The organism is Exiguobacterium sp. s145 (assembly GCF_018618835.1).
In the GTDB taxonomy this organism is placed as follows: Bacteria; Bacillota; Bacilli; order Exiguobacteriales; family Exiguobacteriaceae; genus Exiguobacterium_A; species Exiguobacterium_A artemiae.
This window is the reverse complement of the sequence record NZ_JACSMV010000013.1, coordinates 1-57,671: the sequence shown is the minus strand read 5'-3', so window position 1 is coordinate 57,671 and position 57,671 is coordinate 1. Positions and strand designations below refer to the sequence as shown.

The 57,671-nt window shown below is 49.3% G+C and carries 51 protein-coding genes, 1 rRNA gene and 2 riboswitches; of the genes, 6 read left to right on the top strand and 46 right to left on the bottom strand.

The genetic code is table 11. From position 1 onward, the window contains the following. The first annotated feature begins 34 nt into the window (after positions 1-34). Complete coding sequence (locus KNQ07_RS10805; RefSeq protein WP_012369402.1) at positions 35-232, top strand: hypothetical protein; 198 nt, start codon at positions 35-37, stop codon at positions 230-232. A gap of 144 nt (positions 233-376) precedes the next feature. On the opposite strand, the gene KNQ07_RS10800 is transcribed toward KNQ07_RS10805, so the two are convergent. Then, a complete protein-coding gene (locus KNQ07_RS10800; protein WP_214766603.1) occupies positions 377-1,960 on the bottom strand; it encodes an ABC transporter permease/substrate-binding protein in 1,584 nt (527 codons plus the stop codon). Further along, positions 1,957-3,084, bottom strand: coding sequence for an ABC transporter ATP-binding protein (locus KNQ07_RS10795; protein ID WP_214766601.1), 1,128 nt, complete (start codon positions 3,082-3,084; stop codon positions 1,957-1,959). The genes KNQ07_RS10800 and KNQ07_RS10795 overlap by 4 nt, the downstream gene beginning before the upstream one ends. 205 nt (positions 3,085-3,289) lie before the next feature. Here KNQ07_RS10795 and KNQ07_RS10790 point away from each other — a divergent pair, with 205 nt between their 5' ends. Continuing rightward, positions 3,290-4,312 carry a LysM peptidoglycan-binding domain-containing protein gene (locus tag KNQ07_RS10790; protein WP_012369399.1) on the top strand — a complete coding sequence of 341 codons (1,023 nt, stop codon included), beginning with the start codon at positions 3,290-3,292 and terminating at the stop codon, positions 4,310-4,312. 53 nt (positions 4,313-4,365) lie between these two features. On the opposite strand, the gene lysA is transcribed toward KNQ07_RS10790, so the two are convergent. From lysA to KNQ07_RS10730, 12 genes are all read right to left on the bottom strand, one after another. Next, positions 4,366-5,679 carry a diaminopimelate decarboxylase gene (lysA, locus tag KNQ07_RS10785; protein WP_214766599.1) on the bottom strand — a complete coding sequence of 438 codons (1,314 nt, stop codon included), beginning with the start codon at positions 5,677-5,679 and terminating at the stop codon, positions 4,366-4,368. A gap of 12 nt (positions 5,680-5,691) precedes the next feature. Beyond that, entirely contained in the window at positions 5,692-6,750 is a 1,059-nt protein-coding gene (gene alr, locus KNQ07_RS10780; protein ID WP_214766597.1) for an alanine racemase, read from the bottom strand. Next, positions 6,747-7,679, bottom strand: coding sequence for a branched-chain amino acid transaminase (locus KNQ07_RS10775; protein ID WP_012369396.1), 933 nt, complete (start codon positions 7,677-7,679; stop codon positions 6,747-6,749). Before KNQ07_RS10775 ends, alr begins: the two co-directional genes overlap by 4 nt. A 25-nt stretch (positions 7,680-7,704) precedes the next feature. Then, positions 7,705-8,412 (bottom strand): 2,3,4,5-tetrahydropyridine-2,6-dicarboxylate N-acetyltransferase, encoded by a 708-nt coding sequence (gene dapD / locus KNQ07_RS10770; RefSeq protein WP_214766595.1) that lies wholly within the window; start codon positions 8,410-8,412, stop codon positions 7,705-7,707. Further along, entirely contained in the window at positions 8,399-9,145 is a 747-nt protein-coding gene (gene dapB / locus KNQ07_RS10765; protein ID WP_214766593.1) for a 4-hydroxy-tetrahydrodipicolinate reductase, read from the bottom strand. Before dapB ends, dapD begins: the two co-directional genes overlap by 14 nt. Then, the gene (gene dapA, locus KNQ07_RS10760; protein ID WP_214766591.1) at positions 9,142-10,023 is read right to left on the bottom strand and encodes a 4-hydroxy-tetrahydrodipicolinate synthase; all 882 of its coding nucleotides are present in this window, start codon (positions 10,021-10,023) and stop codon (positions 9,142-9,144) included. Before dapA ends, dapB begins: the two co-directional genes overlap by 4 nt. 20 nt (positions 10,024-10,043) lie before the next feature. Next, entirely contained in the window at positions 10,044-11,036 is a 993-nt protein-coding gene (locus KNQ07_RS10755; protein WP_214766589.1) for an aspartate-semialdehyde dehydrogenase, read from the bottom strand. A gap of 12 nt (positions 11,037-11,048) precedes the next feature. Next, entirely contained in the window at positions 11,049-12,248 is a 1,200-nt protein-coding gene (locus KNQ07_RS10750; RefSeq protein WP_214766587.1) for an aspartate kinase, read from the bottom strand. A 113-nt stretch (positions 12,249-12,361) separates the two neighbouring features. Next, a riboswitch (Lysine riboswitch) is annotated at positions 12,362-12,540 on the bottom strand. Between the two features lie 67 nt (positions 12,541-12,607). Then, complete coding sequence (argH, locus tag KNQ07_RS10745; protein ID WP_012369390.1) at positions 12,608-13,981, bottom strand: argininosuccinate lyase; 1,374 nt, start codon at positions 13,979-13,981, stop codon at positions 12,608-12,610. After that, positions 13,978-15,183 (bottom strand): argininosuccinate synthase, encoded by a 1,206-nt coding sequence (locus KNQ07_RS10740; RefSeq protein ID WP_214766585.1) that lies wholly within the window; start codon positions 15,181-15,183, stop codon positions 13,978-13,980. Before KNQ07_RS10740 ends, argH begins: the two co-directional genes overlap by 4 nt. A gap of 120 nt (positions 15,184-15,303) precedes the next feature. Next, on the bottom strand, positions 15,304-15,732 hold the full coding sequence (locus KNQ07_RS10735) for a GNAT family N-acetyltransferase (RefSeq protein ID WP_214766583.1): 429 nt from the start codon (positions 15,730-15,732) through the stop codon (positions 15,304-15,306). After that, positions 15,729-16,880 carry an alanyl-tRNA editing protein gene (locus KNQ07_RS10730; protein ID WP_214766581.1) on the bottom strand — a complete coding sequence of 384 codons (1,152 nt, stop codon included), beginning with the start codon at positions 16,878-16,880 and terminating at the stop codon, positions 15,729-15,731. Before KNQ07_RS10730 ends, KNQ07_RS10735 begins: the two co-directional genes overlap by 4 nt. A 127-nt stretch (positions 16,881-17,007) precedes the next feature. Here KNQ07_RS10730 and phnF point away from each other — a divergent pair, with 127 nt between their 5' ends. Continuing rightward, positions 17,008-17,742, top strand: a complete 735-nt coding sequence (phnF, locus tag KNQ07_RS10725) for a phosphonate metabolism transcriptional regulator PhnF (protein ID WP_026829282.1) — start codon at positions 17,008-17,010, stop codon at positions 17,740-17,742. Positions 17,743-17,864: 122 nt separating this feature from the next. Here the strand turns inward: phnF and KNQ07_RS10720 are convergent, their stop codons facing one another. From KNQ07_RS10720 to KNQ07_RS10700, 5 genes are all read right to left on the bottom strand, one after another. Beyond that, entirely contained in the window at positions 17,865-18,962 is a 1,098-nt protein-coding gene (locus KNQ07_RS10720; RefSeq protein WP_214766579.1) for an LCP family protein, read from the bottom strand. Positions 18,963-19,174: 212 nt separating this feature from the next. Continuing rightward, positions 19,175-19,933 (bottom strand): glucosamine-6-phosphate deaminase, encoded by a 759-nt coding sequence (nagB, locus tag KNQ07_RS10715; RefSeq protein WP_026829284.1) that lies wholly within the window; start codon positions 19,931-19,933, stop codon positions 19,175-19,177. A 6-nt stretch (positions 19,934-19,939) separates the two neighbouring features. Beyond that, positions 19,940-21,085: an N-acetylglucosamine-6-phosphate deacetylase gene (nagA, locus tag KNQ07_RS10710; protein WP_214766577.1), complete on the bottom strand. Its 1,146-nt coding sequence runs from the start codon at positions 21,083-21,085 to the stop codon at positions 19,940-19,942. A gap of 148 nt (positions 21,086-21,233) precedes the next feature. Continuing rightward, positions 21,234-23,792: a bifunctional lysylphosphatidylglycerol flippase/synthetase MprF gene (gene mprF, locus KNQ07_RS10705; protein ID WP_214766575.1), complete on the bottom strand. Its 2,559-nt coding sequence runs from the start codon at positions 23,790-23,792 to the stop codon at positions 21,234-21,236. Further along, on the bottom strand, positions 23,789-25,144 hold the full coding sequence (locus tag KNQ07_RS10700; RefSeq protein ID WP_214766573.1) for an MATE family efflux transporter: 1,356 nt from the start codon (positions 25,142-25,144) through the stop codon (positions 23,789-23,791). Before KNQ07_RS10700 ends, mprF begins: the two co-directional genes overlap by 4 nt. 96 nt (positions 25,145-25,240) lie before the next feature. On the opposite strand from KNQ07_RS10700, the gene KNQ07_RS10695 reads away from it, so the two are divergent. After that, positions 25,241-26,023: a CHAD domain-containing protein gene (locus KNQ07_RS10695; protein ID WP_214766571.1), complete on the top strand. Its 783-nt coding sequence runs from the start codon at positions 25,241-25,243 to the stop codon at positions 26,021-26,023. Here the strand turns inward: KNQ07_RS10695 and glsA are convergent. The 3 genes from glsA to KNQ07_RS16320 all read right to left on the bottom strand — a co-directional run bounded on the left by glsA (position 26,020) and on the right by KNQ07_RS16320 (position 30,546). Continuing rightward, positions 26,020-26,952, bottom strand: coding sequence for a glutaminase A (gene glsA, locus KNQ07_RS10690; RefSeq protein ID WP_012369379.1), 933 nt, complete (start codon positions 26,950-26,952; stop codon positions 26,020-26,022). The two genes, KNQ07_RS10695 and glsA, sit on opposite strands and share 4 nt — an antisense overlap. A gap of 146 nt (positions 26,953-27,098) precedes the next feature. Further along, positions 27,099-29,672, bottom strand: coding sequence for an ATP-dependent chaperone ClpB (gene clpB, locus KNQ07_RS10685; RefSeq protein ID WP_214766569.1), 2,574 nt, complete (start codon positions 29,670-29,672; stop codon positions 27,099-27,101). Positions 29,673-29,679: 7 nt separating this feature from the next. Beyond that, positions 29,680-30,546, bottom strand: a complete 867-nt coding sequence (locus KNQ07_RS16320) for a DnaJ C-terminal domain-containing protein (protein ID WP_114596944.1) — start codon at positions 30,544-30,546, stop codon at positions 29,680-29,682. A gap of 192 nt (positions 30,547-30,738) precedes the next feature. On the opposite strand from KNQ07_RS16320, the gene KNQ07_RS10675 reads away from it, so the two are divergent. Beyond that, positions 30,739-30,930 carry a YwbE family protein gene (locus KNQ07_RS10675; RefSeq protein WP_012369376.1) on the top strand — a complete coding sequence of 64 codons (192 nt, stop codon included), beginning with the start codon at positions 30,739-30,741 and terminating at the stop codon, positions 30,928-30,930. A gap of 64 nt (positions 30,931-30,994) precedes the next feature. Here the strand turns inward: KNQ07_RS10675 and KNQ07_RS10670 are convergent, their stop codons facing one another. The 3 genes from KNQ07_RS10670 to KNQ07_RS10660 form a co-directional block, all read right to left on the bottom strand. Next, complete coding sequence (locus KNQ07_RS10670) at positions 30,995-32,170, bottom strand: M20 metallopeptidase family protein (RefSeq protein ID WP_131504461.1); 1,176 nt, start codon at positions 32,168-32,170, stop codon at positions 30,995-30,997. A gap of 12 nt (positions 32,171-32,182) precedes the next feature. Then, on the bottom strand, positions 32,183-33,037 hold the full coding sequence (locus KNQ07_RS10665; protein ID WP_214766567.1) for a MurR/RpiR family transcriptional regulator: 855 nt from the start codon (positions 33,035-33,037) through the stop codon (positions 32,183-32,185). Positions 33,038-33,255: 218 nt separating this feature from the next. Further along, positions 33,256-34,434, bottom strand: a complete 1,179-nt coding sequence (locus KNQ07_RS10660) for a CamS family sex pheromone protein (RefSeq protein WP_026829293.1) — start codon at positions 34,432-34,434, stop codon at positions 33,256-33,258. Between the two features lie 134 nt (positions 34,435-34,568). Here KNQ07_RS10660 and KNQ07_RS10655 point away from each other — a divergent pair, with 134 nt between their 5' ends. Then, a complete protein-coding gene (locus tag KNQ07_RS10655) occupies positions 34,569-35,141 on the top strand; it encodes a class D sortase (RefSeq protein ID WP_114596947.1) in 573 nt (190 codons plus the stop codon). 93 nt (positions 35,142-35,234) lie between these two features. Here the strand turns inward: KNQ07_RS10655 and ligA are convergent, their stop codons facing one another. The 21 genes from ligA to rrf all read right to left on the bottom strand — a co-directional run. Then, positions 35,235-37,229 carry an NAD-dependent DNA ligase LigA gene (gene ligA / locus KNQ07_RS10650; RefSeq protein ID WP_214766565.1) on the bottom strand — a complete coding sequence of 665 codons (1,995 nt, stop codon included), beginning with the start codon at positions 37,227-37,229 and terminating at the stop codon, positions 35,235-35,237. A 14-nt stretch (positions 37,230-37,243) separates the two neighbouring features. Further along, complete coding sequence (gene pcrA, locus KNQ07_RS10645; RefSeq protein WP_131504456.1) at positions 37,244-39,469, bottom strand: DNA helicase PcrA; 2,226 nt, start codon at positions 39,467-39,469, stop codon at positions 37,244-37,246. A 44-nt stretch (positions 39,470-39,513) separates the two neighbouring features. Continuing rightward, positions 39,514-40,197, bottom strand: coding sequence for a heptaprenylglyceryl phosphate synthase (pcrB, locus tag KNQ07_RS10640; protein ID WP_131504455.1), 684 nt, complete (start codon positions 40,195-40,197; stop codon positions 39,514-39,516). Between the two features lie 84 nt (positions 40,198-40,281). Continuing rightward, on the bottom strand, positions 40,282-40,506 hold the full coding sequence (locus KNQ07_RS10635; protein WP_131504454.1) for a hypothetical protein: 225 nt from the start codon (positions 40,504-40,506) through the stop codon (positions 40,282-40,284). Between the two features lie 12 nt (positions 40,507-40,518). Continuing rightward, a complete protein-coding gene (locus tag KNQ07_RS10630) occupies positions 40,519-41,898 on the bottom strand; it encodes a TrkH family potassium uptake protein (protein ID WP_214766563.1) in 1,380 nt (459 codons plus the stop codon). A 39-nt stretch (positions 41,899-41,937) separates the two neighbouring features. Further along, positions 41,938-42,252 carry a YerC/YecD family TrpR-related protein gene (locus tag KNQ07_RS10625; protein WP_012369366.1) on the bottom strand — a complete coding sequence of 105 codons (315 nt, stop codon included), beginning with the start codon at positions 42,250-42,252 and terminating at the stop codon, positions 41,938-41,940. A 67-nt stretch (positions 42,253-42,319) separates the two neighbouring features. Further along, positions 42,320-44,059: an adenine deaminase C-terminal domain-containing protein gene (locus KNQ07_RS10620; protein ID WP_214766561.1), complete on the bottom strand. Its 1,740-nt coding sequence runs from the start codon at positions 44,057-44,059 to the stop codon at positions 42,320-42,322. 218 nt (positions 44,060-44,277) lie between these two features. Next, positions 44,278-45,534: a phosphoribosylamine--glycine ligase gene (gene purD / locus KNQ07_RS10615; RefSeq protein WP_214766559.1), complete on the bottom strand. Its 1,257-nt coding sequence runs from the start codon at positions 45,532-45,534 to the stop codon at positions 44,278-44,280. Between the two features lie 15 nt (positions 45,535-45,549). After that, a complete protein-coding gene (purH, locus tag KNQ07_RS10610) occupies positions 45,550-47,070 on the bottom strand; it encodes a bifunctional phosphoribosylaminoimidazolecarboxamide formyltransferase/IMP cyclohydrolase (protein ID WP_214766557.1) in 1,521 nt (506 codons plus the stop codon). Next, positions 47,067-47,642 (bottom strand): phosphoribosylglycinamide formyltransferase, encoded by a 576-nt coding sequence (gene purN, locus KNQ07_RS10605; protein WP_012369362.1) that lies wholly within the window; start codon positions 47,640-47,642, stop codon positions 47,067-47,069. The genes purH and purN overlap by 4 nt, the downstream gene beginning before the upstream one ends. Further along, positions 47,639-48,673 carry a phosphoribosylformylglycinamidine cyclo-ligase gene (purM, locus tag KNQ07_RS10600; protein ID WP_214766555.1) on the bottom strand — a complete coding sequence of 345 codons (1,035 nt, stop codon included), beginning with the start codon at positions 48,671-48,673 and terminating at the stop codon, positions 47,639-47,641. Before purM ends, purN begins: the two co-directional genes overlap by 4 nt. Before the next feature lie 19 nt (positions 48,674-48,692). Beyond that, on the bottom strand, positions 48,693-50,102 hold the full coding sequence (gene purF, locus KNQ07_RS10595) for an amidophosphoribosyltransferase (RefSeq protein ID WP_214766553.1): 1,410 nt from the start codon (positions 50,100-50,102) through the stop codon (positions 48,693-48,695). After that, a complete protein-coding gene (gene purL, locus KNQ07_RS10590; protein WP_214766551.1) occupies positions 50,078-52,297 on the bottom strand; it encodes a phosphoribosylformylglycinamidine synthase subunit PurL in 2,220 nt (739 codons plus the stop codon). Before purL ends, purF begins: the two co-directional genes overlap by 25 nt. Continuing rightward, entirely contained in the window at positions 52,278-52,961 is a 684-nt protein-coding gene (gene purQ, locus KNQ07_RS10585; protein ID WP_214766549.1) for a phosphoribosylformylglycinamidine synthase subunit PurQ, read from the bottom strand. Before purQ ends, purL begins: the two co-directional genes overlap by 20 nt. After that, positions 52,958-53,206, bottom strand: coding sequence for a phosphoribosylformylglycinamidine synthase subunit PurS (gene purS, locus KNQ07_RS10580; protein ID WP_214766547.1), 249 nt, complete (start codon positions 53,204-53,206; stop codon positions 52,958-52,960). The genes purQ and purS overlap by 4 nt, the downstream gene beginning before the upstream one ends. Further along, positions 53,203-53,910 (bottom strand): phosphoribosylaminoimidazolesuccinocarboxamide synthase, encoded by a 708-nt coding sequence (gene purC, locus KNQ07_RS10575; RefSeq protein ID WP_214766545.1) that lies wholly within the window; start codon positions 53,908-53,910, stop codon positions 53,203-53,205. The genes purS and purC overlap by 4 nt, the downstream gene beginning before the upstream one ends. A gap of 60 nt (positions 53,911-53,970) precedes the next feature. After that, the gene (gene purB / locus KNQ07_RS10570) at positions 53,971-55,266 is read right to left on the bottom strand and encodes an adenylosuccinate lyase (protein WP_026830835.1); all 1,296 of its coding nucleotides are present in this window, start codon (positions 55,264-55,266) and stop codon (positions 53,971-53,973) included. Then, positions 55,263-56,366, bottom strand: coding sequence for a 5-(carboxyamino)imidazole ribonucleotide synthase (purK, locus tag KNQ07_RS10565; RefSeq protein ID WP_214766543.1), 1,104 nt, complete (start codon positions 56,364-56,366; stop codon positions 55,263-55,265). The genes purB and purK overlap by 4 nt, the downstream gene beginning before the upstream one ends. Next, positions 56,363-56,854 carry a 5-(carboxyamino)imidazole ribonucleotide mutase gene (gene purE, locus KNQ07_RS10560; RefSeq protein ID WP_012369353.1) on the bottom strand — a complete coding sequence of 164 codons (492 nt, stop codon included), beginning with the start codon at positions 56,852-56,854 and terminating at the stop codon, positions 56,363-56,365. The genes purK and purE overlap by 4 nt, the downstream gene beginning before the upstream one ends. Positions 56,855-56,943: 89 nt before the next feature. Then, positions 56,944-57,045: riboswitch (purine riboswitch) on the bottom strand. Positions 57,046-57,268: 223 nt separating this feature from the next. Continuing rightward, complete coding sequence (locus tag KNQ07_RS10555) at positions 57,269-57,475, bottom strand: NETI motif-containing protein (protein WP_214766541.1); 207 nt, start codon at positions 57,473-57,475, stop codon at positions 57,269-57,271. 98 nt (positions 57,476-57,573) lie between these two features. Further along, positions 57,574-57,671: ribosomal RNA gene (gene rrf / locus KNQ07_RS10550) — 5S ribosomal RNA — on the bottom strand; the annotation flags it as partial.

The following is a 57,671-nucleotide window of genomic DNA, read 5'->3' as shown; positions in this document are numbered from 1 at the left end:
GTAAGGCAGGAATCACGACGGGGGAGGATTTAAAATGACACCATTATTCGAAGAACGGTTGATGGCTGACTTGTTTTCATCCACAAATAATCCGAGTTACGGTTTGCCGACTTTACCTGTATACGAAACAGATGGGTTGACGAAAGAGTTGCAAGCACGTATTGTTAATGATGCCGAGCAAAAATCCTTGAGTTTAGGAATAATTCAATCAAGAGAGGAAGAACATGTATGATTCAGCAAAATACAGTTCGCGCTTGGCTCGCTAGTCGAATCAAAAAATAATGATCTACCAGGATTACCTATTTTCCAAAACGATATAGCGCGTCAGCGCGCATGATAAAGAGCCGAAGCGGATTCTCGCCTCGGCTCTCTTTTTTTACTTTTTAATGAGTCCTTCTTCAATCAAGAATTCACGTGCCACATCTTCCGGACGTTCTTTTTCGACATCTGCTTTAAAGTTCAATTCCTGCATCTTTTTATCTGTGATCTTATCTTTTAACAGGTTCAGGACTTCTTTTAATTCCGGATGTTCTTCGAGTGTTTCTTGACGAACAAGTGGTACAGCGTAATATGGCGGGAAAAATTCTTTATCATCTTCAAGAACTGTCAGATTAAACTTTTTCAGTAGACCGTCTGTCGAGAAGCTGTCGATGACATTGGTTTTTCCGTTCGTTAAAGCCGTATAACGTAATCCGCCGTCGACCGGCTGGACATCTTTAAACTTCATGTCGGGATATTTTTTCTTTAATCCCAAGTACCCGTCTTCGCGGTTGGCGAATTCAATCGTTGATCCGAGAATCAATCGGTTACTGACTGCTGCCATGTCGGAAACAGTTTTCAAGTCATATTTTTTAATATCTTCTTTTGTCATCGCAAGAGCGTACGTGTTGTTAAAACCGATTGGATCGAGAACATCAACCTGGCTCTTTTCCGGAATCATTTTTCCGACCTTTTTATAAACAGCTTCCGGATCAGTTTCCAGTTTTTGTTTCAGGACATCAATCAATAATGTTCCCGTGTACTCGACATAAGCATCAATTTCGCCTGTTTCAAGTGCTCCATAGGCGACTTTTGTTCCGCCGAGATTGAGTTGACGCTCGACTTCTAAATCTGTTTTGTCTTCAATGAGATCCGCTAACATATTTCCTAAAATCAATTGCTCCGTAAAGTTTTTTGAACCGATGACGATTTTATCCGTTTTTAAGAACGAATAGGCGACCGTTCCGCCAATCAGCAGGAAAACAATCGCTGCAATGGCGATTTTCTTTCCGGCTGACATCGCTTTACGGCGTTTGCGTGCGCGGCTCTTCACCCGGCCGTCTGCAAGCGGAATTCCGTTTGGTGCGACCGAATATTCAATCCGGCTGACAATGAAATCAATGGCTAATGCTAAGATACCGGCAGGAATGGCACCAGCCAGAATTTGATTGTTATCAACGGTTTGAATCCCGGAGAAAACAAGATATCCTAATCCGCCTGCACCGATGAAGGCAGAAATCGTCATCAGACCGACGGCCGTGACGGCAGAAATCCGAATTCCGGCCATCATGATCGGTAACGCCAATGGAATTTGAACTTTACCTAAAATCTGACGATCCGTTAAGCCGATTCCTTTGGCTGCTTCGAGCATATCTCCCGGAATGCTCGATAATCCGGTATACGTATTTTTAACGATTGGAAGCAGTGAATAGAGAACGACCATGATGATGGCCGGTGTCGAACCAATTCCGATGAACGGAATCAGGAATCCAAGCAGGGCAAGACTCGGTACGGCTTGGACGACGCTTGTCAAAGCAAGGACCGGTTTCGCAAAACGTTGATACCGTGTGATGAGAATACCAATCGGAATCCCGAGGACGACGGCAATGACGACGGCCAGCACAGTCAACTGCAAGTGTTCGAGTAACAGGTCAAAAATTTGACCGGTATTGTTTTGAACGTAATTTAAAAATCCATTCATTGAACTTCCTCCTCCTGAATGAACTGCTCACTCAAGACAGAAAGCAAGCTACTTCTTGTAATTAATCCACGTAATTGTCCTGCTTTATTCGTAACAGGCAGATAGCCTGTTTCTTCATGGTTCATGACTTCAAGTACATCAAGCAAGGAGTCCTGCTCATCAACCGCAACCAGTTCCCCTTCCATGACGTCTTCAATCCGAACCCCTTTATCAGGAGCCGTTTGAATATTCTTCAATTTAACGATTCCTTGAAGGATCCGGTCACGGTCCGTGATCAACAGACTGTCGACTTTACGTCCGCGCATGATTTCAATTCCCTGCAACAGCGTTCGTTTTCCGCTAATGGAAACAGGATCTTCAATCATGATGTCCTCTGCTTTGATGAACGCCGGACTGCTCCAGATTTTATTTTTTCCGATAAAGGATTCGACGTACTCGTCTTTCGGATGACGCAGGATTTCTTCCGGTGTATCAAACTGAACGATTTCTCCATCGCGCATGATACAGATCCGATCGGCCAGCTTGATCGCCTCATCCATATCATGTGTGACGAACACAATCGTTTTCTTGACTTCTTCCTGGAGATTAAATAGTTCTTCTTGGAGGTCATTGCGTGTAACGGGGTCAAGCGCACTGAACGGCTCATCCATCAGGATGACGTCCGGGTCATTCATCAAGGCTCGGGCAAACCCGACACGTTGCTGTTGTCCACCACTGAGTTCACTCGGATAACGGTCAATGAATTGTTTGGGATCAAGACCGACCATCTGTAATAATTCTTCTGTTCGAACATCCATCTGATCGTGGTCTTTCCCTTCGAGCCCGGCAATCAATTGAATATTCTCCCGTACAGTCATGTGTGGAAAGAGACCGGTCTGTTGGATGACGTATCCCATATGACGACGCAATTCAATCGTATCCGTCTTCATGATGTCTTTTCCGTTGACTAAAATCGTTCCTGACGAGGGTTCAATCAAACGATTGATCATTTTTAAGGATGTCGTTTTCCCACATCCACTCGGTCCGATGAACACAACCAGCTCGCCCTCTTTGATTTCGAGAGTTAAGCCTTTTAAGACAACGTTGTCTTTAAATTGCTTCCCGACGTTTTTAAATTCAATCATTCGTTTCCACTCCTTTTACTATTTCCATATACCATATGTTCCCTATTCATTTCAGGGCTAAACAATTATTTAAGATTAATCCGTTTAGACTCATAAAAATTCGGGAATTATCTCCCTATTTTTTAGTTTTTTTGCTCAAAAAGGGTAATAGATAAGTAGAGTCAAGTGAGAGGCAGTCATCCTAGAAAAAGGAGGCGACGTACACATGCACGGGAAATGGATTCGGATCATCATGATCATGTTAATATCGCTTTTTCCTTTCTTTAGTTACGGTTTGACGGCAGATGCAGCCAGTTCGACGTTTGTCACAAAAGGATCGACGACGAGTAAAGTCGTCGCACTGACGTTTGATGACGGAGCAGATGGTGGAAACATCACTAAGATTTTGAGTATCTTAAAAGCCAACAATGTCAAAGCAACCTTTTTCTTAACAGGTACCGGTGCCAATAATCATCCACAATTGATTAAAAATATCGCCACTGCAACTCCGACGCATCAGCTTGGAAATCACTCCTATACGCATCCTGATTTTACGAAATTAACCGCCACTCAGATGACGAGTGAACTCTCAAAAACCGAAAACTTAATCAAGTCATTGACCGGACGGACGACTAAACCGATTTTCCGCGCACCATTTGGCGCGAGCAACAGCGCTGTCCTTGCCGCCGTCGGGAATGCCGGATACACGAAAACGATTCAGTGGAACATCGATACAACTGACTGGAAAGGTATCAGTTCAACAGCCATTTTGGCGCGTGTCGTTCCGAACATCGTCCCGGGATCCATCGTTCTGATGCATACGGGGGCTGGTGCACCCGGTACACCGGTTGCACTTCCATCGATGATTTCGCAACTTAAAGCGAAAGGCTATAAATTCGTCACAATCTCCGAATTATTAAAATTGCCTCCAAGCGGCAGTAAAACGTATACGGTTAAATCGGGCGATACCCTTTATAAAATCGCCAACCTCTACAATGTCACCGTCGCTGCTCTCGCTAAAGCCAATAACATCACGAACTACAATCTGATCACTGTCGGACAAGTGCTTGTCATTCCGGGAACGACACCTCCTCCGCCAACAACAGTCACCTATACCGTCAAAGCCGGGGACACGCTCTACTCCATTGCAACGAAGTACGGCGTGACGGTCACCGCGCTTGCCAGTGCCAATAAAATCACGAATGTCAATTTGATTTCCGTCGGGCAAGTCCTTGTCATTCCGAAGTAACACAAAAGCGTCCCGGTCTTTACGACCAGGACGCTTTTGAATGGTTTCAGTTCTTAAGAAGACGGGATATTTTCAAGACCCAGATCACATTGAATTAAATCGGCGTACGTCTGGCGACGGACAACTTCACGCGATTCACCTTGATTAACGAAAACAACAGCCGGTCGTAAAAATTGGTTGTAGTTGCTTGCCATCGAATAGTTATAAGCGCCTGTCCCGAAGACCGCTAACGTATCTCCACTGACGGGTTCTGCTAAATCAGCAGACTCAGCAACCAGATCGCCGGATTCGCACGCTGCACCGACAACTGTCACATGACGTGTTTCTCCTTTGATTCGATTGGCAATGACGGTTTCGTACACCGCTCCGTATAGAGCAGGCCGGATATTATCCGCCATTCCTCCGTCCACCGATAGGTACGTTCGTACACCTTGTACTTCCTTGATAGCACCAACCGTGTACAGCGTCGTTCCGGCATTTGCGACGACCCACCGCCCCGGTTCAATCCCGATTCGCGGACGATCGATGGCAAGACGCGTTGTTTCTTCATCGATGATCGCCATAACCCGCTCCATCGTTTGTTCGAAATCAAGCGGCTGATCATCTTGCGTATAGGCAATTCCAAATCCACCGCCGAGATTGACTTCGCTTGCGACGAAAGAAGTCCGCTCGCGAATCGTTTCGACGAATCCCATCATCGTCCGGGCCGTCCGCTCAAACAGTTCAATTTCTTGAATTTGCGATCCGACATGGCAATGAATACCGAGTAACACCAAATGTTCCGCTGCTAAAACAGCTTCGACGGCTTGCAGGTACGAATCATCATGCGTCGAAAAACCAAACTTCGTATCGACACCACCGGTCTGGATTTTCGTGTGCGCACCACCGATGACTTGCGGAACAATCCGGATCAGAACCTGAACGGTTTGACAGGTATCGCCCGCAATCTGGTTGAGTTGAGCGATTTCCCCGTAATGATCGATGACGATTTTCCCGACACCCTCTTCGACGGCATACCGTAAATCCTGCGTCGATTTATTTGAACCGTGGAAATAAATCCGTTCCGCCGGCACACCGGCTTTACGGGCGATGAACAGTTCGCCGCCTGTGACGACGTCAATGCCAAGACCATGTCGGACAACTTGCTGGTAAACGGCACCGATTGTCAAGGCTTTAGAAGCAAACGAAGCATACGTATTCGGATATTTCTTTAAAAAGGCGTCGCGTACGGTCGCCAGACGGTCCGTCAATTCACGTTCTGCCATGACATAAAGCGGTGTCCCATATTGTTTGGCAAGCTCTGTTGCTGCCACCCCGTCAATCTGTAGTTCATTGTTTTGTTCCGTCAAATAGCGGCTTCCGTACATCTTGCTTCCCCCTTATAAATAACGATGTGTTAAACGCCACGAACGGGCACACATCTGTTCCGAATTATTGGCTGTCCCGGTCCGGGTGATGTCATCAATTTCGATGCCGTCTCCGTACAGAACAACTTTATCACCGATTTCCACCGTCGAATCGACGGCGATGAACGTATGACTCATAAATAACTTACTGATGATCGGATAACGTTTTCCGTTGATGATGACCGGCAGTGACGACCGTCCGCGGACAACCCCGTCCCCGTAGCCGACCGACAGAACGGCGACACGAATCGCTGTCGGTGCCGTATACGACGTACCGTAGCCGACATGTTCCCCTGCTTCCACTTGACGAATCTCAACGACTTCCGTCGTCATCCGGAGTGAGGGGACGAGCCAATCCATTTTTTCGATCGGCGAATAGCCAAACAGGAATATACCGGGCCGGACGTAATTGCAACAGGCGAGGCGCGGATCATGCTTGACGATCGTTGCACTGTTTTCGGCATGGATATAAGTAAAGCTATGTTTCGCCTGTAACGGATTTCCGATTTCAAGGAACCGTTCAACCTGACCGTCGTGATCGGCTCCCGGTTCATCGGCAAGCGGGAAATGCGTGTAGAGCCCTGTTAACGTCAGCTCTTGCTCCCGTACGGTTTCAAGCACCGCTAATGCTTCTTCGAGCGAACTGACACCAAAACGGTTCATCCCGACATTTATTTTTAGATGCAGTTCAATTCCCGATAAATCCGCCTGATGACGTGTCAGCCAATCGAGCGAAGGAATTCCGAGCGCTACTCCATGCAAGCGGACCTCTTTAAAATCCGATGCCGGATTCATCGCCAGGACATAACTGTCTGGAAAATTCGTTTTGATTTCAATTGCTTCATAGACTTCCGCCACTGCGAAATGCCGGACACCGGCTTCCATCAATGTGGCGACCATTTCAATCATCCCTAAGTTGTAAGCATTGTTTTTGACCACGGCAAAAATCTGCTTGTTAGACCGGGCGAAAACCGATGCGACATTATGCCGCACCGCTTCCCGATCAATGGTAACGGCAGTTCTTGAACTCATTCGGCGACAGCAGGTGTCACATGTGTCAACCAGTCCGCATATTGCGGCAATTGACCTGAGACCGTCTGTCGGTAAAGATCAAGCAACTCATCCGCGACAGTCCGTGTTCCGCCGTTGATGACGATGTGATCAATTTCTCCGACACTTGTAATTTCTGCTGCTGTACCCGTCAAGAAGATTTCGTCTGCGACGTATAACTCATCACGGCCGATATGACGCTCGACGACCGGATACCCTTGATCCTGCGCCAAACGCATGATGACTTGACGTGTGATGCCGTCTAATACCGAGCAGTCGAGTGAAGGTGTATAAATCGTGCCGTTTTTCAACATGAACAGGTTGGCGACACTCGCTTCACTGACGTTTCCGTTCATATCGAGGGCAATCGCCTCGTCGAATCCGTCACGTTGTGCTTCGCCTTTCAAGAGCTGCGAGTTCATGTAGTTGGCGGCAGCTTTTGCCTGCATCGGCATCATTGTCGACGAAACGCGGCGGTAAGAAGCGACTTTCGCGCGGATACCGGCGCCTTTATCGAAGTACTCGCCCAGTTCCCAACAAGAAATTCCGACGTGAACCGTCGTATCTTTTGCCATCAATGCCTGCCACGGTGTACCGAGGAAAACAAACGGGCGGATGTAACAAGATTCAAAGCCGTTTTTGGCGACCAGATCAATTGTCGCTTGGACAAGTTCTTCCACTGTATAAGGAATCGTCACGTGATAGAACGCGCAACTGCGGAACAGACGTTCAATGTGTTCCGTCAATTGGAAAATCGCCGGACCATCCGGTGTCGCATACGCACGGATACCTTCGAAGAATCCGCTTCCGTAATGAATCGCATGGGACATGACGCTCGTATTTGCCTCTTTTGGATCATGAAAAACTCCGTCTAACCAAATTGCTTCTCCATACTGTGTATCCACTGCCATGTGTTTTCCTCCTCTTCGACGTCAATCAGAGTGAACGTAAATCATCCACCAATTGCGTCTTCTCTGCTGTTTTTTCGTCTTTCTGTTTGATGACGCGTGCTGGCGTACCAGCCACTACGCTGCCTGCAGGAACGTCTTCTGTGACGACACTGCCTGCTGCGACGACCGCATCTTTTCCGACACGAACACCTTCTAGGATGACGGCATTCGCTCCGATTAAGACACCATCTTCAATGATGACCGGTGTTTTTGAAGGTGGTTCAAGAACCCCTGCGACCACGGCACCGGCGCCGACATGAACGTTTTTGCCGATTGTGCCACGTGCTCCGACAACAGCGTTCATATCAATCATTGTACCATCTCCGATCGATGCACCGATATTAATGATTGCGCCCATCATGATGACCGCGTTATTGCCGATGACGACATGATCGCGAATCCATGAACCCGGTTCGATCCGGGCATTCAAATGACGTGTATCAAGCATCGGCACGGCACTGTTGCGGCGGTCATATTCGACATGCACTTCAGTAATCCGGTCTGCATATTCTTCTAAGAAAGTTGAAGCAAGTCCTGCATCCGCGAAGAAAATTTTTGATTGATCCGTTCCGAATGCCGTCGCTCCTTCAATCGTCAGTCCTGCCAAGTCACCATTGACGTATAGTTTAACCGGTGTTTGTTTTTTAGCATCTTTAATGAATTTTGCAATTTCATAAGCATCAGTTAATAACATGTGAATCCTCCTGTGTGTAAAGCGTCTCCAGTGTATAGAGTCCCGCTGATTTTTGAATGAGCGCTTCCGCTGCCTTGATCGCACCTGAAGCGAATACTTTTTTTGATAACGCCGTGTGTTTGATTTCAATCAATTCATCGACGCCCGCAAACAATACTTCATGTTCGCCGAAAATCGTTCCCCCACGCATCGAGTGCATCCCGATCTCGTTTGGCTCCCGCTTCTCACGCGTCGACTCCCGTTCGTAGACCGGTTGGACATCTCGTAAATCCTGGATGGTCCGGAGCAACAGCTCCGCCGTCCCGCTCGGTGCATCGACTTTTTGATTGTGGTGTTTCTCAAGCAGTTCGATGTCGAATGCTCCGGCGAGCGGAACGAGTGTTTTTAACAGCTGTTGCATCATCGCGATTCCAAACGACATGTTATACGATTGGAAAATCGGAATTTGTGTCGAAGCATCGCGAATCGTCTGCAGTTCCGCTTCCGAGAAACCGGTCGTCGCAATGACGAGTGGTGTCTTCGTTTTAATCCCATAAGCAAGCAAGTCCGGCAAAAGACTCGGATGCGAAAAATCAATGATCGCATCGACCGACTCCGTCATTTCGGCAAGCGTACCGTAAGACGGGACCTGATCCGCCGTTTTCGTTTTATCGATGACGGCGACGACAGCATCCGGTGCCAGTTCGTGGACGAAATGTCCGGTTGCCCCGTATCCGTGAATGGCGAGTTTCATCCAACCACTCCTTTGTAACTCCGCATCATCTCAAGCAGATGCGCATGTCCCGCTTCCAACTGACGGACGAGCGGCAGACGCGGTGCTCCGACCGCCAGTCCGATTTCTTCGAGCGCTGCTTTGACGGGAATCGGATTGACATCGCTAAACAATGCTGAGATAACAGGCATCAAATCACTTTGAATCCGTCGTGCCGTAACATAGTCGTTTGCCAGTAACGCTTCTGCAAGCGCTTGCGTCTCAGCTGGATACGGATTCGACAAGACGGAAATCACGCCTTGTGCCCCCCATGCCATATAAGGAAGAATTTGATCATCGTTACCGCAGAAGACTGCAAAGCCATCTGGTAAGGCCGTCATCAATTCCCCCATGAAACTGACGTCTCCACTTGCTTCTTTAAACGCTTGGATGTTCGGATGTTTGGCAAGTGTGACGGCTGTTTCGACGGAAATCGCGACCCCTGTCCGTGACGGAACATTGTAGAGCATGATTGGCAAATCGACTGCATCCGCAACCGCCGTGAAGTGGGCGACGAGTCCTGCTTGTGATGTCTTATTGTAGTAAGGTGTGACCAGCATGGCAGCATCAGCACCAAGTCGGGCTGCCGTCTGTGTTTTTTCAATCGTTTGAGCCGTATTGTTCGTTCCGGTCCCGGCAATGACCGGTACACGTCCGGCTGTCACACGGATTGCCGTTTCAAGTAACGTTTCAAACTCTTCATTCGTCAACGTTGACCCTTCTCCGGTCGTTCCCCCGACGACTAACGCTTGAATGTTCGCTGCGAGTTGTTGTTCGATCAGTTGTTCAAATACCGCTAAATCCAGCTCACCGGTTGATGTAAATGGTGTAGCCAGTGCTGTTCCTGCTCCTTTAAACATATCGGATTCCTCCTCGTTTCTTACGAATGGATTGAACTTTCAAGTGCTTGCCGTGCTACCTGGACAGCGTTCGAAGCGGCCCCTTTACGGATATTATCGGCGACACACCAGATGTGGAACGTATTGGCGAGACTTTGATCCTGACGAATTCGTCCGACATAGACGTCGTCTGTTCCGCTTGCATCAAGCGGCATCGGATATTGATTATGACTGACATTATCGACTAAAACGACGCCAGGTGCTTCGGCCAGAGCAGCACGAATCGCTTCAACACTTGTTTCCTGCTCAAACGTGACATTGATGGCAACGGAATGTGAATTCGTGACCGGGACACGGACACACGTCGCGCTGACGGGCAACTCCGGCAAACGAAAGATTTTCCGAGTTTCGTCAATCATTTTCTGTTCTTCCTTTGTATAACCGTCCGGTAAGAACACATCGATATGCGGCAAAATATTATCATGAATCGGGTGTGGATAGTTGACCGGTTCTTCGCCGCGACTGCCGCGGGCTAAATCCTCGATTCCCTTTTGACCGGAACCGGATACGGCCTGATACGTCGTATAGTTGACGCGCTTCAAACCAAATGGTTGAAGCGGTGCCAAGGCGACGACCGATTGAATCGTTGAACAGTTCGGATTGGCGATCAAACGATCGTTCCGTCCGATTGCCTGCGAATTTACTTCCGGTACGACAAGCGGAATATCTGCCTGCATCCGGAACGCACTGGAATTATCAACGACGAGTGTTCCTGCTGCAGCAAGCAACGGGGCATACTGTTCACTGATGGTACCGCCAGCTGCGAACAGTGCGACATCAATCCCGTCTTTCGTGATGTTTTCCGATAACGCTTGAATCGTGACGTCCTGTCCTTTGAACTGAACGATTTTCCCGGCTGAACGGGCTGAAGCATAAGCTGAAATCTGACGGACCGGAAAATCGTGTTCCGCCAGGACTTGTAACATTTTTTGACCAACGGCACCGGTTGCGCCAATGACTGCGACATGATACATATGATTTCCTCCTTACAGATCGAATGCTTTTGCGATTGCTGCGACAGTCCGTTCGATATCGGCCTGGGCAATCGTATATGAGATGCTGATTTCTGATGTCGTGACTTGATAAAACGTGATGTTTTCCGCCCGGAACGTCGCAAACAATTTCGAAGCGACCCCGGTTGCGTCCCGCATCCCGATTCCGACGACGGATAACTTGGCATGCTGGTTATGACGGTCGACTTTGACCGTCGGGAAACGATTGATGATATCCTGCAGTGCTTCTTCCAAAAACTCTTCTTCATCCAGCGGACAAGAGAAGGAAAGGAAGATGTCACTGTCAAACGTCGTCTGACTGATCATATCGATGTTGACGTGACGTCCTGATAACAGTTCAAAGATATCCGTGACCGCCGAGTTCGTCTGCGGTACATGCTTGATTGACACCGTCAACACGTTTTTCGTTACACTGACGCTCGTGACCGCTTTTTGTTCCATCGTTTCCGTTGCCTCCATGATCCAAGTCCCTCTTTCCGATTCTAATGTTTTTCCGACGAAGATGTGGACGCCGTATTTTTTACCGAGTTCGACACTGCGCATCTCCATGACTTTTGAACCGAGTGCACTCATTTCCATCATCTCATCGTATGAAATGTGTGGAATCGGTTGTGCCGTTGCATGAATCCGTGGATCAGCTGTGTAAACACCGTCGACGTCCGTGTAAATTTCACATCGTTTATCAAGAACCGCGGCCAATGCGACGGCTGTCGTATCCGATCCGCCGCGACCGAGTGTCGTGACATCCCCGAGCTCATTGACGCCCTGGAAACCGGCGACGATGATGACGTCGTATGTCTCCAGTTTTTTCCGGAGCAATTCGCCGTCAATCTGTTTGATTTTACTTTTCGTGTGCAGTCCCATCGTGCTGATGCCTGCCTGGGCCCCTGTCTGCGACAAGGCTTTTATCCCGAGTGAGTTCAGGGCGATGCTGAGTAATGAAATCGTCTGTTCTTCACCGATTGCAAGCAGCCGGTCCAGTTCGCGTCGTTCCGGACGGTCCGTTATCGCCTGCGCCTGAGCAATCAATGAATCGGTCATTTTCCCCATTGCCGACACGACGACGACTAATTTTTCTCCTTGTTCCGTCCGATTCTTCAAATAATTCGCAATTGACTGAATCTGTTCGACAGTCGCAACCGAACTACCACCAAATTTAAGTACAGTTGTCACAATCCTATCTCCTTTTGTCCCGAAACAGAAAAAAACGACGGGCCGGTAGGAGCGTTCCTACGGCCCGTCGTTATCACGATCGGACAAACGATGACAGCGTCATACGTTCTTTTACGTAAGATAGCGCTCCGAAACGTGGGTTTCGGCAGTACAACGGATCTTAACCGTTGTACCAGCAATCAAGAAAAAGCATTTTCTTGTTCACTTCGGCGGATTTCCCCTTTCACATCACTTGGCATGCTTGCCTTGAATAAGTGTTGCTACTGATGTCATCCGCGCCTCTATCTGTCGGTTGTTAGTTACAGTTATAGCAAACATTTTTTGTTAAATCCAGTGATTTGCCAAACTTTTTTTGAATTTTATAATTTTTCAAGTTGCTTCTTCGCTAATGCGAGTTGATCCCGGACGGCCGTAAAACCGGTCCCGCCGTAACTTCCCCGTCGTGCGACCGCCTGAACCGGATCTAACAACGGATAGACATCTTCTGCAATGACCGGATGGAACGTCTGATACGTGGACAGCGTCAAATCTTTTAAGAAACAGCCGCTTTGGACACAATGTAAGACGGCTTTCCCGACGATTTCATGTGCTTCCCGGAACGGAATCCCTTTTGTGACCAGATAATCCGCCAGTTCCGTTGCATTCGAGAAGTCTTGCATCGTCGCCTTCTTGAGCGCTTCTGTCTTAAACGTAGCCGATTCGATCATGCCTGTAAAAATTTGAACGGATTGTAACACGGTATCAGCGGTGTCAAAGACACCTTCCTTATCTTCCTGCATATCTTTATTGTATGCGAGTGGTAATGCTTTCATCGTCGTCAGGAAACCCATCAGATTTCCGTAGACACGACCTGTTTTGCCGCGGATCAGTTCCGCGAAATCTGGATTTTTTTTCTGCGGCATCATGCTTGATCCCGTCGAAAACGCATCGGACAGCTCAATGAACGAAAATTCTTGCGACGCCCAGATGATGATTTCTTCGCAAAAGCGTGACAGATGCATCATGACCGTCGACGCGATGCCAAGGTATTCAATCACGAAGTCCCGGTCTGAGACCGCGTCCAAACTGTTCGGATAGACCTGTTCAAACCCAAGTAACTCGGCTGACTTGAAGCGGTCAATCGGGAAAGTCGTTCCCGCCAGTGCCCCGGCACCGAGCGGCGACATCCGAATCCGTTTCAGATTATCGGTCAATCGATCGGCATCCCGTTCAAACATCCAAAAATAAGCGAGCAGATGATGCGCGAGTGAGATCGGTTGCGCCCGTTGCAGATGGGTATAACCCGGCATGACCGTCTCCACATGTTGCTCCGCCTGTTCCGTAATGACGGATTGCAGGTTGCGAAGACTCGACAGGAGTTCTAAAACATGCTGTTCCATCCAAAGGTGGAGATCAGTCGCGACCTGGTCATTTCGACTGCGGGCTGTATGCAGTTTACCGGCGACCGGACCAATCTGTTCCGTCAGTAACCGCTCGAGATTCATGTGGATGTCTTCATCCACTGTCGTATAGACGTGTTGCTCGAGTGTCGTTTGCAACTGTTTAAGACCGGCTTCGATTTGTTCCCACTCGGTCTTTTCAAGAATTCCCTGTTCATATAACATCTGCGCGTGCGCAAGACTCCCCTGTAAATCAACGGCTGCTAATTTCTGATCAAACGAAATCGATGCTCCGAAGGCCTCCGCTTGAGCGGAAGCACTTTCCGTAAAACGTCCGCCCCATAGTTTCGTCATTTTTTCACGCCTTCCTGACGATGGACACTGGCATGTGTCGCAATCGCAAGACCGTGTAATTTGATGAATCCTTTCGCTGCTTCGTGATCAAAGGCATCTTCTTTTGTATACGTCGCGAGTTTCTCATCGTAGAGCGAAACTGCTGACTGACGTCCTGTGACGGTTGCGTTCCCTTTATACAGTTTGACACGGACTTCACCGGTCACGTCCTGTTGCGTTGCCGTCAAGAACGCTTTGAGGCCTTTTGTCAGCGGGGCATGGAACAATCCGTTGTAAATCGTTTCTGCATATTGTTTGCTGAGAATCGGTTTAAAGTGGGCAACGTCTTTCGTCAATGTGATCGTTTCAAGTGCTGCGTGGGCTTTGAGTAAGACTGTCGCACCCGGGCACTCATACACTTCACGTGACTTGATGCCGACCAAACGGTTTTCGACATGGTCAATCCGTCCAACACCGTGTGCACCGGCAATGATATTCAGTTCTGTAATCAGCTTCGCCAGCGGATACGCTGTCCCGTTGATCGAAACCGGAACACCTGCTTCAAAACCGATGATGACTTCTTCCGCTTGATCCGGTGCGTCTTCCGGTGCGACCGTCAAAGCGTATGCATCTTGCGGCGGCTCTGTCCATGGATTTTCAAGGACACCACATTCGTTACTGCGTCCCCATAAGTTCATGTCGATTGAATACGGGCTGTTGAGATTAATCGGAATCGGAACGTTGTTTTCTTTTGCATAAGCGATTTCTTCTTCACGTGACCATTTCCATTCGCGAACCGGTGCGATGACTTCGAGCGACGGATCAAGAGCAGCAACCGAAACTTCGAACCGGACTTGGTCGTTTCCTTTTCCGGTACATCCGTGGGCGACTGCTGTGGCACCGTGGGCATGTGCCACTTCGACCAGTTTTTCAGCAATCAACGGACGAGATAAAGCGGAAATCAGAGGATAGGCTCCTTCATAATGCGCACCATACTGAAGGGCTGGCAAAACAAAGTCATTTGCGAATTCGTCTTTGACATCAAGAACAATCGATTCGATCGCACCGACGAGTAACGCCTTTTCTTTGATGACCGACAAATCTTTTCCTTCGCCGACATCCATACACAATGCGACGACGTCATAATCCTTGCTCAACCATTTGATGGCGACTGAAGTATCCAGTCCACCCGAATACGCTAAAATCAATTTTTGTTTTGTCATTCTTATTTCCTCCTTGAATTCGACTGTATCTTTCTGTATAAAAATTCACTATGAATTATATATATACATAGACTTTTAAAAAAAGAAACCCTTTTTTCAGGATTTCTCAAAAAATCAGCATTAAATTTTTTTCTCCATCGTCCGGTGCGGGATGCCGGCATCGTCAAATTCATCGGAAACAATCGCATAACCTAGCCCTTGATAAAACGGAATTGCCTGGACCTGGGCACCGAGTGTCAAAATCGTCCGACCTTCACGGCGGGCAATCCGCTCCATCGCCTGCATCAGCTCGCCGCCGTATCCTTTTCCTCTTGTCGCCGCAAGGGTCGCGACGCGTTCGACCTTCATCCGTTGCTCATCGTACGGACGGGTCCGCCCCGTCGCAACCGGATGATTCATCTCATCGAGGACAAGCAAGTGAATCGCTGTTTCATCATGCGTATCATATTCCAAATGGCTCGGAACGCCTTGTTCCTCGACGAAAACCCGTTCCCGGATCATTCGGACCGCTTGTTTTTGTTCGGTTGTTTTTACTTGAATCACTGTCATGTATGTAATTCCTCCTTTAATGCTTCTGCATAAGCTTGTGCCTCTTCATACGTTTGGAATACTGCTTGGGCATTGTTTTCACTTCCGCCGCCCCGTCCATTAAACTGCTTTAAATGGGTTTTGGCAAATTTTCCGAGATGAATGGATCCAGCGCTGCACATGAATAATTTTTTGGCGTTTTCGTTCCAGACGAATCCTGTCCGTCCTGTTTCAGCCAGGGCTTTCAACAGTTTTTCTGAAAAACGGACATCCTCTTGATCATGACGTACGGTGAGAACCGGTTCATCCGTTGCGAGCAACTGTTTTAAGACCGTTTTGACATGCAGATCTTCTGCCTGTCCGATTTGACGGTTCAGACGGACTTGCTCCTGTTTCAGGTCTTCCACAACAAGATGGACCTGATTTTTTTTAGCTGATACTGCACGTGCAGTTTCTGTCAGGACACGCCGTTCGGTCGTCAGTAATCGAAACGCTCGGTCTTTTGCAACGTACGCTAAACGAATATTCCCGCGAACCTTTTCAAGTCCCGTGAATAAAATCAGTTCCAGTTCCGACGTCGAGGCGAGATGCGTTCCTCCACAGGCACTGTAATCCAGTTCACCGATTTGAACGACCCGGATTTTTCCTGTGACTTGTGGTGTTTTTCGTAACGGTAACTGCAATGCTTCTTCTTCTGTATATTCCGTTGCCGTAATCAAGAGGTTCGCTTGAATCACCGTCCGTAAACGTTCCTCCAAACGACTTTGAAGCGTCTCATCCCAGTCACCGAGATCGAGATCAAGCGTCGATTCTTCTGTGCCGGTTCGGAAACTGACTGTCTTGATTTGAAATTCGTCTTGAAGAATGGCAGAAATAACGTGTTGTGCTGTATGTTGCGCCGCATGATCCGTTCGAATGACATCATCGACCTCACCTTGCACTTCGTTTTCAAGAAGCGGACTGTCGAGCAGGTGCCAGACATCCCCTTCTTGAAGCTGGACATCGAGGACGGAAACCCCGTTGAGTGTTCCCCGATCGGCAGGCTGCCCCCCGGTCTCCGGATAAAAGTAACTTTGTTCTAATCTTACCCAGTAGCCTTGTTCTTCCTTCGTACCTGTCACGATTGATTCGAAGGTCCGGACGTCCGGATAAATTTGCTCAGAACGCATCTTCATTCCACCTTTTTGTACTGAATTTGCTTCTATTATGACACAAATCACTTACAATCGTTTGTCGACATCTTCATTTCCTAGTACACTAGATGAAAGACTATCGACCGCGAAGGGACGAAATGCCGTGATTCAGCACATCAATAAAAATTCACCACTTCCAATCTACTACCAAATTGAAGCTGCCCTAAAACAACAAATCGAGGATGGTCTGTTACAACCCGGCGATTTAATTCCCTCGGAACGCGAATTCGCCGAGGCCCATCAAATCAGCCGGATGACTGTCCGTCAAGCCATCTCGAACCTCGTCAACGCCGGTTATCTGATTCGTCAAAAAGGACGCGGCACATTCGTTGCCAATAAAAAAATCGTCATGCAACTGTCTGGTTTGACCAGTTTTTCTGAAGAGATGGAACATCTTGGATTGGAACCGGCAAGTGAATTGTTGTCCTACCAAACGATTGCTGCTGAAATGACGATTGCGAATAAACTCGGGATTCGTGAAGGTGCCAAAATTTATGAATTAAAACGTTTACGCATCGCAAACGAACAACCGCTTGCGCTCGAAACCGTCTATATTCCTGAACAGTTGTTACCCGGTTTGAACCAGGACGTTGCCATCACGTCACTTTATGCCTTTGCAGAAGCCAGTGGACTGAATCTTGGTCGTGCCAGTCAAACTTTCGAATCACGTCTCGCGACAAAAGAAGAAGCGCAACATCTCGGTCTGTCGGTCAGTTCACCTGTTTTGTCCGTCGAGCAACTGACTTTCCTTGCCACCGATCAACCGTTTGAATACGTCATCTCCGCTTATCGTGGCGATCGGTACACATTTACAGTCGAAATGGAACGGCAACGCTGAGTCTGATTTGAAAACAGGAGAGAGCCCTCTCCTGTTTTCAAATCAAAAAGCACATGTTTCGAGATACTTTTCAAGAAAGTATCTGAAACATGTGCTTTTTTAGGATCATTCGTCTTAAACGGTTATTGAACCGGCTGCTCGACTGTCGTCGAATCCGTTTCCGACGGTGTGCTTGTCTCTTCTTTCATTGGTGATACTTCTTGTCCTTGCATCGCCTTGGTCAAGTTGGCTTTGACACGATCAAGTTGATTCGGATCAAGATGGTATTCCCATTTCCCGCTGATTCCGATGTATCCTTCACCTGCGAGCTGGTATTCCGTCGTATTACGTAGAGCTGTCGTAAAATCAGCTAAACGGAGATAATCGTTTGGACCTAAATTCGTCTCGACATTGTCGCCTACAGCGTCTAAGATGTCGCGATACGCACCGAGCGAACGGAAACTTGCCGCTTCTTTCGCAACAGCTTGAATGACTTGCATCTGCTTTTGTCCTCGGCCAATATCTCCGAGTGGATCATCATGGCGATTTCGGACGTAAGCGAGTGCCTGTTCCCCAGTCAAATGCTGCAGACCTTTCGGAACAGTGATCGTTCCTGCTTTACGAGCTGAATCCTGTTCTTTGAACGCATAACGCACATCGATATCAACTCCATCAAGCGCATCGATCAACTGAACGAATCCTTGGAAGTTAACTTTAACGACATGGTTGATTTCAATGCCAAGCAGATTTTCAGTCGTCTCACGTGCCAGTTTAATGCCGTTGTATGAACTCGATTTGTCCATCGAACCAAAATAATGCGCATGGGTGATTTTATCCTGCTCGACACCCGTTTTTCCGTACGGCACATCGTATTTAGAGTAATCAATATTGACGAGTGAATCCCGTGGAATACTAGTCAGTACCAATTGCTCGGTCTTCTTATTCAAGACACCGACAATCATGACATCCGATCGTGCCGGTTCCTTGCGTTCTTTACTAGCTTTTGTCTCATCCGTTCCTAGAATCAAAAAAGATTCGGACGGAACATCATCATATTTCGAACTGACTTTCGAACCCGGAATGTTGATTTGTGTTCTCGCCAGAGTTTCCTGCGTCTTTATGAAAACCGCTCCCGCATAACCGGAACCGATAACGGTCAAAAGTAATAACAAGGCAGCGATCACTTTGATGAACATCTTGCCAGCACTCGGTTTCCTCTTTCTTGCTGATCTCGTCTGCATCTGTAAGCCCTCATTTTCATGTAAATTTTCTGTAAAGTTCACTATTCTCCATTATCCCGACTTTTATTAAAATGTCAATTTACGATTCGATTAAGAAGATGTGATTTCACTGTTTTTGCGATGAAACAGCTAAACCAAAATTAAATACAAAACTCGCCTCTTGAGAAGACCGGTCTAAAGTAGTCCGGTCTCATCAAAGACGAGTTGTTGTTTCATTTCATGAAGTTCGTATAGGCAGCTCGGCCTGTTCGTTTCGCTTCGTCCGATAACAAGCTTGCGGCTTCTTCGTCCAGGACAACCATCACATCGGCATGCCGTTGTAAAATCGTTGCCGGGCATGCAGTCGTCGCCGGACCTTCCATCATATCGCGAATCGCCTCCGCTTTTCGCTCGCTTGAAGCCACTAACAGAATCTTCTTCGCTTCCATGATCGTTCCAATCCCCATCGTAATAGCTTCTGTCGGCACATCCTCCAACCGGTCAAAAAATCGTTGGTTGGCAATCCGGGTCGACTCGGTCAGTTGGGTGACGTGGGTTTTGGCATCAAAAGGTGTGCCGGGTTCATTAAACGCGATATGACCATTCGAACCGATGCCGAGCAACTGAATATCGATGCCTAACTTCCGGACAAGCTGTTCATACCGTTCACTCTCTTGACTTGGATCAACTGTATTTCCAATCGGTACATACGATTCTTTGAAGTCGACCGCATCAAACAAATGCTCCTGCATGAACGTATGATAACTGTGCGCATGATCCGGACTGAGTCCGACGTATTCGTCCAAATTGACGGTCGTCACATGCCGACAATCGACTTGATCCTTGCGCCATTCTTCATATACACCGAGCGGAGAGCTGCCGGTCGCAAGTCCGATCGTCAATCCTTCCGGGTGTCTTACAATCTCCTGTTTGAGCAGTTGGTAAGAGACATTTGCCAATTCTTCTGCTTTTTCTACAATCATCCATTTCATCAGTTGTTACCCCTTTCCGTTTGTAAATCGGTGCACTTCCCCGCGGTGAACGGTTTGTTCCACTTTCAAGTCTGCCGTCAATACAACAAAATCAGCATCCTTGCCCCGCTCGAGTCGTCCTTTATGTGTTAAGCCAAATTCTTCTGCCTGGTTGATTGAAGTCATCTGTACTGCTTGTTCGAGTGAACAACCGGTAAAGGTGATGATATTGCGTAATGCCTGATCCATCGTCAGGACACTGCCTGCCAAGTTCCCGCTGGCAAGACGCGCAGCTCCATCCTTGACGTGCACCGTCTGTCCGCCGAGTTCATATTCTCCGTCCGACAATCCCTTCGCTCGCATGGCATCAGTGATGACCGTCAAACGGTCTGGTCCTTTCATCCGGTAAGCAAATTCGACCATCTCTTTCGAACTGTGAATCCCGTCCGGAATGATTTCCGCGTATACCGATCGTTCGAGGAGGCAATATCCGACGGTGCCGGGTTCCCGGTGATGCAAGGCACGCATTTGATTATAGAGATGTGTCCCGTGGGTGACATTGCCTAAATGATTTTGGTCAAATGTCGCATCGGTATGTCCGGCAGATGGAATCGCGCCCGTCTCTCGAACAGCCGCTTCAAAATCACGGGCACCCGACCGTTCCGGAGCGTACGTGACCAGTTTGATCTGATTTCCGGATGCTTGTTGCCATTTTAAAAATTGATCCGCATCCGGTTCGACGATGTATTCCAACGGTTGGGCTCCGGCATAGTCCGGATTGATGAATGGTCCTTCTAGATGAATGCCTTCAATCGTCGTCTGCCGGGAATCGATGACATCTCGCGTGACTTTCAATGCCTGCGTAATCTGATCCCAGTCTTGTGTGATCGTCGTCGCAAAAAAAGACGTGACGCCTTCCGCAAGCATCGCCTTACTCAACCGGTGCATCGCTTCCGCATCCGCATCCATCGTGTCGACATCATATCCACCATGGATATGAACATCAATCATTCCTGGAATCAGTCGTTTCCCTTCAAGATTGATGACGACTTCGTCGCGTGGTGTGTAATCTGACATCTTTCCGATTTCTTGGATGGTCTCTTCAAAGCGGATGAATCCATCTTGAATGACGGTTTGTCCCGTATAAATTTCTGCATGAATCATGCTTGGCATCTTGTTTCTTCCTTTCTCTTTTCGATTCCGACAAGTGATATATCTTCACCATTAGTATACCGTTGTTGATTCTAGTTGTATAGACCTTTATACATTTAATCAACTATGAAAAAGAAGATTCCGGAGTCTAGTCCAGAATCTTCTTTACTTACGGCAATAAAATCCGGTCTTTTTTCTTTGAAATCAGACGTGTCGCTTTTAAAATCGCAATCGTTAACGATTGACGTTTACGGTATGCGAGGTAACGTCCTTCCCACTTCGGATCATATTTTTCCTTATAGCGTCTCAGCCCGGTAAAGCTGTACATGTAGCGGATGTTGTTGAATACATCGGCAGCTACACGTTCCTGCCAAAATGATGTTTCGTCCTCACCAACTGATGAGAGCGGAGCCATTCCCATATTAAAGGTATGGTAGCCCTGCTCAGTCGCATAGTCAAACAAGCGGATAAACATGGCATCCATAATCCCGTTCGGACCATCCGGACGAAAACGCATCAAATCAATCGAGAGAACACCTTCCTGATACGCCGGCATGAATGTCATGAAGCCAAGCATCTGCCGATTGGCATCACGCATGATACCAATCGGGGCTTGATTCAAATAAGACTCGTTGAAATAGCCTAATGAAAATCCTTTTTCGGATTTCCCTCCTAACCATTCATCCGAGACGTCACGTAATTGGTTCAGCAACGCTTCACTGAACGGAGGTGATACGACTTCAAATGTCATGCCTTCCCGTTCAAAACGATTTTTAATGGAACGTAATCCGGCCCGTTTTTTCCCGGAAACGGTAAAGGTCGTCATGTCGACGATCGCCTCTTCACCAAGCTTAAAGAAATTAAAGCCGAAATCATGATACAACGACATGTTCTGTGCCTGAATCTGATAGATGTTCGGGATATAACCTAAATCCTCGACACGCCGTAAGAAACAGGCAATCAACTGGGAATGCTCTTCCGGATTTCCGCTCGGATCACCAAGCATCATAATCCGGTTTCCGGTCTGACTGAACTGAATAAATGAACGTCCGGATTCGGAGAAGAAAAAGCGTTTATCGCCGAGAAAAGCCAGGTGACTTAAATAATTTCCCCCTTCTTCCGTCAAGACATCCTTAACTTTTTGCAGATCTAACTTTTCACCCAAGACCGGCTGATTAAAGGTATTGAACAAACGAATGAAGACGAGTGTGTAGACAAGTGCAAAAATCGCTGCACTCGCGGCAAACATGAAGATCTCATGGGCAGGATACACCCTTGTCCCGTCAGCCGAACCGAGTGTGTAAAAGGCGTATCCGAAAAAGATGAATCCACCGAGGTATAAAAAACCGGCAAAAGCGGCCCGGATCAGTCGAGTCGTCGTGATCAGCGTCCGTTCACGATGAAAGGCACTTCGTGACATCGTCACTAAAACCAGTACGATCAACACGACAGACAAGGAAATCAAGTTAAATCCGCGCAGTGCCATCCCGATCAAAGCAAAAGCCGAAACACCATAAATCATATACAGCGAACGTTTCGTCCGTCGGTACAGAGACGGGGCAAGCAGTACATACAACAAGCCGGCCATCAAAAAGAAACTGTTCGCAAGCAGCAACAATTCATGCGGCAGACGGGCTTCCAAGTATTCATACTGCGTCGAGTTAGGCGGTAAAATCGCCAACCCCCAAATCGCGATGCCTGCGAGTAACGTAATTAAGGCTAACGTAAAATGTCGTACTTTACTTAAAAAGCGTAACTGAAGCCGCCAAATGACACCACCGACCTCAACAGACGGACCGACAATCGGTTTATCCTCAATCATCTTGACGACCGGACCACTGAACTCACGCGCCGAGAAAATGACGCCGATCACGAATGGAATCAAATAATACACCAGACGATAAATCAGCAATCCGGTAAGGACGATACCTTCTTCGACACCGGCGCGCTGCATGCCAATCAAAAAAACCAAGTCGAACGAACCGAATCCACCTGGCACCATCGAAATCAATCCGGCAGTTGCGGCGATGATGAAAACACCGATGACTTTAGAAAAACTGACATCCGTTCCGAGTGCCGCCAGAATGAAATAGACGACGACTCCCGCACTGAACCATTCCGCCAGTGAGACAAGCGAATAGAGGGCAATGGATGACGGACGGATACTGCTGCTCCCCCGTCGGAAAGTAAACAACAGATAGACCGGGAAGAAAAAGGCAACACCGATGATGACCGGCCATAACCATTTCTTTAAATCCAACACTTCAAACGCCGGAAAAACGTTTAATAAGGATAATGCCGATAAAATCGATAATCCGCTGATCAGTGTCGGAGCCATCCAACCGATGGCTTTCAATAACCGGGTTCCTTCGACGAACGGTCGATAGAGGGCTGTTCTGACGCCCATTCCGGCAAGTCCTCCAAAACCGATGATCCCGTTAAACGAGTTGGCAATCCAAGATGCCCGGAAAATCAGCCCGATCGGAACCTTCACTTGAAGCGAACGCAATAAAAAGAAATCGTAAAAAAACATCGTCGCGACCGCTGCAAGTCCCGACACAATCAATAAAATGAACTTCCAGGACGGAATTTGCTGAATCGCCCGAATCGATTCTTTTAACGATAAGCTTCTTAATTCGTTTTGTCCCTGATAAAAAATGAACGCAATCAAGACAATCGGCAAAATGATTTTCGCCACCGTCAGCAAACGTTGTTTATTGAATCTCATTTCGCGACCTCCTTTGATTTTCTGACAAGATGCATCAGGCGCAACAACAGCAGACTGGCTCCGACAGCGAGTCCGATGATCAAACCCCACCAATATCCGTCTGGTCCAAGTTCCGTAAACCGCTCAAAATAAAATCCGAGTGGCAGTCCGATGACCCAGTACGCGGTAATCGTCAAAATAAATGTGACGTTGACATCCTTAAATCCGCGAAGCGCCCCTTGAGTGGGTGCTGCGACCGCATCGGACAATTGAAAGAAAATCGCTAAAATCATGAAATGAGCCGCCATTTTGATGACCGCCGGATCGTTGCTGTAAAGTGCCGCAATCCGTTCATTTTGAATGTACAGCAATCCACCTGAGAAAAGGGAGACAACCAGGCACAGCAACAGGCCAATCCATACGTATTGAACAGCGTCCTTGACCCGTTTGGCACCCATTTCGAACCCGACCGTGATCGTCAGGGCTGATGCGGCCGAGAGCGGAATCATATAGACGAACGAAGCAAAGTTGATGGCTGCCTGATAGGCTCCAATGACGACATCGCCGTAGGCGCCAAGCAGCAAAGTCACAGCTGAAAAGATACTGACTTCCGAAAAAATCGCTAAACCGATCGGCGCACCGAGCAAGACCAGTTCCTTGATTCTCTTTACATCCGGTCTATAAAAACGACGGAGAATCCCGAGCCGTTGAAACAGTTCGCCTTTTAAGACGACACCGACAACCGCGATACATAAAATCCAGTAGGTGATGGCTGTCGCCACGCCTGCTCCGATGCCGCCTAGTTCCGGGAAACCGAACTTTCCGAAGATAAACAGATAATTGAAAGCAACATTAATGGGTAAAGAGAATAATAATAACGTCATCGTGATGTTCGACTTTCCTAACGAATCAATTAAGGTACGCAGGACAAAAAAGACGAACATCGGAATAATTCCAAAACCTAACATGACGAGATAGATGCGGGCAACATGACGTGCCTGATCCGATAATTCCATTTGGTTCAAAATCGGATTCACGAGCACCAGTCCTAGTACAATCGTCAACACGATGATGACGACGGACACATATAAAGCCTGAATCACAATCCGCTTCACTTCTCGTTCTTTTCGTGCCCCCATTGCTTGGGACACAAGTGGCGCCACGGCTAATAAAATCCCTGTCAATCCTGTGTAAACCGGTGCCCACAGACTGGCTCCGACGCCGACGCCTGCTAAATCAGCCGAACCGTATCGACCTGCCATGACCGTATCAAAAAAACTAATTAAGTAAAACGCTACCTGTGTAACCAGAATCGGAAAGAAAATTTTCATGAACTGTTGAATCTTTCCCGATAGCGTAGTTGTCTCTAACATTGTTCCACCACATTTCAGGGCCATCTGCCCCCTATTTTTATTAAAACATCCAGGTTCGCTCTTTGTTCTACGTAAATTATTTAAGGAGGGATTCATTTGAATCATCGTGATGCGGAAAATCTAACTTTTGAATTACTTGAGACCTGGTCGACATTTAATCATTATGCCGAGGAAGCCCAAACATTTAAAAACCCGGAAGACGTTCACCAGGCGCGGATCCGTTTACGTAAATTAATCACATTCGCGAAGTTGGTGGATCAAACGGAGGAACCGATTTATCTCATTTGGAAACGATTGATGGCTGCATTCGGTCAAGTCCGGGATCTTGATGTCCAACTTAGTCAACAAGCTGTTACTTCTCCCATTGAACAGTTATTCGCGGAACATCTTGCCTTACAACTGCAAGGCAAACGGGCCACGTTACTGGAAACGATGCATCTGTTGATTTCTGATGAACTGGACCGCTCCGTCCGTCGATTTTTAGCCGGCCGGTTAACAAAACAATTAAAACGGATTGATGAAAAAGATCTTCTTCAGACAGCTGAAAAACGATTTGATAAAAAGAAACTTCACTATGAAAAAATTCAGCATAAGGAAGGGAACAAGCGGATTCAGATGATGCATGAGTTACGGCTTGCAACGAAGTTTTACCGCTATACGGTCGAGTATTTACGTCCTTATACCGATTTTCCGAAATCGTCCGTCGACCGGTTAAAACGGATTCAAACCCAATTAGGTGACATCAATGATACGTATAACCGCCTCGAACGCTGGCGTCTTTTCAGCGTTCCTGACGACCAGCTTGCGCAACAACAAAAAGAAATCACCCGTCTTGAGAAAAAGCTTTCGAAACTGCTCGATCAACTGTCGTTTGATTAAGGATGACGCTGGACGAGCAACTCCAGCATCTTCGTTCCGGCAATCGAATTTCCTTTCAGGTCAAGTGCCGGTCCGAAGATACCGATTCCAAGGTCCGCCATGTCGAAGTCACTGCGACCACAGGCCACGATGGCACCCGATACCCCGCTTTTTCCGGGTAACCCGACCTGGACTGAAAATTCACCGGACGCATCGTACATGCCGCATGTCGTCATGATCGCCCGGATAATCCGTGCATTCCGGCGGGAGATGACTTGATTCCCGGATGGTGTTTTTCCGGACTGACTTAAGATTTTCCCCATCATTGCGAGTCCTTTACAATTGGTCAAAATCGCACACTGCTTCGTATAGACATCGATGATTTCTTCCACGTTTCCTTCGATGACTCCATGATACCGCATGAAGTACAGCAGAGCCCGATTTAAGTCGGTCGTCTCGAATTCGGATTTAGCGACCTCTGCGTCGTATTTGACCATATCAAGTTCGATGTCCAGCAGATCGGCAATGAATTGGCGTAACCGGTTCAGCTTATCGGCGGCGTCTTCCCCCGGTAACATGCTCGTCACCGCGAGTGCACCGGCATTGATCATCGGATTAAGGGGTTTCGTCGGGATCGTCTCTTCAAGCTTCGCAATCGAGTTGAATGCGTCTCCCGTCGGTTCCATACCGACCTTCGAGAACACGTAATCTTCACCAAATGTCTCGAGGACAAAGGCTAACGTGATGATTTTTGAAACACTTTGTAAGGTGAACATCGTTTCGGCATCTCCCGCTGATACAAAACTGCCGTCTGCATTACAAACAGCGATTCCAAGCTGGGTCGGTTCCGATTTTGCCAGTTCTGGTATATAACTCGCCACCTGTCCAAGTACGGTATAGGGGCGACATTCAGCGATCAACTCTTCTAGTTGTTGTTGCGTTACGTTCATCGTAGTCCCTCTTCCTGTCGTTTTCATTAGCTTATCATGCTTTTTCGTCACGAGATATGCCGTTGTTCTTTTTAGTTTTCCCTCTCATGAAAAAGGTCGTCTCCCCTCTGACAGTCAGAGGATGAGACGACCTTTTGAACTATACTTTAGCGGATAACCAATTCTGTACCGTCTGTATCAATCGCGACATGCGAACCATCCTGGATGGAGCCACTAATCAGAGCCCGTGCCAGTTTCGTTTCAATCGTCCGCTGGATGTACCGGTTGATTGGACGTGCACCGTATTGTGGTTCAAACGCCTCGTTGAAAATTAACGTTTTTGCCGCTTCTGTTACATCGATTGTAATTTCACGACCGGACAGACGATCTGCCATCTTGCTGACTGCTTTGTCGATGATCCGTTCGATTTCCGCCCGGTGGAGAGGATGGAAGAGGATCGTGTCATCAATCCGGTTCAGGAATTCTGGCCGGAAATACTTTTTCAGCTCTTGACGGACCGCTTCTTCTTCTGCCGCATCAATCTCCCCGTCTTTTGCCGCTTCGAGCAAAATATTCGATCCGATGTTAGATGTCATGATGACAATTGTGTTCTTGAAATCGACCATTCGTCCTTGAGCATCAGTCAAACGGCCATCGTCCAATACTTGAAGTAAAATATTAAAGACGTCACCATGTGCTTTTTCGATTTCGTCAAACAACAACACCGAATACGGACTCCGGCGGACGGCTTCCGTCAATTGACCGCCTTCTTCATAACCGACATAACCGGGAGGTGCTCCGACCAGGCGGGAAACATTGTGTTTCTCCATGTATTCGGACATATCGATCCGAACGATGTGTTCCTCACTGTCAAACATGGCTGCTGCGAGAGCTTTCGCAAGCTCCGTTTTCCCGACCCCTGTCGGTCCAAGGAACAGGAACGAACCGATCGGACGATTCGGATCTTTGATTCCCGCCCGTGCGCGGATGACAGCATCCGAAACCAGCCGGACTGCTTCATCCTGACCAAAAACACGTTCATGCAACGTATCTTCTAAATACAGTAACTTTTCGCGTTCCCCTTGTGCAAGACGGCTGACGGGAATTCCCGTCCACTTCGACACGATATCGGAAATTTCTTCGTCTGTCACAGCTTCCCGGACGAGTTCATGCGAGACGTGTTCCGCTGATTCTTCCGCCACTTTCAACTGATTTTCAAGTGCCGGAATCTGTCCGTATTTGATTTCAGACGCTGTATTCAAATCATATCGTCCTTCTGCTTCCTGAAGAGCTAGTTTTGCTTTTTCAAGATCTGCCCGCAACTGCTGAACGTTTTGGGAACTGTCTTTCTCGCGTTCCCATCGTGTCCGGAGCGCACTTTCGTCTTCCCGGACAGAACTGAGTTCCTGTTGCAGAGTCTCGAGTCGTTTCCGGGATGCTTCATCGGTTTCTTTTTTCAGTGCTGCTTCTTCAATTTCAAGTTGCATGACACGTCGGACTAACGAATCCAGTTCTGCCGGCATCGATTCCATGTCGGTCCGAATCATCGCACATGCTTCATCGACTAAATCAATCGCTTTATCGGGCATGAAACGGTCCGTGATGTACCGGTCTGACAGGATGGCTGCCGCAACCAGGGCATTATCATGAATCCGGACACCATGATGGATTTCAAACCGTTCTTTCAGCCCACGTAAAATCGAAATCGTATCTTCGACATCCGGTTCCGCGACCAGCACTTGTTGGAAGCGGCGTTCAAGTGCAGGATCTTTTTCGATGTACTTCCGGTATTCATCTAAAGTCGTCGCACCGATACAGTGCAGCTCGCCGCGGGCAAGCATCGGTTTCAGCATGTTTCCGGCATCCATCGCGCCTTCGGTCTTCCCGGCACCGACAATCGTGTGCAATTCGTCGATGAACAACAGAATCTGTCCTTCTGCTTCCTTAACTTCATTTAAGACCGCCTGAAGACGTTCTTCGAATTCACCACGGTATTTGGCACCCGCGACAAGCGTACTCATATCGAGGCTGAACAACTGTTTGTTTTTCAGACTCTCCGGTACATCACCCCGGACAATCCGTTGGGCCAGGCCTTCGACGATTGCCGTTTTCCCGACTCCCGGTTCGCCGATTAAGACCGGGTTATTTTTCGTTTTCCGGCTGAGAATCCGGATGACCCGGCGAATTTCGTCATCCCGTCCGATGACCGGATCCGTTTTACCGGACCGGAAATCCGCGACGAGATCCCGCCCGTATTTCTTCAGGACATCAAAGGTCGCTTCCGGATTTTTCGTCGTCACCTTCCGATTACCGCGCATTTCAATGATTGCTTCTCGCAAGACCTGTTCCGTCACACCCTGGCTCCGCAAATATTGTGTCGCCGGACTCGACTGTTTCACAAGACCTAACAGCAAATGCTCGACAGATACGTAATCGTCCTGCATCAAACGGGCTTCGGTTTCCGCTTCCGTCAAGACCTGCAACAAGGAGTTGCTGATGCGCGGCGTCGAGGATTGACCAAGCGCCGGTAACCGTCCGAGTGCTTCATTGACGCCTGTCTCCAGCTGATCAATCCGTTGGTCGAGCTTCTCAAAAACAATCCGTGCAATCCCCTCTTCTTGTGAAAGCAGAGCCAGCAACAAGTGCCACTCTGTAATCTCACTGTGTCGACGCTGTTTGGCAATGGCTTGTGCCGATACGATGGCCTCATGTGCCCGGTCCGTTAATTTTTCGAAATCCATTTTCCCGTCACTCCTTCACAGATAAACGATTTTCCCACTCTTCATAAAACGATGGTTCCATTTCCGGCAGTTTGACTTCCAGTTGAACCAGCAAGGCACCGCGGTGTCCCTCCCGGTTACTGAGTCCCCGATTCGGGATCCGCAGACGGGCTCCCGGTTTTGTGCCGGGCTTGATTTTTAATTTGACACGTTTTCCTTCCAACGTATCTGCCACGACTTCTCCCCCGAGAACAAATACCGTCGGATAGACACGGACAGTCGAAATGACGTCGGTTTCCTGCCGGCGGAATTGCTCATCATCCTTCAGATGAATCGTCACGTACACATCTCCCGCAATTCCTTTACGGTTGCGTTTCGAACTTTTCCCGCGTAACCGTACTTTTTTCCCGTCATATAAATCTTTCGGCAGACTCATTTGAATGGCTCCTGTCGCCAGTCGGATCGTCACCTTGTCATTCTGACTGAGATGACTTAACGGAACCGTCAATTCGAGTTCTTCGTCCGTTTCTTCCGGTTCTTGACTAAAAAATGACCCGAACATATCTTCAAATCCGAACGATTGCCCTGCCGATCCGGTCGATCGGGATTGACGCCCGTTGAATTGGCGGAAAAGATCGTCATAGTCGGCTGACTGTCCATACCCCGCTCCAGCCATCCGTTCATAGTTACTTCCATATTGATCATACTGTGCCCGTTTTTCTTCATCCCCGAGGACATCAAACGCTTCCTGGATATCTTTGAAACGCTGATCCGCACTCGCTTCCTGATTGACGTCCGGATGGTATTGTTTCGCAAGCTTCCGGTATGCGCGTTTGATTTCCTGGTTCGATGCTGTCTTCTCGACACCAAGCGTTCGATAATAGTCTTTCGCCACGCTGATCACTCCCTTAACTTTTTGTTCTGTATCTTAATTATAGAATTGGTTAGCCAATTGGTCAAATATAGTCAAACTTTTTTTGACGATTCTTTTGTTCTTTTCACTTTACGCATTTTCCTCAAACAAGTTTCGCTCCGGGAAACCATGATATACTGACAACTAGCATTATGAAAAAGGAGCGATCAAGACATGGATGGTAAAAAACGCGCCGATGTTAAAATCGGACAACACGTCAGTATCGTATTAAAACAAGACCAGCGGACAGGTAAACGGACGGAAGGAATCGTCAAGGACCTGTTGACCAAGTCGCCGAATCACCCGCACGGAATCAAAGTCCGTCTCGAAGACGGACAAGTCGGTCGGGTTCAGGAAATCTTATAAGACAGCACATGAAAAAGACACCCGTTTTCCGGTCATCATCTGCCGGAGAACGGGTGTCTTTTCGTCAATTACTGGACTCTTCGAGGTAACGTAAGGTCACTTCGATTAAAATACGGGCTGCATGCTGCATCGCCTGCTCTTCAAAGTCAAACTTCGGGTGGTGATGGGGATAAAAGGTTTCGTCGCCTGCTCCTGTGAAGAAAAAGGTGCCGGGTACTTGTTGCAGATAATACGCGAAGTCTTCGCCACCCATCGTCGGAGCAATTTCAAAGACGTGATCCGCACCCATGATGTCAGACGCAACGGTCCGTAAAAGGTTCGTTTCTTGCGGATGATTGACGACCGCCGGATATCCTCTTTCGTACGTAAACGAATAGGTCGCCCCTGCCGCGTCACACACGCCTTTAATCGTCCGTTCCATTTCGTGGACGATTTGCTCAGCGACTTCCGGATCAAATGTCCGGATTGTCCCGGTCAGTTCCGCACTGTCGGCAATGACATTAAACGTATTCCCGGCATGCAGTGTTCCGATGGTCAAGACCGCTTGTTGAAGGGGATCGAGTCGGCGGCTGACGATACTTTGCAACTCTTTGACGACCGTCGCCCCGAGTACGACGGCATCAATCGTTTCGTGTGGCTTCGCGCCATGTCCCCCGCGCCCGAACAACGTCAACTCGAACTTATCGGCCGCTGCCATGACAGGACCGATCCGGTAACCAATCGTTCCAAGTTTCGTCGTCGACCACAGATGGGTTCCGAAGATGACATCGACACCGTCGAGGCATCCGTCGGCAACCATGTCCCGTGCCCCGCCCGGAACGACTTCTTCCGCGTGTTGGTGAATCAAGACGACGTTCCCTGCCAACTGTTCTTTCTGACGGACCAGAATTTCGGCGACGGCAAGTAACGTCGCTGTATGGCCGTCATGTCCGCATGCATGCATGACACCGGGCACGGTCGACCGGTAATCGACGGTTTTTTCATCCTGAATCGGCAACGCATCAAAGTCTGCCCGCAGTGCGACCGTTTTTCCCGGTTTTCCTCCGCGAATCGTTCCGACTACCCCCCGGCCACCGACACCGGTCCGGACTTCAATCCCAAGCTCCGTCAATCGATCCGCAATGAATTGCGGGGTATCGACCTCATGAAACGACAACTCAGGATGTTGATGTAAATACCGACGCCGTTCGACCATCACTGGAAATAACTGCTCCACCATCTCTTCCACTGTCTGTTTCATTATGTACGCCCCCTATTTTTTACTGTGCAACATCTTGACGCTTTCCCGTGTATACTGCAGCCGTTCGATCGTATCGTCATAATGGACGGCAGCATAGGATAAAAACAACACATCAATCGCAAACAACTGGGCGAGACGCGAACTTAAGGCCGCACTGCGTAACGGCGCTTCCGGCGCCCGTGACGTCCATAAGGCGATATCCGCCAACTGGCTGACCCGGTTATCCCCGAACCGCGTCAAACTGATGACTTTCAGCCCGCGAATCTTGGCAAGCCGGATTAACTCGACGACTTCCTCGGTTTCACCACTGTAAGAAATCGCAAAAAAGACATCATCCGGACTGGCGTTCGCAAGAATCGTCGCGACGAGATGTTGATCCGATTCCTGAATCGTCAGTTTCCCGACGCGTGTCCATTTTTGGGCAGCATCCAGCGCGACGACGTTCGATGCCCCGATTCCGTAAAAGTAAATGGCGCGTGCCTGGTCCAAGACGTCCGTCGCTTCGGCAATCCGGTCTTCACTCAATTGTTTCGCCGTATCTTGTAAGGCTTGAATGCTGTTGCTGACCGTCTTTTCCACTAAGTCAGCAGGCCGTTCATTTTTTTCAATATCATGATACCCCTTTAAATCGGTTCGTGCCGTATCCGCTGAAATCCGCATCCGCAGTTCTGGATATCCTTTTAAACCGAGTGCCCGGCAAAAACGGACGACCGCTGCGGCACTTGTTCCCGATTCCTCGGCTAAATGATGAATCGTCATCCCCGCGATTTCATTCATATGCGCTAAAACAAAATCAGCGACTTTCCGCGAAGAAGAAGGCAACTCTTCGTGGACGGCGCTAATCTGTGAAAAAATACCACCTTTCATGCGACCCGCTCCCTTACCATGGATTAAAACAGGCGAATCCAGCGTGTCTCTGCTGATTCGCATGATGCTTCTTTTCTATTATGCGCTTTCAAGACGACTTTCGTAAATCTAAAGAAATCTGACAATAGTAAATCGTTGTTTTGTTGTGCTTAAAAGTCAGCTTAGACTCAACAAAAAAGACTCCTGCTTGCGCAAGGAGCCTGTCTGTTCAAATGAAATCAACGGATTTTGACAATCGGTTTTTTCGTATCCGGCTCGATGAATAACATCGCTTCCGTATCGCCGTTCAAGTTCGTGACGGTAATCGTTGTCGGGACATTCCGATTGTATTCCCAACGATTTTCGAGCAAGTAGGTCACATATTGAATGAACGCTACGAGTTCTGCTTTTCCGTAAAACTGAACCGGAATCTTGATTTCCAACTTCTTCAGTTCACCTTCCTGATAAAAGCCTTCTCCCATCATACCGGTGTAGTTCGGGAAATAGTCTTCGAGGCGGTCCTTGAACAAATCAAACTTCGCGGCATCATCACGGACATCGTTCGTCGCGGCACCCGATGGGTAGTAATAATATTTTTCATCATAGTTCTTCCAGTCGTTCGAACTGATCTGATTGCCGCGCCCGATAAAGGCGGAAGATACATAATGTCCGGAAACCGGTGACCCTTCACTTTCCTGCAAATACAAGGCGACGTGGATCGGTGTCGTTTTGATACCGTCCGTTTTCCGCATTTTCTTGACCAATTCATTTGCCATCCGTTTTCCTTCTGCGATGACTTTTTTCTCGTCGAGTTTCACGGTATAGGTCGGACCGTAGTTTTCATCCTGGAAAACATATTCGCTGTTTAAGACTAAAGCGACGGATGTCCCGCCGAGTTCGAGTTTTTTATCTTCTTCCAACATGTAGTCCTGTTCCAAAATGTGCGATAGAATCAAAGGAGACTTTTGGTTTTTTTCTTTGTAAGACTTTCCGGTCGTATAGGCAGGGTTCAAGCCGTTCGGATCACTGACACCATCCCCGGCTTTTCCTTTTCGTAACAACCACTGGGCAATTTGATCGGCCTCGAGCAGTTGTCCTTCTTGATAATAGTATTTATCCGGAGCAAAAAATTGAGTGGAGTGACGCATCAATCCGGTCTCGATTTCATCCAGCTCCAGGCGTGAACTGACTCGTTTTTGTGTCATCCCGCGAGCGACACTCGGCCGGAACGGTAAGACGGTCCGGTAATAGGAATCGGTCGTATCAATCGCCGGACTGACGACAGCCTGGACTTCTTTTCCTTGTTCACTCTCTGTAATGACTTCTTTTGTATCGCTTTTTTGTGATAAATCAAACGAACACGCGCCGAGGAATAATGTACTCGTCAACGTCAACGCGACTATTTTTTTAGATTTCATCTGTTTTCGCACCCCATGTTTTCAAAATCGTTCTCTCTATCATAACAGAATAGTTTTCCATCGGGGAAGGTGTAGTTTTTCCCTGATTTTCAAAAAAGTATATCCTGCTTTTCAGCAGATGAAAGGATTTTTTTATGAAACGACGACTTCTTGGTCTTCTTCTTTTGATTGCCGGCATCCTGCTCATTCTTTGGCCGATGTATACCAATCATCAAAAACAACAGGCCGCTGACGAACTAAAACAGCAATGGACACAAAATTTAAAGGCGGTCGATGCCAAGGAAACGAAGAAACCGGTCGCAACAAACGGTAGCGGCTTACTGACGATTCCATCACTTGATTTTGAACAGGTCATCTTAGAAGGTGCTTCGACGACCATTCTTGATCAAAGCATCGGTCATCTGAAAGGAACCGGCGCGCCCGGTAAAGGGAATTACGCCTTAGCGGGACACCGAAGTTTCACGAAAGGACTGCATTTCAACCGTCTGCCCGAGTTGAAAACGGGTGCACATGTCATCGTGACGACAAAAAGTCATCGGTATACCTATCAAATGAAGACCTCACAACTTGTCAAACCAACGGATTTGTCCGTCTTAAATCAAGACGTCAAGCAAGCAACCCTTACACTGATTACGTGTGATCCGCCGGAAACGGCAACCAATCGTTTGATTAAACAAGGGATTTTAATCAAAACCGAATCGTTGTAATTCTCCGTACACTTCAATACGAAACAGGGAAGGCGCATGATGCATGCCACCTCCCCTGTTTTTATTTAAATCATCTGTTTGACGGATTTTCTGTTACCCTTCGTATTTCGCCAACTCTTCAAGCAATTGTGTTTCATTCCAAATCTCGATTCCGAGCGACTCGGCTTTCGTTAATTTCGAACCGGCTTTTTCTCCGGCTACCAAAATGTCCGTTTTCTTACTGACGCTGCCGGTCACGTCCGCACCAAGCAACTCGAGCCGTTTCCCGGCTTCTGAACGCTTCAGTGATTCGAGCGTTCCGGTCAACACAATCGTTTTACCGGCGAGCGGTGCATTCGATTGATCGACCCGTTGTCCGAGAAACTGTTGGTTCAGTCCGAGTTCTGCTAAATCCTTGATCAAGGCTTGCGCTTCCGGATGTTCAAAATACTTCGTCACAGAATCGGCAATCTTACTGCCGATTCCATCAATCGCTAAAATATCTTCATATTCCGCCTGTGCGATGCCGTCGAGTGAATCAAACCGCTCTGCCAGCAGGTACGCCGCTTTTTGACCGACCAATCGAATCCCGAGACCAAACATCAACCGTTCCAAAGAATTTTGCTTCGACGCTTCAATCGCAGTCAGAAGATTATCGACCGACGTTTCACCCATCCGTTCATACGTCAACAATTCATCCCGGTCGAGGCGGTACAAATCGGCGAGCGTCCGGATGGCTTCATGTTCATACAATTGACGCACGACTTTTTCGCCGAGACCGTCGATATTCATCGCTTGACGCGAGACGAAGTGAATGATGCCTTCGACAAGCTGGGCCGGACACTCCGGACTGACACACCGAATATCCGCTTCGCCTTCCAATCGAACAAGTTCCGACTCGCAGGCCGGACAATGAGCCGGAAATTCGATCGGTTGTTCGTTCCCTGTCCGTTCTGAAACGACGACGCTGACGACTGCCGGTATGACGTCTCCGGCTTTTTTGATGATGACTTGATCGTGCAGTCGAATATCTTTTTCCGCGATGAAGTCCGCGTTGTGCAATGTTGCATAACTGACGGTTGATCCGGCGACGACGACCGGCGCAAACCGGGCGCGCGGCGTGACTTTCCCTGTCCGTCCGACACTGAAATCAACTTCTTCGACTGTCGTCATGACTTCTTCTGCGGCAAATTTATACGCCGTCGCAAAGCGGGGACTTTTCGCTGTGAAGCCAAGTTCTTCCTGATCGTCATACCGGTCAACTTTCAGGACGATACCGTCGATTTCATACGGTAAATTAGAACGTTCCATCGTCCAGTGGGCAATGTAGGCTAAAATCTCTTCGACCGTCTCACACGTCTGCATCTCCTTGTTCGTCGGTAACCCGAGCTCAGCCAGCTGAAGCATCGCTTCGCTGTGCGAACGGGCACTCAGTGTATTGACACCGACACCGTAGACGAATAAGGACAGATTGCGGGATGCCGTAATCGACGAGTCGAGCTGGCGTAAGCTCCCTGCTGCTGCATTACGCGGATTGGCGAACAAGGCTTCCTCACGTGCTGCCCGGTCCGCATTCAAGCGTTCAAATGATTGTTTCGGCATATAGGCTTCCCCTCGGACTTCGACCGTCTCATTTCGACGTAACCGAAGGGGTAAGGCTTTGATTGTCCGCAGGTTTTGTGTAATATTCTCGCCGACCGTTCCGTCGCCCCGCGTCGCACCACGGACAAGTTGTCCGTCTTCGTACTTCAAGGAAATCGCAAGTCCGTCAAACTTCAACTCTGCCACATACGTCGTCGACCGGCCGAGTGAGCGTTCGATGCGGGCGACCCACTCCCGGATTTCTGTTTCGTCAAAGACATTGCCGAGCGATAGCATCGGTAAATCATGAGTCACCTTCTCGAAGGCATCGAGCGCCGCAGCACCGACGCGTTGCGTCGGTGAATCTGGCGTGATCAGTTCCGGATGTGCCGTTTCAAGTTCCGTCAGTTCCCGTAACAATTGATCATAGGTGCTGTCCGGAACAGTCGGTTGATCCTGCACGTAATATTCGTAACTGTATTGGTTCAACTTTTGGCGTAATTCCTCGATTCGTGCCTGTTCTATCATCTTGACGCCTCCACTCATACCTTTTTGATTGGTGCGAATTTCGCAAGCAACCGTTTGACACCGACTTCCGGGAAGGCGATATCGATTTCTAAGCTGTCCCCTGCTCCGCGTGTCTGAACGACGGTTCCGCGTCCCCATTTTCCATGTTCCGCTTTGTCACCGACGTTCCAGCCGAGTGATTCTGCGCCTGATGTCTTCATCGCTGTCGGTTTCGTGACCGATCGGCCGATGACGGCTTTTCCTTGCGGTACCGGTCGATCTTCCCATGGCAATGGCTTCGGTTTTTTACCGGTCCGTTCCAATACTTCCTCCGGTAATTCGGCAAGGAAACGGGATTCGAGATTGGCATTCGTCCGGCCATACAGTGAACGCATCCGCGCGTGGGACAAGTACAATCGTTTTTCAGCCCGCGTAATTCCGACATAGGCGAGACGACGTTCTTCTTCCATTTCGTCTTCATCCTGCAGGGAGCGGCTGTGCGGGAACAATCCTTCTTCCATCCCGATCAGGAAGACGATCGGGAACTCGAGTCCTTTTGCGGAGTGTAACGTCATCAAGGTGACCTGTTCCCCCGGATCACTCTCATCCAGTGAATCGACATCGGCGACCAGCGTCAAATCCGTTAAGAACGCGATGATCGTTTGGTCTTCCGGATCGGCTTTTTCGGTCTCTTTTTCAAAGTTTTGTGCGACTGTGATGAACTCGTTGATGTTCTCGAGACGACTTTGTGCTTCGAGTGTTTTGTCTTCTTTTAAGACTTGGCGGTATCCGGTTTTCTCAAGGACTTCTTCCACCAGTTCGGACAGGCTGATGAATTCCTGCATTTGCTGTAAGCCAAGAATCATTGTCCGGAAATCCGTCAGTTTCGCTGCCGTTTTCGGGGCAATGCTCGACAATTCGATGTCGCGGATCGCTTCCATCAAGGACACGCCTTGCAGGTCGGCAAAATCACGCAGTTTATCAATCGTCGTCGCTCCGATACCGCGTTTCGGTTCATTGACAATCCGGGCAAACGATAAGTCTTCGTTCGGATTTGAAATCAGGCGCAGGTACGCCAGGACATCCTTGATTTCTTTACGGTCATAGAACTTCGTGCCGCCGATCATCTTGTACGGGACATTGGATTTCAGCAACGTTTCCTCAATCGCCCGCGATTGGGCATTCGTCCGGTACAGAATTGCGACATCGTTTAGTTTCATGCCGTAACGCAATGCATTCCGGATTTCCTGGACGATATAAAACGCTTCTTCCCGCTCATTTTCCGCTGTATGGACAATCAGTTTTTCGCCTTCTGCGTTTTCCGTCCACAGTTTCTTATCTTTCCGGGTACTGTTGTTTTGAATGACATGGTTCGCTGCATCCAAAATTCGTTTCGACGAACGGTAGTTTTGTTCGAGCAGGATGACTTTCGCTGTCGGATAATCTTCCTCAAACGACAGGATGTTTGCGATATCGGCTCCGCGCCAGCGGTAAATCGACTGATCCGAGTCCCCGACGACACATAAGTTCTGGTGGGCTGCTGCCAGGAGATTGACGAGATCATACTGGGCTTTGTTCGTATCTTGATACTCATCGACATGGATGTATTGGAACTTTCGTTGATAAAACGACAGGACGTCCGGATTTTGTTTAAACAGTTCTGTCGTCTTCCCGATCAAGTCATCAAAATCAAGGGCGTTGTTGCGACGCAGGACCGCTTCGTATCCTTTATAAATCTCAGCAACCGTTTTTTCATACGGATTCGTGACGATGGACGCGTAGAACTCGGCACTGCGCAGTTCATTTTTTTGACTCGAGATGATCGACAGCATCGACCGGGGATCCCACTTCTTCGGATCGAGGTTTTGTTCTTTTAAGACGAGCTTCAGTGCTGACTGTTGATCGCTCGAATCAAGAATCGTGAAGTTCCGGTTATAGCCGATTTTTTCGATGTCACGCCGTAACATCCGGACACACATCGAGTGGAAGGTCGAGACCCAGATGTCATTCGCGACACCGCCGACCAACCGTGAAATCCGGTCACGCATCTCACGTGCCGCTTTATTCGTAAACGTAATCGCCAGGATATTCCACGGAGCGACCTGTTTTGCTGCCATCAAATAGGCAACGCGGTGTGTCAGGACACGGGTTTTCCCGGAGCCTGCTCCCGCCATGATCAAGAGCGGTCCATCGGTGTGTTTGACTGCCTTTGCTTGTTCCGGGTTCAATCCGCTGACAAGCTGTTCACTTAAATTAAACATCTAAATAGCCTCATTTCTATATTCCGAACTTTTGTTCTTATATTTTATCGTGTTGCTGCGACAGTCGCAAGTGCCGCTTCTAAATTGTCATAGATGATGTTGCCGACGACGATCGTATCGGCATGTGTCAACATCTCCTGTGCCCGTTCGATGGAATCAATACCACCGCCGTAGAACAAACGGCCTTGCTTCAAGACCCGTTTGACGGAGGCGACGAGTGACGGATCACCATACATACCGCTGTACTCGAGATAAATGATCGGCATCCGAAAGACACTGTCCGCCAGTTGCGCGTAAGCGACCACTTGATCATCATTAAGAGGTTTTGCTTGTGTGACACGGGCGACCTTGGCGTCAGCGTTCAGGACGATATACCCTTCCCCGACCAGATCTTGATGCGCGAGCATATGTCCGACTTCTTCCAGCGCTTCGACTTGCTTGTCAATCACGTGCTCAAGCGTTCCGCTGTTGAGGACACTCGGCGTCAAATATGCATCAAATCCCATCGTCGCGGCCTCAAGCTCCGATACTTCCAGTGCCACAGCGACCGGATACCGCCGCAAGCGCATCAGTAAATCCAGTGTCGCATCGAGGGTGATATCATCGGTCCCTCCGACGATGATGGCATCCGTTCCCGAAGTCGCAATCGCTTGAAGAGCAGCCTCTTCAATCTCTTTTGCCGGATCGAGTTTAAAGACATGACGCCATTCGTTATAGGGTAACAACATGTTCGTTCCATCCTCTCTTCTCATTCTCTGTACCCAGTATAAAACAAAATCCCATCTCGCGCAGAGCGGGATGGGAGAAGCCATTCAAGTCCGGACCTGGCGTTTCGTTAACAACGCGGCAAGCCCCAGTGCAAAAAAGGCATAAAGGACGGCAAACGCCCACGGTTCTGCCAGGAAAAAACCCAGGACCGGGATATCCAGTAACGGGGAATCCGGCGAACAGAGCGCCCGTCCGTTGACGAGTGCTAAAAACGGTAAAGCCGGCACCATAAAGATATAACCAAAGTTGATCCAAAATGTCCGATTCACGTCACAACCTCCTTAACCGATGATGACTGATTCTTTCGGATAATTGTAATTCCGTTTTGGTTGATTCGCCTTCAGCAACAGGACAAACGAAATAACACCAATCCGTCCGATGAACATCAGGACGGATAAGGTCCATTTGCCGACATCGGATAACTCATTTGTAATTCCAAGCGACAATCCGGTAGTTCCGAACGCGGAACAGGCTTCAAAAAACAGCACGAGGAACGGGGCATCTTCAAAGATCAGCAGGACAATCAGTCCAATCATCGTTACACCGGTCGAAACGACGATGACGACAAAGGCTTTCCAAATGTCCGACTGTCCGATCTCGCGTCCAAAAATCTTGATGCCGTATTCGCCGCGAATAAAGGCGATGACACTGAGGACGGCGACGGCAAATGTCGTCGTCCGAATCCCTCCCCCAACGGAGGACGGCGACGCTCCGATGAACATCAGAATTGACAAGACAAAAATCGAGGCTTGCGAGAACGACGTAATATCGACCGTCGTCAGTCCGCCGTTTCGGGTCGTCACCGATTGGAACAAGGCATCGACCATTTTTTCATTGACCGGCAATCCTTTAAACGATTGATTCCACTCAAACAGCAGCAGACTGACCGTTCCGAATAAAACCAGGATGAAGAACGTCGATGCGGTTAATTTCGTGAATAATGAAAAGTGATACGGTTGACGGGTCGCTTGACGGGTCGCCCGGTACGAGATGTACCGACGGACTTCAACGAGGACCGGGAAACCGATCGCACCAAGCGTCAACAGTAAAATCTGCATAAAGACGACAAATAAATCTCCCCGAAACGGCAGGAGGGATTCTCCGGTAATGTCGAACCCGGCATTGGTCGTCGCGCTGACAGAACCAAACAATCCTTGCAGCATCGCTTCGCCGAGGGTCGGAAAATACTTCGTATAATACAAACCTAAAATAAGAGCACCAATGATTTCGATCGACACGATAATGATGATGACTTCCCGAATGTATTTAACGACCCCTTGCATCGTCGTCTGGTTTTGGTCACGGACGACAAGTTGCCGCTCCCGAAAGCCGATCCGCTTGCCAAGGATGACCCACATCGCAATATGCAGGGACATCAAACCGATTCCGCTGACCTGGACCAAAATCATGATCATAAAGTACCCAAACGTCGTAAATGTGTCCGAGACGGAGACGGTCGTCAATCCGGTCACGCTGACACAGCTGACGGCCATGAATACGAGATCCGTGAAATCCCAGTCGTAATTGCCTTTTGTCGACCAGGGTAACCCAAGTAAAATGACACCAATGATGACGGCAACAAAATAAATGATGACGAGTGACTGGATCGGCGTCAGTTTTCGAATGAAGTGTTGCAGTTTTTGTTGATACGCTAAATCCATCCGGCTTCGTCCTCCTTCACAGAAATAGCGGATAACCAATTAGTTATCCGCTACTTCCTCCTCTACGAGACCTAATCGTGCGAGCGCCAAGTCGTAGCCGCCGGAACCGTAGTTCAGGCACCGTTTCACACGCGAAATCGTGGCTGTCGAAGCACCTGTCGCCTTTTCGATTTTATGATACGTATTGCCTTCCCGTAACTGACGGGCGACTTCGAGACGTTGTGCCAAGGCCTGAATTTCATTGACCGTCGCCAAGTCTTCAAACAGGGTATAACAATCTTCTAATGAATCCATCTTCATGATGGCTGTAAATAATTGATCGAGTTCTTTTCCACGCAATTTATCGAGTTGCATCGTCTAACTCCCTTTCCCATTTGTTACTCTTTAACAGTTTAAAGTGCGACGTTTTAAATTTCAAGCGTCATCGCAAAATTGCCGGGAAAAGTACTTTTTTCCGTAAGACTTCGTAAATTCCTTGCGGCGTAATCCGGACATACGGCAAATGGGTCGACGCCAGGAACAAAAGCGTATAAATCGGATCTTCAAACTGATAGCCACGGGCGAACAGTGCTTCACGGAGCGCCGTTTCCTGAACGATCAAATCTTCAAGCGGTAAATCGGACGTCTGCCCCATCAAGGTCAAAGGAACTTCTGCCACCACTTCGCCGTCTTCGACGAGAACCACCCCGCCGCCGAATGCTTTCATCCGATCAAAGGCAATCTGCATATCCCGTTTCGATTTTCCGATCAGCAGGATATCGCCGCTGATCGAATACGAACTGACGAGCCCGCCGACATGGGTCGCAAAATTTTTCAGCACGGTATTCAGACGCCATTTTCCTTCCCGGTCAACGAGCATCAAAAATGACTCATTGCATCCGGCAGGCAGCACCTGCATGCTGGTATCGTGTTCGACCTGATAGAGCTTCATGATGACCGAATTGACCATTTCAAGGCCAACCGGCATGCTGAACGAAAAGTCCTGTTCCGTCAACTCAAGACCGACTTGTGAAGCCGGCATCAAATCGATCGCCCGGTCGAGCGCTTCGACCGGATAACACGGGATATCGTTTTTGCGGACCCAGGTCCCGCGGGCGACGACGTCAACCGGTGTCGGCTTGTCTTTTGCTTCGAGGATGTTTAAATGGGCAATCCGTCCCGGAGCGATACTGCCAAGCAGATGATCGAGGTTAAAGTGACGCGCTGCGTTGTACGACGCAATCCGGTACGCTTCTTCCGGCGCAATCCCGGCGGCAAGCATCAGACGGATTGTCTCATCCATCAGACCGGCTTTATAAAAGGATGGTGTCGAGCCATCTGTCGTCACCAGTACCTTCTCGTAATTTTGTAATCCCGCTTCAACGAGACCGGCAAAGATATCCGGTAAATCCGGACGGATCGAGGAATAGCGGATCGTTGTCGTGTAGCCGAGTTCGAGACGCATCAGCGCTTCTTCGACCGTCATCGCTTCATGGTCACTCGTGACACCGAACAACGCCATTTTCGTTAACGTCTTTGCAGAAGCCCCCGGGAAATGTCCTTCAATCGGTTTACCGAGCTTCATCGCGTCCTGCATCCATTGCAATAGCTCATCATCACCTTGCGACAGTCGCGGCCAGCCCGTTAATTCACCGGCTTGGATGACTTGTGGATGTTTCAGCCACGCTTGAATTCGTCGGTTATCAATCGTGATGCTGTCGGCATCCAGTTCTGTTTGAGCATCCAGTCGCGCCCACCAGTACATCGATGTTGGAAGGTCTGCCAGTGCGTCGACCTGCGCAAACGCTTGCTCCGTCGGCTCTAATAAAAGCAGCATATTATCGTTGACGAGTGTCGTCGTTCCGCGCTCTGCCGCAAATTTTGCAAGTGTCGCCGGATTATACAATTGGAACGGATGGGCATGCGGTTCGATGTAGCCGGGGACGATAAATTTTCCCGTCGCATCGTAGACTTCATCCGCCGTTTCCGGCATGTCCGGTCCGACGTAGATAATCCGGTCGCCGCTGATCCAGATGTTGGCTGTCCGCCATGTTTTGAGTCCTTGATTTAAGTACGTCGCATTTTCAATCACGAGTGTAGGTGCAAGCTTTCCGTTGATGACCGCTTGATGCGCGCGGACTTCTGTTTTCGTCCATGGGGACCGTCCACAATTTTTTTTCATGAAAGCTCGACCTCCTTTATATTTGAAAACGCTTTCTTATAGTTCTTATACTAAAATGTTACCGGAAAAGTTTCAAGCTTATTCGTCGTCAATTCGAGTCATTTCGCCAAAATAACACAAAACTGCCACGGAAGACAAGTTACGTTTTGTCGTACCCGTCAAAAAAGCCGGTCCTCTCACACTGATGTGAGCAGAACCGGCTTATGGAAAGTAAGAAATTATATCGTGCGAAATGCTTTTTTGGCGATATCCGTCCGGTAAAAGAAGCCGGTCCGGTCAAATGAATCAAGTCCACTGTAAACGCTTGCTACGGCCTGCTTCATGTCGTTTGCCTTCGCCACACAGACGAGGACACGTCCCCCGGCCGAAAGTATCACATCATCATCCCCTGCGGCCGTGCCCGCGTGGAAGACAAGGAGATTTGACCCGATGGTATCTGTTGAAACAGGCTGACCCGTCACCGGTTGTTCCGGATAACCGTTCGCCGCAATGACGACACCGACGACCGCGTCATCCGACCAGACGACTTCCGGAACGTCACCCTGCATCAATGGCATGATGACGTCGAGCAACTCCGTCTCGAGCCGCGGTAAAATCACTTCCGTTTCCGGATCACCGAAACGGGCATTGAACTCAATGACGGATGGTCCGCGGCTCGTTAACATCAGACCCGCGTATAAGAAGCCGGTAAACGGAATCCCTTCGCTTGCCATCTGCTCGACAAGCGGACGGAGGACACGTTGCATCGCTTCTTCCGTCACGGCCTGTTCGTCAAATTGCGGCAAGGGACTGTATGCCCCCATCCCGCCTGTATTCGGACCGGTGTCTCCGTCGAAAGCCCGTTTATGATCTTGCGACAAGACCATCGGAAGGACGGTTTCTTCATGCACGAAAGCCATCAGCGAACATTCTTCACCGACGAGACATTCTTCAATCACGACACTGCTCTGCTGACCAAAGTCACCGCCAAAAATTTCGTCAATCGCTTGAACAGCCTGTTCAATCGTCGTCGCAACCGTGACACCTTTCCCGGCTGCCAGTCCGTCCGCTTTGACGACGATCGGCGCACCCTGGCGACGGATGTAAGCAATCGCTTCATCCGCTGATGTAAAGACGGCATGGTCCGCCGTCGGAATACCGGCCCGGTCCATCAAAGCTTTCGCAAATTTTTTACTGCCTTCAATCGCTGCTGCTTCGCGGGACGGTCCGAAAATCTGTAAGCCGGCTGCTTGAAACGCATTGACGATTCCGAGCACAAGCGGTCCTTCTGGTCCGACAATCGTCCAGTCGATCTGCTCATCCCGTGCGAACTGAACCAACTCTTCAATCGCGTCTTCCCGGATCGGCACACAGACCGCTTCCGTCATCCCGATATTACCGGGTGCTGCGTACACTGTCTCGATCCGGACATCCTGTGCTAATTTCCATACGAGCGCATGCTCGCGTCCACCTTTACCGACTACTAATACTTTCATTCGGCTCGCCTCCGCTTAGTGTTTAAAATGACGCACGTTCGTAAAGATCATCGTAATGCCATGTTTGTTGCAGGCATCAATCGATTCCTGGTCACGGATCGAACCGCCCGGTTGAATGATTGCTGTAATGCCTGCCGCAGCAGCTGCCTCAACCGTATCGCCCATCGGGAAGAACGCATCCGAGCCCATTGCGGCACCGACTGCTTTAGCACCGGCTTGGGTAATCGCGATATTGGCTGACCCGACACGGTTCATCTGCCCGGCACCGACGCCGACCGTCACTTCATCTTTCGCGATGACGATTGCATTCGATTTAACGTGTTTAACGGCACGCCAAGCGAGTTTTAAGTCTTCCCATTCACCTGCCGTCGGTTTCCGGTCTGTCACGACACGTGCTGACGCGTCATCGAGCGTCTCGTCGTCACTGTCTTGAACGAGCATCCCGCCGGCAACTGCCGTATACCGGATCGCTTGAACCCGTTTGACGTCCAGTTCCAGTAACCGGAGATTTTTCTTCGCCGACAGTAACGCAAATGCGTCTTCCGTAAAGGATGGAGCGATGATGATTTCGAGGAAGATTCCACTGAGTTGTTCTGCTGTCGCAAGATCGACTTCCCGGTTCAAGGCGACGATTCCGCCGAAAATCGAGACCGGATCCGCGGCATGGGCACGACGGAACGCTTCATCAATCGTCGGTCCGACCGCGACGCCGCACGGATTCATGTGTTTGACGACGACCGCTGCCGCTTCACGGAACTCATCGAGAATCTCAAGTGCCGCATTGGCATCCTGGATGTTGTTGTAAGACAATTCTTTGCCGTGGAGCTGCTTCGCGGACGCGAGTGAAGCCCCGCGGTAGATCGGTGTTTTGTAAAAGGCCGCTTCCTGGTGCGGGTTTTCTCCGTACCGTAAGTCCTGCACTTTTTCGAGCGTAATCGTCAATTGATCGGGGAACTTTTCACCCGTCTGCGTCAGGAAGTAATCGGCAATCAACGCATCATACGCCGCTGTGTGACGGAATGCTTTGGCTGCCAGCTTTTGACGGGTTTCGAATGTCGTTCCACCAAGATGAATTTCCTGGATGACCGCCTGATAATCTGTCGGATCGACGACAACCGTCACGGCGGCATGATTTTTGGCAGCCGAACGGATCATGCTCGGTCCACCGATATCGATGTTCTCGATCGCATCGGCATACGAGACATCTTCATTCATGACCGTTTCTTTAAACGGATAGAGGTTGACGACCACAAAATCAATCGGTTTGATCTGTTGTTCCGCCATCTGTTCGCGATGACTTTCAAGGTCTCGGCGTCCGAGCAGTCCACCATGGACCATCGGATGGAGGGTCTTGACCCGGCCGTCGAGCATCTCCGGGAATTGTGTGACTTCACTGATGCCAATGACCGGAAGTCCTGCTGCTTCAAGGGCTTGATGTGTTCCGCCTGTCGAAATCAATTCAATCCCGGCGTCATGCATCGCCTGTCCGAGTTCGATGATACCTGTTTTGTCTGATACGCTGATTAACGCTCTCATACGTTTGCCTCCTCTTTCATCCACTCTTCGATGACTTGCGGGTACAATCTATGCTCCACCTGCTGAATCGCTTGTTGGAGCGTTTCCCGTGTCATATCCTCTGTAATCCGAACCGCTTCTTGGGCGATGATTGGTCCTGTATCCATGCCTTCATCGACTATATGAATTGTAACACCTGTGATTTTGACTCCGCCACGAAATGCTTGCCCGATCGCATCTTTTCCCGGAAATGCCGGGAGCAACGACGGGTGGATGTTGACGATCCGTCCAGCATAATGCGACAGCAGGACGTCTCCGATCAAGCGCATATATCCGGCTAGGATAATCCGTTCCACGCCCCGCCGCTCCAGTTCCGCAACGATTTCCCGTTCAAACGACGGTTTATCCGGGTAGTCTTTGGCTGTGAAGACGAAGATATCACAGCCGCGGGCCTGAGCCCGTTCAATCACTTTTGCTTGTTTTTGATCACAGACGACGAGTTCAATCGTAGCCTGCAGACGTCCTGTTTCAACTGCTTCGAATAAAGCTTCGACATTACTGCCACTTCCCGAGGCAAAACAGGCAATCTTCATTGGTCGACTCCAAGAATCCGGACACCCGGTTCACTCGTCACGGTCCCAATCGTATAGACGGTCTCGTTTTCACGAGCAAGTCGTGCCGAGACTGCTGTGACATCTTCCGGTTTGACGATCATCATGTAGCCGATCCCCATGTTGAAGACATTGTACATATCGTGACGCGGAACGTTTCCAGCCTGTTCGAGCCAGTCGAAGACCGGTAAAGTCGGCCATTTTTTCGGATCAAACGTCGCCCCGCAACCTTCCGGAAGCACACGCGGGACGTTTTCGTAAAAACCACCGCCCGTAATGTGGACCATCGCCTGAATTTTTTCTGTCTCAAGCGCGGCTTTGACCGCTTCGACGTAAATCCGTGTCGGCATCAGCAACGTATTGCCGATCGTACTGCCAAACATCATCAACTCATCTTCGTATCGCAGACCACTTTCGGCGACGATCTTCCGGACAAGTGAAAAGCCGTTCGAATGGACACCGGATGAAGCGAGACCGAGAATGACATCTCCCGGTTGAACGTGTTCTCCTGTGATCAATTTTTGTTTTTCGACGGCACCGACGGCAAAGCCGGCAATGTCATACTCACCGTCTGCATACATCCCCGGCATCTCGGCCGTTTCCCCGCCGATCAGGGTACAACCGGATTGGACACAGCCTTCCGCAACACCGGCGACAATCCGCTCGATTTTTGCCGGAATCGCTTTTCCGAGGGCGATGTAATCGAGGAAATAGAGCGGCTCCGCCCCTTGGACGATGATGTCATTGACACACATCGCGACACAATCGATTCCGATCGTATCGTGCTGGTCGAGGGCGAAGGCAAGCTTCAGCTTCGTGCCGACGCCATCCGTCCCGCTGACGAGAACCGGTTCTTTTAGATTTAATTGGCTGAGGTCGAACATTGCACCGAAACTGCCAAGTCCCGTCATGACTTCTTTGCGCATCGAGCGGGCCACGTGTTTTTTCATGCGGGAAACGGATTCGTATCCTGCTGTCAGGCTGACACCTGCTGCTTCGTATTGTTTACTCATGCTTTGTTCCCCCGTCTGTTCAAAGTTTGGCTTCTAGTTCTAATGCACCGATTGGTGTTGGATATTCGCCTGTGAAACAAGCCGTACACTGACCTTTTAATGGTCCGTCAAACGGGCGGTCGATTGCATTGACCATTCCATTGACCGTCAGAAACTCAAGTGAATCCGCTCCGATTTCCTGGCAGATTTCACTTGGTGTCAACCGGGCGGAAATCAATTCATCTTTTGAAGACGTATCGATCCCGTAATAACATGGATTCGTAATCGGCGGTGCCGTGATGCGGACATGAACTTCCGTTGCCCCGGCTTCCCGTAACAGTCCGACAATGCGGCGACTCGTCGTCCCGCGAACGATGGAATCATCAACCATGATGACCCGTTTGCCGTTGACGACACCTCGTAGCGCCGATAACTTCATTTTGACGCCGCGTTCGCGCAGTTCCTGTGACGGTTGGATAAACGTCCGACCGACGTAACGGTTTTTAATCAATCCCATTTCATATGGAATGCCGCTTGCTTCCGCGTAACCGATCGCTGCCGAGATGCTTGAATCCGGCACACCGGTAACGACATCGGCCTCGACCGGTGCTTCTTCGAACATCTTTTTACCAAGTGCTTTTCGTGCTGTATGAACATTGACCCCATCGATCATCGAATCGGGACGGGAAAAGTAGATGTATTCCATCGAACACATTGCCCGTTCATGCGGTTCCATATACTGGCTTGATGACATACCGGACGTCGTAATCGTCACGAGCTCCCCCGGCTCGATATCACGGATGAACTCGGCACCGACGATGTCAAAGGCACATGTCTCGGATGAAAAGACGATGCCGCCGTCCGGTGTTTTACCGAGCGACAACGGCCGCAGACCGTGTGGGTCAACGGCAACGTACAACGTATCTTCCGTTAAGAACAAGAAGGCGAATGCACCGACGAGCCGGGCCAGACTATCGGCAATCCGGTCTTCAAGCGTCGGTAACTTACTCCGTTTGACGAGGTGGGCAACGACTTCCGTATCACTCGTCGTTTGGAAAATCGCCCCTTCCGCTTCAAGTAAGTGTTTTAACGAATCGGCATTGACGAGATTTCCGTTGTGCGCCAGCGCCAAGTCGCCCGTTCGTGATTTAAAATGGAGCGGTTGTGTATTCTCGAGCGTATTTCCCCCGGCTGTCGAATAACGGACATGTCCAATGGCATGGTGCCCCGATAAGGAATCAAGCGTCTCCTGCGAAAAAACTTCCGTGACGAGCCCTTGTCCCCGGTGCGGCAGAAGCAGTTTCCCGTCACTCGCGACGATTCCTGCTCCTTCCTGTCCCCGGTGTTGGAGGCTGTGGAGTCCGTAGTACGCAAGCTGCGCCGCTTCCGGTTGTCCGAAAATCCCGAACACCCCACACTCTTCGTTTAATCCTTTGATGTCATATAACACGCGATCGCCCCTTCCCAGTCGGCTTGCAGTGTTGAACGTGTCGCTTCGATGAATGTATCGTTTGTCTTGATTTGCAAAGCATCTTGATCGGTAACATACCCTAATTTATGCGCGCCTGTCTGTTTGACGAAGGCGGCTTCCTGTTCCGGTTTCACCGTCACGACGAACCGTGATTGCGATTCACTGAACAGGTGCAGAGCCGGACCGTCAAATGTCACGTCCAGACCAAGCGTCGTTCCGAATGTCATTTCGGCTAAAGCAACGGCGAGACCGCCTTCCGCCACGTCATGGATTGCTGTGACTTGTCCCGTTTGTACCGCTTCCTGCAAGGCCAGCAACCGTTCTTGTTCGACGGCTAGGTCAATGTGCGGTACTTTTCCGAATGATTTTTCGAATTGCAGATATTGCAGTTCACTGCCGCCGAATTCAGCTTTCGTTTCTCCGAGCAGGTAAACCGCGTCGCCTGCTTGCTTGACGTGTTGTGTCGTAATCCACTCCGTTTGTTCGTGGAGACCGACCATCCCGACGACCGGTGTCGGATGAACTGCTTTTCCGGCAGATTCGTTGTATAAGGAAACATTTCCGCCGATGACCGGTGTCTCAAGGACCCGGCACGCCTCAGCCATTCCGGCCGTCGCTTGCTGCAGTTGCCAGAAGCCTTCCGGTTTATCCGGATTCCCGAAGTTCAGACAATCGGTAATGGCCAGTGGTGTCGCACCGCTCGCAACGATGTTGCGGGCTGCTTCGGCGACGGCAATCTGTCCGCCGACAAACGGATCGAGGTAAACGAACCGGCTGTTGCAGTCCGTCGTCATCGCGAGTGCTTTGTTCGTTCCGCGAACCCGGATGACGGCGGCATCAGAACCCGGTGCGACGACAGTCGACGTCTGGACCATATGATCGTATTGATCGTAGACCCAACGTTTGGAAGCAATCGTCGGTTGTTTGAGCAAGGCACGCCATGTCTCGACCACATCGTCAACGACTGGTAACGTTTCATCCATTGCCTGAAATTCTTCATAATAAGCCGGAACGCGTGACGGTTTGTTATAAACCGGTGCTTCTTCCGCGAGCGCATCAACCGGTACTTCGGCGACGATTTTGCCGTGATGGACGAGACGCAATACTTTCTCGTCGATGACTTCTCCGACGTGCACCGCATGCAGTCCCCATTTACTGACGATTGCTTCGATTTCCGACTCGCGTCCGCGTTCGACGACGAGCAACATCCGCTCTTGTGATTCCGATAACATCATTTCGTAAGCCGTCATGTCGGTTTCCCGTTGCGGGACGTCGTCGAGATGCATCTCGATGCCCATACCGGCTTTTGAAGCCATCTCAGCCGACGATGATGTCAGTCCGGCAGCTCCCATATCCTGCATGCCGACGAGCGCCGGATGACCGACGATTTCGAGACATGCTTCGATTAACAGCTTCTCCATGAACGGATCACCGACTTGAACAGCCGGACGTTTTGCTTCCGTATCCTCCCCAAGATCTTCTGAAGCAAAGGTCGCTCCGTGAATCCCGTCGCGTCCGGTTGCGGCTCCGACGTACATGACCGAGTTGCCGGCTCCTTTGGCAAGACCTTTCTGAATGTCTTCGTGGTTGATTAAACCGATACACATCGCATTGACAAGCGGGTTGCCCTCATACGAATGATCAAAGCCGACTTCTCCCCCGATCGTCGGAATGCCGACACAGTTCCCGTATCCGGCAATTCCAGCGACCACTTGTTCAAACAGTTGATTGACACGCGGTGTACCGAGGTGACCGAACCGAAGCGAGTTCATCAAGGCGACCGGACGGGCTCCCATCGAAAAGATATCGCGGATAATCCCACCGACACCAGTCGCTGCCCCTTGATACGGTTCGACGGCTGACGGGTGGTTGTGACTCTCGATTTTAAAGACGACGGCTTGATTGTCCCCGATGTCGACGACACCTGCTCCTTCGCCGGGACCCTGCAGGACGCGTAGACCTGTCGTCGGAAACTGGCGTAAGACCGGCTTCGATGTCTTGTACGAACAATGCTCCGACCACATGACGGAAAACAATCCGATTTCTGTATAGTTCGGTTGACGCCCGAGTAACTTGACGACCATGTCGTATTCTGCGTCGCTCAGTCCCATCGTTGCGTAGATCCGTTGTTCCTGAATTTGCTCCATCGTTGGTTCAGACTGTTGTTTTAGCATGGTGTGCCCCCTGTTTGACGAGTGAAGTGAATAACTTAAGTCCATCGGTTCCGCCGGTCAGCAGTTCGACTGCCCGTTCCGGGTGTGGCATCATACCGAGTACGTTCCCGGCTTTGTTCGTGATACCGGCAATGTCGCCGCGTGATCCGTTCGGGTTATCCGTATACGTAAAGGCAATTTGCCGGTTCGTCTGTAACATCGCATACGTCGCATCGTCACAGTAATAGTTGCCTTCTCCGTGTGCGATTGGAATCGTAATCGTTTCTTGTGCCGCATAGTCCGATGTAAAGCGTGTCTCATTGTTTTCAACCTTCAGTTCAACCGTCCGGCACATGAACTTTAGTCCCGTATTACGGTGTAAGACACCTGGGAGAAGTCCGGCTTCAACAAGGATCTGGAAGCCGTTGCAGACGCCGAGAACCGTTTTGCCTTCTGCTGCAAAGCGTTTGACTTCCTCCATGATCGGTGAGAATTGAGCGATCGCTCCGCACCGGAGATAGTCGCCGTAAGAAAAACCGCCCGGCAACAAGACGCCGTCATATCCTTCAAGTGACGTTTCCGTATGGAAGACATACTCTGCTTCTTCACCGAGTGCGTCTTTCACAGCATGGTACATATCTAGATCACAGTTCGATCCTGGAAACACGATGACGGCAAACTTCATACGGTCGTCACCTCTTCTACATCAAAACGGTAGTCTTCCATGACAGTGTTGACGAGCAGTTTCTGACACATCTCATGAATCATCGTGTCCGTTGTCTCATCTGAAACAAGCAATTCAATTCGTTTACCGATCCGGACTTCCTCGACACCTTCAAAACCAAGCTGTTGTAATCCACCTTTGACCGCAACCCCTTGTGGATCTAAAATGCTTTCCCGTAATGCGACCGCTACTGTAACCTTTTTCATTGTCCGTTTCCCCCTAGGCGATTGAATAGTGTTTGGTACGTGTCGATGAGTGATCCGATATTACGGCGAAAGACATCTTTATCGAGGTGTTCGCCTGTTTCTTTATCCCATAACCGGCATGTATCCGGTGAGATTTCGTCTGCGAGTAAAATTTCTCCTGCCGGTGTTTTACCGTATTCAAGTTTAAAATCAATCAGGGTGATTCCTTTTTCATCAAAGTAAGGCCGTAAGACATCATTGACGCGATGCGCTTCCTGTTCGAGCAAGGAAAGCTCCTCCGTCGTCGCAATCTTCAGTAAATTGATGTGTGCCGGTGTGACAAGCGGATCGCCTAGGCTGTCATCCTTATAATAAAACTCGACGATCGGTGTTTCGAGGACCGTTCCTTCTTCGATACCGAGCCGTTTACTCAGGCTGCCGGCGACGACGTTTCGAACGACGACTTCGAGTGGAATGATGGTGACACGACGTACGAGCTGTTCGCGCTCCGATGTCCGTTCAATGAAGTGTGTCGGAATTCCTGCCGCTGCGAGGACCTCAAAAAAGTGGCTCGTTAAGCGGTTGTTCAGTTCTCCCTTACCGGCAAACTCTGCCTTCTTCTCTCCATTAAATGCCGTAGCTTCGTCTTTGTAGACGATGCGGAGCACATCCTGATCCTGCGTCGTGTATAATCGTTTTGCTTTTCCTTCATAAAGTGGTTGCATCGATTTCGTCCCCCATGATCCTAAGATGTAGACGGGAGTCAGACTCCCGTCTCAGGTTGATTAGTTCAAGCCACACCGTTCAAAGATTTCATCGACCCGGCTCGTATGATACGTCGGATCAAAACAAGCATCGAGTTCTTCTTCTGTAAAGAGTTGTTGAATATCCGCTTCCTGCCATAAGACATCGCGGAACATGATTTGTTCTTCCCATGCCTGCATCGCCCGCGGTTGGACGAAGTCGTATGCCGCTTCACGTGACCAGCCTTTTTCGATCAAGGCGAGTAAGACGTGACCGGAGAAGATGACCCCAAACGTCCGGTCCATGTTGCGTTTCATGTTTTCCGGGAACACCGTCAGATTTTTAATGATGTTACCGAACCGGTTCAGCATATAGTTGAGTAATCCCGTCGCATCCGGTAAAATGATTCGTTCCGCAGACGAGTGGGAGATATCGCGTTCATGCCACAGCGAGACGTTTTCGTACGCTGTCACCATATGGCCGCGGATGACCCGGGCAAGACCGGTCATGTTCTCCGAACCGATCGGATTCCGTTTATGCGGCATCGCCGATGATCCTTTTTGACCTTTAGCGAAGAATTCTTCGACTTCACGGGTCTCCGTTTTTTGCAGACCGCGGATTTCCGTCGCCATCTTCTCAATCGATGTCGCGATTAAGGCAATCGTCGACATGTAGTGGGCATGACGATCACGTTGAAGCGTTTGTGTCGAGACCGGTGCCGGTTTCGTCCCAAGCTTCTCGCAGACATATTTTTCGATGAACGGGTCGATGTTCGCAAACGTTCCGACCGCTCCCGACATCTTGCCGTATTCGACTGTTTCCCGTGCTGCCTCGAACCGGACTTTATTGCGTTTCATTTCTTCGTACCAAAGGGCCAGCTTCAGACCAAACGTCGTCGGCTCGGCGTGTACGCCGTGTGTACGTCCCATCATGACCGTATATTTATGTTCGTTGGCTTTGACTTTTAAAATCTCGATGAAACGATCGAGATCGGCCGCCAAGATATCATTGGCTTGTTTCAGCAAGTACGATAATGCCGTATCGACGACATCCGTTGACGTCAGCCCGTAATGGACCCATTTACGTTCTTCGCCAAGCGTCTCGGAAACAGCACGTGTGAAGGCGATGACATCGTGGCGTGTCTCCTGTTCGATCTCATTGATGCGGTTGACATCAAAGGAAGCATTTTCCCACAGTAACTGGACGTCTTCTTTTGGAATCACACCGAGTTCACTCCAGGCTTCACATGCTAAAATCTCAACTTTCAACCAGGCTTCGAATTTATTCTGTTCTGTCCAGATCGCTTTCATCTCAGGACGTGTATAACGTTCAATCATTTAACCGTCTCCTTCCATATCTGCAGGCGCTCAACTTCGGCTAACGCTTCTTCGACCGAATCAGCCAAGATGTTCAGATGCCCCATCTTCCGCCCCTGTTTTGCGTCCTGTTTTCCGTATAAATGGACTTTCGTCCGCGAGGATAACATCGGTAATGCCTCGTCTAATGCCGTGATATGCTGACCTAGGATGTTCGCCATGACGACCGGTGTCGTCAAGCGGGTTTCGCCAAGCGGCAGTCCGCAGATGGCGCGGATATGCTGTTCAAACTGTGACGTCTCGCACGCATCGATTGAATAATGACCCGAGTTATGCGGACGGGGTGCCAGTTCGTTGACGATCAGTTCGGAGCCGACGACGAACAGTTCGATTGCCAGTGTGCCAATCAAATCGACATCGTTTGCGAGACGTGTCGCCAGTTCAATCGCTTTTTGTTCCAAGTCGATTGGGATGCGGGCGGGAACGATTGACAGATGCAGAATGTTGTCTTGATGGATATTTTCACTGACCGGGAAGACCTTCGTTTCCCGTTCGCTTCGCGTGACGATGACGGAAATCTCCTGATCAAACGGTAACCATTTTTCAGCAACATATTCGGTTGCTTCAAAGGTCTTCATCGCTGTTTGTAAATCCAGCTCTGTCCGAATGACCGTCTGGCCTTTCCCGTCGTAACCAAAGCGGGCTGTTTTCAAGACGAATGGGAAACCTAACTGCCGTTTGGCTCCAAGGAGATCTTCACTTGTCTGAACTCCCTGATACGGTGCCACCTTGTAACCAAGCTGTTCAATCAGTTCTTTCTCCCGAATCCGGTGTTGGGTCCGAAACAAAAGCTCTGTCCCGTGAATCAGTTTATAACCGATTGCTTCCGCTACTTCGTGTGAGATATTCTCAAACTCATAGGTCACGACGTCTGATTCAGCAGCAAGTCGCTTTGCGGCCTCGACATCCGTGAACGGTGCTTGAATCTGTTGATCGGAAACTTGTGCACACGGTGCGTTTTCAGTTGGATCCAGTGTGATGAGCGAATAACCCATTTGGCGTGCAGATAAAGCCATCATCCGACCTAATTGACCTCCACCTAAGATACCAACCCGTTTCATGTCAGATACACCTCGGAAGCGATGACGTCTCCTTCCAGTTCGACACGCATATGATCAAGAGCTCGGGCAATCCGTTCGTCAACCGTTCCAAGAATCTGAGCAGCAAGTAAACCCGCATTTTTGGCTCCGGCGTCACCAATTGCAACTGTCGCGACTGGAACACCACCGGGCATTTGGACAATGGAGAGTAAGGAATCGATGCCTTGAAGTGCTTTGCTTTGAATCGGAACCCCGATTACGGGAAGTGTCGTCTTCGCAGCTACCATTCCCGGAAGGTGAGCGGCTCCGCCTGCACCGGCAATGATGACCTTGAGTCCCCGTTCCCGGGCAGACTCGGCATAACGGAACATCAAGTCAGGTGTCCGGTGTGCCGACACAACTTTCTTTTCATAACCAATGTCCAGCTGATCCAGTACATCACACGTTTTCTGCATGGTCACCCAATCTGATTGACTGCCCATGATGACCCCGATTTCCACCTTACTCATCTGCGTCTCCTCCTTTTTGCATAAAAAAAGCCCAAACCACGTCTAAAAGGGTGGCTTAGGGTATAAAAAGGTACGCCAAAGAATTATCGACGAACATCCATATACCCCATAGTCCAACGATTTAGGGTCGTCGGGTAGAAACTTGCAAGCCATATCCCTGCTATTATACGAGGTGTTATATTCAATCTTCCTATCACGCCTTCATCTTAACAAGACTCGAGTCGGTTCGTCAACCAAAGGCGAACAATTTAATTATCTGAAAATTTATCGTTCGCTTTTAAGCTTAAATTGTTCTGTTCATTTAGTTCAGTATTCGGAAATTTGAAAGCAGTCAACACTATTAATAAGAAAACGACAAAAAAATACGACCCTTTCGTTTATGAAAGAGTCGTATGTATAAGAAGTTATCACGATTCAGGCATTTTCAGCTTCGAGTTTCGGTTTACAGTCAAAGATGATTTGCTGACGGATGGGATACGGTTCATCATTCGCATCCAGTCCAAAAATCGGTTCTTCCCGCCGGACGGTCGGACGATAACCCATGGCATCGATCCGATCCAAACAATCACTGATCGTTTCATTTTCTTCTACGGCAACGCGCATTTTTTGTTTTTTTGCCATGAGTATCACATTCCTTCCTTATTATATATATGAAAAAACCAAAAAAAAGTCCATAAAAAAGCGGCGGCCCTTGAGCGTATGCTCCAGAACCACCGTTTGCCTGGCAACGTCCTATCCTCACAGGGGGAAGCCCCCAACTACTTTCGGCGTTCAAGTGCTTAACTTCCGTGTTCGGCATGGGAACGGGTGTGACCAC

Excerpts from the sequence above, each read along its gene's own strand:
- KNQ07_RS10805 (WP_012369402.1), top strand. The coding sequence starts at position 35 with ATGACACCATTATTCGAAGAACGGTTGATGGCTGACTTGTTTTCATCC.
- KNQ07_RS10800 (WP_214766603.1), bottom strand. The coding sequence starts at position 1,960 with ATGAATGGATTTTTAAATTACGTTCAAAACAATACCGGTCAAATTTTT.
- KNQ07_RS10795 (WP_214766601.1), bottom strand. The coding sequence starts at position 3,084 with ATGATTGAATTTAAAAACGTCGGGAAGCAATTTAAAGACAACGTTGTC.
- KNQ07_RS10790 (WP_012369399.1), top strand. The coding sequence starts at position 3,290 with ATGCACGGGAAATGGATTCGGATCATCATGATCATGTTAATATCGCTT.
- lysA (WP_214766599.1), bottom strand. The coding sequence starts at position 5,679 with ATGTACGGAAGCCGCTATTTGACGGAACAAAACAATGAACTACAGATT.
- alr (WP_214766597.1), bottom strand. The coding sequence starts at position 6,750 with ATGAGTTCAAGAACTGCCGTTACCATTGATCGGGAAGCGGTGCGGCAT.
- KNQ07_RS10775 (WP_012369396.1), bottom strand. The coding sequence starts at position 7,679 with ATGGCAGTGGATACACAGTATGGAGAAGCAATTTGGTTAGACGGAGTT.
- dapD (WP_214766595.1), bottom strand. The coding sequence starts at position 8,412 with ATGTTATTAACTGATGCTTATGAAATTGCAAAATTCATTAAAGATGCT.
- dapB (WP_214766593.1), bottom strand. The coding sequence starts at position 9,145 with ATGAAACTCGCCATTCACGGATACGGGGCAACCGGACATTTCGTCCAC.
- dapA (WP_214766591.1), bottom strand. The coding sequence starts at position 10,023 with ATGTTTAAAGGAGCAGGAACAGCACTGGCTACACCATTTACATCAACC.
- KNQ07_RS10755 (WP_214766589.1), bottom strand. The coding sequence starts at position 11,036 with ATGTATCATGTCGCAGTCATTGGCGCAACCGGTGCCGTTGGTCAAAAA.
- argH (WP_012369390.1), bottom strand. The coding sequence starts at position 13,981 with ATGACGAAACTATGGGGCGGACGTTTTACGGAAAGTGCTTCCGCTCAA.
- KNQ07_RS10740 (WP_214766585.1), bottom strand. The coding sequence starts at position 15,183 with ATGACAAAACAAAAATTGATTTTAGCGTATTCGGGTGGACTGGATACT.
- KNQ07_RS10735 (WP_214766583.1), bottom strand. The coding sequence starts at position 15,732 with ATGACAGTGATTCAAGTAAAAACAACCGAACAAAAACAAGCGGTCCGA.
- KNQ07_RS10730 (WP_214766581.1), bottom strand. The coding sequence starts at position 16,880 with ATGCGTTCTGAGCAAATTTATCCGGACGTCCGGACCTTCGAATCAATC.
- KNQ07_RS10720 (WP_214766579.1), bottom strand. The coding sequence starts at position 18,962 with ATGCAGACGAGATCAGCAAGAAAGAGGAAACCGAGTGCTGGCAAGATG.
- nagB (WP_026829284.1), bottom strand. The coding sequence starts at position 19,933 with ATGAAATGGATGATTGTAGAAAAAGCAGAAGAATTGGCAAATGTCTCT.
- nagA (WP_214766577.1), bottom strand. The coding sequence starts at position 21,085 with ATGCCAAGCATGATTCATGCAGAAATTTATACGGGACAAACCGTCATT.
- mprF (WP_214766575.1), bottom strand. The coding sequence starts at position 23,792 with ATGAGATTCAATAAACAACGTTTGCTGACGGTGGCGAAAATCATTTTG.
- KNQ07_RS10700 (WP_214766573.1), bottom strand. The coding sequence starts at position 25,144 with ATGTTAGAGACAACTACGCTATCGGGAAAGATTCAACAGTTCATGAAA.
- glsA (WP_012369379.1), bottom strand. The coding sequence starts at position 26,952 with ATGAACGTAACGCAACAACAACTAGAAGAGTTGATCGCTGAATGTCGC.
- clpB (WP_214766569.1), bottom strand. The coding sequence starts at position 29,672 with ATGGATTTCGAAAAATTAACGGACCGGGCACATGAGGCCATCGTATCG.
- KNQ07_RS10675 (WP_012369376.1), top strand. The coding sequence starts at position 30,739 with ATGGATGGTAAAAAACGCGCCGATGTTAAAATCGGACAACACGTCAGT.
- KNQ07_RS10670 (WP_131504461.1), bottom strand. The coding sequence starts at position 32,170 with ATGAAACAGACAGTGGAAGAGATGGTGGAGCAGTTATTTCCAGTGATG.
- KNQ07_RS10665 (WP_214766567.1), bottom strand. The coding sequence starts at position 33,037 with ATGAAAGGTGGTATTTTTTCACAGATTAGCGCCGTCCACGAAGAGTTG.
- KNQ07_RS10660 (WP_026829293.1), bottom strand. The coding sequence starts at position 34,434 with ATGAAATCTAAAAAAATAGTCGCGTTGACGTTGACGAGTACATTATTC.
- KNQ07_RS10655 (WP_114596947.1), top strand. The coding sequence starts at position 34,569 with ATGAAACGACGACTTCTTGGTCTTCTTCTTTTGATTGCCGGCATCCTG.
- ligA (WP_214766565.1), bottom strand. The coding sequence starts at position 37,229 with ATGATAGAACAGGCACGAATCGAGGAATTACGCCAAAAGTTGAACCAA.
- pcrA (WP_131504456.1), bottom strand. The coding sequence starts at position 39,469 with ATGTTTAATTTAAGTGAACAGCTTGTCAGCGGATTGAACCCGGAACAA.
- pcrB (WP_131504455.1), bottom strand. The coding sequence starts at position 40,197 with ATGTTGTTACCCTATAACGAATGGCGTCATGTCTTTAAACTCGATCCG.
- KNQ07_RS10630 (WP_214766563.1), bottom strand. The coding sequence starts at position 41,898 with ATGGATTTAGCGTATCAACAAAAACTGCAACACTTCATTCGAAAACTG.
- KNQ07_RS10625 (WP_012369366.1), bottom strand. The coding sequence starts at position 42,252 with ATGCAACTCGATAAATTGCGTGGAAAAGAACTCGATCAATTATTTACA.
- KNQ07_RS10620 (WP_214766561.1), bottom strand. The coding sequence starts at position 44,059 with ATGAAAAAAAATTGTGGACGGTCCCCATGGACGAAAACAGAAGTCCGC.
- purD (WP_214766559.1), bottom strand. The coding sequence starts at position 45,534 with ATGAAAGTATTAGTAGTCGGTAAAGGTGGACGCGAGCATGCGCTCGTA.
- purH (WP_214766557.1), bottom strand. The coding sequence starts at position 47,070 with ATGAGAGCGTTAATCAGCGTATCAGACAAAACAGGTATCATCGAACTC.
- purN (WP_012369362.1), bottom strand. The coding sequence starts at position 47,642 with ATGAAGATTGCCTGTTTTGCCTCGGGAAGTGGCAGTAATGTCGAAGCT.
- purM (WP_214766555.1), bottom strand. The coding sequence starts at position 48,673 with ATGAGTAAACAATACGAAGCAGCAGGTGTCAGCCTGACAGCAGGATAC.
- purL (WP_214766551.1), bottom strand. The coding sequence starts at position 52,297 with ATGCTAAAACAACAGTCTGAACCAACGATGGAGCAAATTCAGGAACAA.
- purQ (WP_214766549.1), bottom strand. The coding sequence starts at position 52,961 with ATGAAGTTTGCCGTCATCGTGTTTCCAGGATCGAACTGTGATCTAGAT.
- purS (WP_214766547.1), bottom strand. The coding sequence starts at position 53,206 with ATGAAAAAGGTTACAGTAGCGGTCGCATTACGGGAAAGCATTTTAGAT.
- purC (WP_214766545.1), bottom strand. The coding sequence starts at position 53,910 with ATGCAACCACTTTATGAAGGAAAAGCAAAACGATTATACACGACGCAG.
- purB (WP_026830835.1), bottom strand. The coding sequence starts at position 55,266 with ATGATTGAACGTTATACACGTCCTGAGATGAAAGCGATCTGGACAGAA.
- purK (WP_214766543.1), bottom strand. The coding sequence starts at position 56,366 with ATGAAACGGGTTGGTATCTTAGGTGGAGGTCAATTAGGTCGGATGATG.
- purE (WP_012369353.1), bottom strand. The coding sequence starts at position 56,854 with ATGAGTAAGGTGGAAATCGGGGTCATCATGGGCAGTCAATCAGATTGG.
- KNQ07_RS10555 (WP_214766541.1), bottom strand. The coding sequence starts at position 57,475 with ATGGCAAAAAAACAAAAAATGCGCGTTGCCGTAGAAGAAAATGAAACG.